Raw genomic sequence first — 57,227 nt, 5'->3', positions numbered from 1 at the left:
GTCACTGGCCAACGTACGCGCGAAAATCCGTGGCGGCGCGCCGGGATCAGGTGTGTCGGCGTGAATTGTGGGTAAACCGCCGTATCGTCTGGAGTGGAGACGCAACACGGCGCCACCAGGACTTTCGTCGTCCTGGTGGCGCCGTGTTCACGGTCGCGACGCCCTCGCGGTGGGCGGGTCAGCGTCCGGCGCGCGCGAGGATCCGGGTGCGCGCGGCCTGAGCCTCGTCACCGAGACCCGAGACGGTGTCGAGCCTGACCGCGTCGGCCAGGGTCGCTGCGATGGCCGCTTTCACCTCGCCGTTCTCGTAGTCGGCGATGAGTGCGCGCTCGGCGTCGAAGTCGGCGATGTCGTGGCCGATCGGCTCGTCGAGCGCCAGCGCGCTGTCGATCGCGAGGACGGTGGCGTCCTGGTCGGCGACGATCCCGGCGTTGAGGAACGCCCCGAAGGTGGTGGCCTGTCCCTGGTCGTCGGCCGCGATCCTCGTGAGGATCTCGACGAGCGCGTCGTCACCGGCGACCGCCGACAGCCGCTTGACGAAATGCACACACTGGTTCTCGTGCACGGCCATCAACGCGAGCACGTCGAGCGGACCGAGCGGGTCGATCTGCTCCGGGACCTGGCGGTAGCCCTGGGTCACATGGATGCGGCGACGCTCCTCGGCGTCCACCGGATCGATCGCGCGCCGGACGACGAGGTAGTCACGCAGCACGATGGCATGGCGGTTGTCCTCGGCGGTCCACACGCCCACGAGCTGCCGCCAGTCGGAGAAGGCCGGGAAGTGTTTGGCCAGCACCCGGTGATACGACGGCAGGTTGTCCTTGGTCAGCAGGAGGGCGAGCAGCCCCGCACGTGCCTCGTCGGACAGGAAGGCCTCGGACGGGTCGAAGTCCTTGCCGCCGAGGAACCCGAAGTTGCGTCCGTCGTCCCACGGCACCCAGTCGTGCGGATTCCACGGACTCGCGGCTGACTGGTGGTCTTCGGCGATCTCGGGAAGAGCCTTCTCGAGCGCGATGATCAGGTCGTCTTCAGTGAGGGCGTTCATCGGTGAAAGGATACGGACGCCGGACCCGGCCGGGCAATCCAGGTCAGATCCGGCTCATGAGGCCCCACTCCTCGAGACCCTCGTAGAGCGGGAAGTCGAGAGCGAGCTTGGACACACGCCCGCGCAGCGCCGAGACATCGGCGGCGTCGCCGGCGGCGAGCGCACCGGCGATGATGTCGGCGACCTCGGCGAACTGTTCGTCGCCGAAGCCGCGGGTGGCCAGCGCCGGGGTGCCGATGCGCAGACCCGACGTGACCATCGGCGGGCGGGGGTCGAACGGCACGGCGTTGCGGTTGACGGTGATGCCGACCTGGTGGAGCAGGTCCTCGGCCTGCTGACCGTCGAGGGCGCTGTTCCGCAGGTCGACGAGCACCAGGTGGACGTCGGTGCCGCCGGTCAGGACCGAGACGCCGGCCTCGGCGACGTCGGATCCGGTGAGACGCTCCGCGAGGATCCTCGCCCCGGACAGGGTGCGGCGCTGGCGCTCGGCGAACTCCTCGGTGCCGGCGATCTTGAGGGCCACGGCCTTGCCGGCGATCGCATGCATCAGCGGCCCGCCCTGCTGACCGGGGAACACCGCCGAGTTCAGCTTCTTCGCCCACTCCTGCTTGGCGAGGATGATCCCTGAGCGCGGTCCGCCGAGCGTCTTGTGCACGGTCGAGGACACGACGTCGGCATGCGGCACCGGCGACGGATGCAGTCCCGCGGCGACGAGACCAGCGAAGTGCGCCATGTCGACCCAGAGGTGGGCGCCGACCTCGTCGGCGATGGCGCGGAAGGCCTCGAAATCGAGGGTGCGGGGGTAGGCCGACCAGCCGGCCACGATGACCTTCGGCTTCACGTCGAGGGCGATCTTGCGCACCTCGTCCATGTCGATGCGGAAGTCTTCCTTGCTCACACCGTAGAAGGCGTTCTCGTAGAGCTTGCCGGAGAAGTTCAGGCGCATGCCGTGGGTGAGGTGACCGCCGTGGGCGAGGTCGAGACCGAGCATGGTCTCCCCCGGCTCCATCAGGGCCTGCAGGACGGCGGCGTTGGCCTGGGCACCCGAGTGCGGTTGCACGTTCGCGAAGTCCGCACCGAACAGTTCCTTCGCCCGGTTGCGGGCGATGTCCTCGACGACGTCGACGTACTCGCAGCCGCCGTAGTAGCGGCGTCCCGGATATCCCTCGGCGTACTTGTTGGTGAGCACGCTGCCCTGGGCCTGCAGGACCGCGCGCGGCACGAAGTTCTCCGAGGCGATCATCTCGAGGGTGTCTCGCTGGCGGCTGAGTTCACCGTTCATGGCGGCGGCGACGTCGGGGTCGACCTCGGCCAGGGACATCGAGTTCACGGATGACGGGTTCGCGGTCATGCCCCGATTCTAGGCACCGAGTTCGCGACGCAGGCTCGCCGGGATGAGTGGCTCGTCGAGCAGGCGTCCGAAGGCGGCCGCGCGGTCGGCGGCCGAGTCCAGCCACTGCTCGAGCAACCGGTAGCCCTCGACGTAGGTGCTGATGTACGCGCGCCACAGCGGTGAGGTGAGGAATCGCAGCATCTGCCGGGCCCGTTCCTCGGGGGCGAGGAGCCAGCGCCGGAGGTGTTCGGCGACGGCGTCGGCGTCGGCGTGGCGGTCGTGCAGCATGAGCGCGGCGTCCTGGCGGACGGGCAGGAGTCCGGCGGTGGCACGACCCACGCTCATCGCGCGCTCGGCGTCGAAGCGGAGCCCGAGGTCGGCGTAGATCTCCTGGGCCCACGACTGCCAGTCGGGACCGACGATCGCGGCGAGGGCGTGGTCGGCGAGGCCCTCGGCCATCAGGCACTGCGGGGTGTTGACCAGGAAGATCGACTGCTCGGACTGCCCGGCGCCGACGAGCAGCTGTTCCTTGCGGCAGTGTTCGGTGTGATGTCCGGGGTAGGCCTCGTGTGCGATGAGGGCCGGCAGGGAGGACATGTACTGCGTGAGGTCGGCGTTGATGGCCACGCGTGAGCGGTAGTTCCCGAGGTAGTAGTTGAATCCCGACCACGGCTTGTCGGTCACGACCTCGAATTCGACGATCTCGTTGTCCGGCAACGGATATGCCGATCGAACTCGTTCGCGGAGCGCACCGCTGAACGTGCGGACGCATTCGTCGACCCGCTCCGGCGGGACCTCGTCGATGCGCCGGTGCGCGGCGTAGGCGTTACGGAGTTCGTCACCCGTCGCGCCCGGGACACCGAGCGCCTGCGCCAGGTCGGCGTGCGCTTGCCGATATCGGTCCGGGTCGGCCATCTCGATGTCGACGTCGAAGTAGGCGCGGACCTCGTCGACGAATCCGACTTCGTCGCCGGCGAACTTGCGGGCCGAGCATTCCAGGGCGCGCAGATGGGCGCCGACGAACTCGGCGCGCGCCGCGTCGAGTGTGCCGGGCAGGTCGGCGAGCAGGCCGCGCGCACGTTCGGCGAGCCGGACGGGATCGGGTGCAGGGCCGTTCTCGACCTCTGCTTTCAGTGCCGGATCGCCGGTGTAGGCGTCGACGAAGCCCCGTTCGAGGCGGTCGAAGCCGAGCCCGAGTCGGAGGTACTCGGTCACCAGCGGGTCGGGGGTGGTGGCGGCGTCGGCGACGGGCGAGGACGGCATATCGGCAGGCTACCGATCGACGCCGTTCCACGCCGCCCTAAGCTGTACGCATGATCACTCCGGGAGCGGCGGATCCGACATCGGCGGAGCTGCCCTGATGGCCCGCAACGCCACCGATCGGGATCCGAGTCTCTACCTGGAACTCGACCGGAGGCAGTGGCGTGAACTCCGCGAGTCCATGCCCCTGGTCCTCAACGAGGACGAACTGGCCGAACTCGTCGGCCTCGGTGAGCAGATCGACCTGGACGAGGTCGCCGACGTCTATCTGCCGCTGTCGCGTCTGATCCACCTGCAAGTCGCTGCGCGGCAACGGTTGTTCGCCGCGACCTCCACCTTCCTCGGCGAGCGGCAGACCAACCGTCAGGTGCCCTTCGTCATCGGGATCGCCGGCAGCGTCGCGGTCGGGAAGTCGACGACGGCACGTGTGCTCGCCGCCCTCCTCGCCCGATGGGAGTCACACCCCAAGGTCGACCTTATCACCACCGACGGTTTCCTGCTCCGCACCGCCGAGATGCAGCGCCGGGGCATTCTGCACCGCAAGGGGTTTCCCGAGTCGTATGATCGCCGGGCGCTGCTCCGCTTCGTCACCGAGGTGAAGTCGGGTGCGCGCGAGGTCGCCGCGCCGGTGTACTCGCACCTCGCCTACGACATCGTGCCCGACGTCTATCACTATGTGCGCCAGCCCGACATCCTCATCCTCGAGGGCCTCAACGTGCTCCAGACCGGAGAGACGCTGATGGTGTCGGACCTGTTCGACTTCTCGATCTACGTCGACGCCAAGATCGACGACATCGAGTCCTGGTACATCTCCCGCTTCCTGCAGATGCGGACGACCTCGTTCGCCAACCCCGACTCGCATTTCCACGCGTACGCGTCGCTGACCGACAAGCAGGCGACGGCCGCGGCACGGGATCTGTGGACCTCGATCAACCGCCCGAACCTGATCGAGAACATCCTGCCCACCCGGCCCCGGGCGTCACTCGTGCTCCGCAAGGATCACGACCACTCGATCAACCGGGTGCGTCTGCGGAAGCTCTGATTGACGACGCGGCTCGGCGCTCGTCGAGTCCGGCCGGGTAGGCCCCGGCGAGTGCGATGCGATTCCAGGCGTTGATCATCACGATCGAGGCCACCAGCTGACCGGTCTCGGCGGCGTCGAAATGTGCACGCACCGAGTCGAACACGTCGTCGGGAACGCCGTGCTCGCCGATCCGCGTGACACTCTCGGTGAGTGCGAGTGCGGCCCGCTCGGCGGGGGTGAACGCCGGACCGGCCTCGCGCCACGCGGCGATGAGCATCAGTTTGTGCGTGTCGATGTCCTTGGCGAGGGCATCGGAGGTGTGCATGTGCAGACAGTATGCGCACCCGTTCAGTTGCGACGCCCGGATCACGATGAGTTCGGCGAGTTCCGGGTCGACGCCGGCCGACGCTGCCCGCTGCAGTGCGACGAGAGCCTTGTAGACGGACGGGTTGTCCTGCGGTATCCACATTCTCGTCGCCGGTCGGGTGCCGGAGCTCATCGCCGGCCTCCGTCCCGGGCGCGCTCACGACCGGCCAGCCACCCGTCGAGCGTCGTCGTGGTGACCACGTCCGGATGAGCGGGCACGAGCCCGCCGCCCCGGATCGCCGGCCCGCCGAACCGGACGCCCAGCACCCAGCGCGGCGAGCCGGTCTGCGCGGCAACCGCTTTCGCGACATCGACGAGGTCCATCTCCACCGGCCCGCCGATCTCGACCTTCCGCTTGCCCGATGGTCCCGCGGTCACCTCGTCGACAACGGCCACGGCCACGTCGGCAACGGCCGCCGGGGCGCAGCGCAGCCTGGGCACCGCGGCGACCGGACCGAATCTCATCCTCGACATCATCTGCTCGGCGAGTTCGAACCACTGCACCGAGGCGAGGACGGTGAGCGCGGCGGGGTCCACGACCTTCGCGTAGGCCGCTTCCTGGGCCGCCTTTCCCTGGTAATAACCGAATTTGGCATTCACCGCGGGGACGTCGGCATTGACGATCGACACCACGACCACGTGTTTGACGCCCGCGGTCGTCGCGGCGCGCCCGATATGGGTCGCCGTGGTCTCGAAGAAGTCGATCGCCTCCGCGGCCTTCAACGTCAGGAGACTGAGGCAGTCGACGACGGCGTCGGCACCGTCGAACGCCGCCGCAAGGCCGGTTCCGGTGTAGGCGTCGACGCCGCTCGCGCGATTTGCGCGCACCACCTCCTGCCCACGCTCGACGAGAAGGTCGGCGACCCGACTCCCCAGTACACCGCTGGCGCCCACGACCACGATCTTCATCTCGTTCCTCCTCAAGGACGGACATCTCGTTGTTCCGGGTTTAGGCTAGGCCGCAATTAGCTCAAGAAAGTGGTCCAATCCGATGGCAGAAAAACGGGTCAATTCGACGGTGGCCGATCCGTGGGCCGAAGTCGCCGAACGGCTCGGAGCGGACCTCTTCCTGGATCTGCAGCCCGATCCCGGCGCGGGTGCCCGAGGGCGGGGTGCCACACGGCGCCGGGCCCTCACCGAGGCGCTGCGCTCGGCGATCCTCGACAGTCGTCTGCCGGCGGGCACCGCACTGCCGCCCTACCGGTCCCTCGCCGCCGACCTCGGCCTGGCGCGCGGCACCGTGTCGGCGGTGTACTCCGAGCTCATCGCGGAGGGATGGCTGACCGCTCGACAGGGATCGGCCACCAGGGTCGCCGAGGGTGCCGCGCGCCCACCGGAGGCCCCCGATCCCGGCGCCTCCACCGCGCTGCCCGCACTGCGCCACGACTTCTCACTGGGGCGCCCGTGTGCCGGGATGTTCCCGCGCAACGACTGGATTCGCGCCACCCGCCGCGCCCTCACCGAAACCCCGGACGTGGTCTTCGGACCGGCCCATCCCCGCGGACGCATCGAGCTGCGGAGCACGCTCACGAGCTACCTCGCCCGCACGCGGGGGGTCCGCACCACCCCGGACCAGATCATCCTCGGCACCTCGGTCCTGTCGGCGCTGGAGTTGTTGGCGCGGACGGTGATCGGCGAAGTCATCGCCGTCGAGAGTCACGGCCTGCCCTTCCATCGGCACGCCCTCGAACGCGGTGGTGCACGGGTCGTGCCGGTGCGCATCGATTCCGACGGCATGGTGATCGACGAGCTCGAGCGCACCGGGGCCTCCGCGGTGCTGCTGACCCCCAGCCACCAGTTCCCCACCGGCGTCGCCCTCTCGCCGGCCCGGCGGATGCAGGTGGTCGACTGGGCGCGGCGGTCGGGCGCCGTCATCGTCGAGGACGACTACGACGGTGAGTTCCGCTACGACCGCGAACCCGTCGGCGCGCTGCAGGCGCTCGGACCCGACGTCGTCGTCCACACCGGTTCGCTGAGCAAGAGCCTGTCACCGGCCGTCCGCGCCGGCTGGCTCGCCACCCCGGCGCACCTGGTCGAATCCGTGTTGCGCGGCAAGGGATTCCGCGAATCCGACGCGAGTATCGTCGACCAGCTGACGCTGGCCGAGCTGATCGGCTCCGGCGCCTATGACCGGCACATCCGCCGCAGCCGACAGGCCTACCGCACCCGGCGCGACGCCCTGGTGGAAGCCCTGGCCGGGATCGGCCTGGAGGTGCCCGGCGTCGCCGCGGGCCTGCACGCGCTGATCCCCGTCGCGCATGCCGACGAGGGGGCTATCGTGCACCGGGCGTACGAACGCGGGATCGCGGTGACCGGGCAGTCCCTGTTCCGCCATCCCGACGCCGATCCGCTGCCCTCCGGCGGATTGGCGGTCGGCTTCGGGACCCCCGCGGCGTCGACCTTCGGCACCGATCTCACCGCACTGACCGGCCTGCTCGCCGACTCCGTCGCACGCTGACCGCCGGGCCGGGACCGACACCGCCAGGAGCTACTTGCCGAACCGCCGACTCCGCGCCGAGTAGTCGCGCAGGGCGCGCAGGAAGTCCACCCGGCGGAACTCCGGCCAGTAGGCGTCGGTGAACCAGATCTCCGAATAGGCGCTCTGCCACAACAGGAATCCAGACAGCCGCTGCTCCCCGGACGTCCGGATCACGAGGTCGGGGTCGGGCTGGCCCTTGGTGTAGAGGTTGGCGTCGATCGCCTCCACGGTCACCGCATCCACCATCTCGGCCGCGCTCGCCCCCGCCGTCACCTTCTCCTCGAGCAACGCTTGCACCGCGTCCACGATCTCCTGCCGCCCGCCGTACCCGACGGCGACGTTCACGTTCATCCCCCGCCGTTCGGCGGTGCGCTCGGCGGCCGCCCGCAGCCGTCCGGCGACCGCATCGGGCAGCGAGTCCAGGGTGCCGACGATGCGGATCCGCCACTCGCCCTCGGGCGCGGAGATCTCGTCGACGATGTCCGGCACGATCTCGAGGAGCGCGTCCAGCTCGTCCGAGGATCGGTTGAGGTTCTCGGTCGACAGCAGATAGATGGTCACGGCTTCGATGCCCAGGCCGGCACACCAGCCGAGCATGTCCGCGATTCGCTGCGCGCCCACCCGGTGTCCGTGGCTGACGTCCTCGAACCCGGCCTCGCGCGCCCATCTCCGGTTGCCGTCGCAGATGATCGCGACGTGCCGCGGCAGGCGCTCGGTGTCGAGGAGCTGGATGAGCCGGCGTTCGTAGACGGAGAGTACGGGTCGTCGAAGCCGGTCCGGCAGCAGCTTCATCGTCGCGTCGTTCCGGCGTCGTGTCGGCCTCGTGTCACGCAGGACACCTTACGCGCCGAGACGCACCCCGCTGATTCCCCCGCATCGGCCCGGGTGACTCCGTCCGTGCATGCCGGTCACGCCGCCGATGCGTGAAGTTACGGTACCGTAGGTTCGGTGAGCACGTTGCTGAATCCGCCGGCCGACGTCCGCCCACGCCTGCGCGGAGTGATCCACCACTACTCGGCCTACGTCGCAGCCGTCGCCGGGCTCGCCCTGGTCATCGGCGCCGCGACGGTCGGCGACCCGGTCGCCGTCGTGCCGTGCGCCGTCTACGCGGTCACCGTGCTCGGACTCTTCGCGATCAGCGCGGGCTATCACCGGATCCCGTGGAAGACCGCACGCGCCCGGACCCGTATGAAGCGTGCCGATCACGCGATGATCTTCCTGTTCATCGCTGGCACCTACACGCCGTTCTGCGCCCTGGGTCTTCCCTCGCCGACCAGCTGGTGGGTCCTCGGCATCGTCTGGGCGGGCGCGACGGCCGGCGCGGCGCTCAAGATCGTGTGGCCCGGCGCGCCCCGCTGGCTCGGGGTCACCCTCTACATCGTGCTCGGCTGGGTGATCGTGGCCGTCGCGCCGGCGCTCGTGGGCGAGACCGGCGTGCTCGTCATGGTCCTGCTCGCCATCGGTGGCGTCTTCTACAGTGTCGGCGGCGTCCTCTACGCCGTGCGCTGGCCCGATCCGTGGCCGGAGACCTTCGGCCACCACGAGGTGTTCCACGCCTGCACCGCGGTCGCGGCCCTGTTGCACTACGTCGCCGCCTGGCTCGTCGTACTGGGCTGACCTGCCCTTTCGATGACCGCGCGTGGTCTGGGCCGGTTGATCATCGCTATGCTCCTCGCGTGAACCCGGACATGCGCGCCATCCACCGCCTCCGCGGTGGGGTCGTCGGCGCGCTGTCGGCGAGCACGGCGGTGGGGGCGCACGGCCTCGCGGCCGGGTCCTTGCCCGCCACGACGTCACTTCTGATCATGACCGCCGCGTGCGCCGCACTCGGCTGGGCGATCGGCGCGACGTCCCGTCGTCGTCCCGGGTGGTTCACCACGATGGGACTCCTCGCGTCGGGGCAGCTGCTCGCGCACGCCTCCCTCACCGCACTCGACGCCTCGTCGAGCCATCACACCGCCGCGGCGGCACTCACGCATGCACCCAGCCACACCATGCTGCTCGTGCACGCGATCGCGACACTGCTCACCGCCGCCGCGATCGGAATCGCCGAACCGGCCCTCCTCACCATCCTGACCGCGATCGTCGCGCTCATCCGGGCCGTCCTCGACCCACCCGCCGACGACGTCACCGCACTCGTCCCTCTCTCGGCACACGACGACGCGCGGCCCCGGCTGCGCGCCATCGCCGCACTCGACACCCGCGGCCCCCCGGCCCTCACGCGCTGATCCATTCTCCGCCGACCCGTCATCCCGACGGGCCGGCCGGTGCGCGGTTGCCATCCCACCTGATCGTGGTCGATTCCGCGTGCCGTCTTCCGCATGAGAGGCCAACACGTGTCCTTACCCAACCTGTCCCGCCCCGCCGACAACCAGGACGGCGACGCCCCCGTCCGCCGGTCCACACCGGCCGTCTGGCAGCCGTTGCTCCGACGCCTGCACTTCTACGCCGGCATCTTCATCGCCCCGTTCCTGGTCGTCGCGGCCATCACGGGCGGGCTCTACGCCATCGCCCCGTCGGTCGAACAGGTCGTCTACCGCGACCAGCTCTACACCGAGAGCACCGGCGATGCCCGTCCGGTGTTCGAGCAGGTCGACGCGGCGGTCCGACTCCGCCCCGACCTCACATTGTCCGCGGTACGTCCGGCGACCGAGACCGGCGACACCACCCGGGTCCTCTTCGACGACCCGGACCTGGGGGCGTCGAAGCGCCTGGCCGTGTTCATCGACCCGGTGACCCTCGACTCGACCGGTGAGCTGGTGTCCTACGGCAGCAGTGCGTCGTTGCCGCTGCGGACCTGGCTCAGCGAATTGCACCGCAATCTCCATCTCGGCGAACCGGGCCGGATCTACAGCGAACTCGCCGCCTCCTGGCTGTGGGTGATCGCCCTGGGCGGTCTCGCCCTGTGGATCTCGGCGTTCCGCGCTCGGCGCGAGCGGCGCCTCGCTGAGCTGGTCACCGCGGACCGGTCGGCGACCGGACGCACCCGCACCCGTAACCGGCACGGGGTGATCGGCGTGTGGATCGCGGTGGGACTCGTCTTCCTGTCCGCGACCGGACTGACGTGGTCGAAGTACGCGGGCGACAACGTCTCCGACCTTCGCACCGCCCTGAGCTGGACGACCCCCGGCATCGACACCGCATTGTCCGAGCCGCCGTCGGAACCTGCCGGCCACGGGGACCACGGGGACCACGGGGGCCACAGTGCACCGGGCGACCACGAACCGGATGTGCCGACGACGTCCGGCGAAACGGTGTCGCAGCTCGACCGTGTCGTCGAGACCGCGCGACGTGCGGGTGTCGACGGCGAGGTCGAGGTGTCGATTCCCGCCACCGCGGACACGGCGTTCACCGTCGCGCAGACGAGGCAACCCTGGCAGTTCGGCCAGGACTCGATCGCGGTGAACGGCGCCAATGGTGTCGTGGTGGACGAATCCCGGTTCGCCGACTGGCCGCTCGCCGCGAAACTCACCACCTGGGGTATCGCCCTGCACATGGGGATCCTGTTCGGCTGGGTGAGCCAGCTCGCGCTCCTGCTCCTGGCGGTGGCGCTGGTGATCCTCATCGCCCGCGGCTATCAGATGTGGTGGCAGCGCCGGCCGCGACGCTCCGGGGGCACTCGCGGTGGGCCGGCCCCCGGCTCGCGGTGCGCTGCGCCGGGCGTCCTCACCCGCGGCCGTCGCGGTCGCCGTGGTCGCAGTGGTCGTGGGCTGGTTCGTGCCGCTGCTGGGACTCAGCCTCCTGGGTTTCCTCGCGGTCGACGCCGCACTCGGAATCCGCCAACGGCGCAGGGAGAGCGGTATGTCGGCGTAACCGGGGCCGGGGGGACGTCGTGGGTCGCAGACTTCACCTTCCCATCACGTCCCCGCCGCCTGGGCGTGGAACCCAGGTCAGGTGCTCCTGGTCGGGTGAGGTCATGGGCACATCGCGACGGCGATTTCTCGGCTGGTCGGCGCTGGTGGCAGGTCTGGCGTTCAGTCCGGACGTCCTCGGGGGCAGGCCACCGGCAGTACCCACCCCGGCACAGTCCGCAGGCGTGTTCGGCCTCGGCGTCGCGTCGGGCGATCCCCTCCCCGACGGCATCGTGCTGTGGACGCGGCTGTCGCGCAATCCGTTCGCGCCGGGCGGCGGCATGGAGCCGAGGCCGGTCCGGGTCGACTGGGAGGTCGCCGCCGACGAATCGATGACCCGGATCGTGCGTCGGGGAACCGTCCACGCGACACCGGAGTGGGGACACAGCGTGCATGTCGACGTCCGCGGACTCGCGCCGGCCGCCGATCATTTCTATCGGTTTCGAGCACTCGGTGAGATCTCCACCGTCGGACGAACCCGCACGGCACCAGCACCTTCCGCACACGTCGACACACTCACGCTGGCCGTGGCGACCTGCCAGAACTGGGCCGACGGCTACTACCAGGCCTACGCCGACCTGGCCGCACATGCGCCCGATGTGGTCCTCCACCTCGGCGACTACATTTACGAGAAGCCGATCCCCGCGCAGGGCGGCGCGAGAACCACTGCCGCGCTTCCTCTTTCGTCGACCCGGGAGGCTGTCGACCTCGACGACTACCGGGAACGGTACGCGCTGTACAAATCCGACCCGGACCTGCAACTCGCTCACGCGATGGCGCCGTTCGTGATCACCTTCGACGATCACGAGGTGGACAACAACTGGGCCGCAGCGGTTCCCGAGGACGACACACCGCCTGTCCCGTTCGCGCTGCGCCGGGCACGCGCCCTGCGCGCGTGGTGGGAGAACAGCCCGGTCCGGGTCACGGCCCGGCCGAACGGAACCGTGGTGCGCGCGCACCGGCGGCTGGGTTTCGGCGACCTCGTCGACCTCACTCTCCTCGACACCCGTAGTCACCGCAGCGATCAGGCCAACGGGGACAACGACACCGGGCAGAACCAGCACACCGCGGACCCGTCCCGCACGATCCTCGGCGCCGAGCAGGAAAGATGGTTGCTCGACGGCTTCGCGTCCTCACGGCACCGCTGGGACGTGCTCGCCCAGCAGGTGCCGATGGCCGACCTCGCCCGGACCGTCGGCTCGACCCGTGCGGTCAGCATGGACGGCTGGAGCGGCTACGAGGCGTCTCGCGCCCGGATACTCGACGGCGCCACCGACCGCGGCGTGCGCAACCTGGTGTCCCTCGCCGGTGACATCCACCGCAGCGTGGTCGCCGACCTCCGGACCTCGTACACCGATGACTCAGCGGTGCGCGGAGTCGAACTCGCCGCGACGTCGATCACCTCGGGCGGCGACGGGGAGGACAGCGACGACGGCGACCGCCGGCTGAAGGAGGCCTCACCCCACGTCCGGTTCGGCAACTCACAGCGCGGATACCTGCTCAACCGGATCCACTCCGACCGGTGGGAGGCCGAGTTCCGCGTGACGCCGTCCGTGCGGTCGCCCCGGGGAACGCTGCACCGTCGAGCGCTCATCACGATCCCCGACTCGACCGCCGAAGTCGACGTCGTGTGAACCCCGGTCCTTTCGGGGATCAGCCCCGCGCGAGCGCCGCCAGGACCTGAGCGCTGGCCTCCCAGCCCATGCACTTGTCGGTGACGGACTTGCCGTACACCAGCGGGGTGGCCTCGGTCGACTGCGCGCCGGGCTCGAGGAAGCTCTCCAGCATGACGCCGCTGACGGTCGAGGGCTCACCGGCCTCGCGGGCCGCCCGGAGGCGGGTGGCGATCTCGGTGGCGACCTCGGCCTGGCGAACGTGGTCCTTGCCCGAGTTGGCGTGCGAGCAGTCGATCATGACCCGGGCCGGCAGCCCTGCCGCGGCGAGCGCCTCGGCCGCCGCCGACACCGACTCCGCGTCGAAGTTGGGGCCGCGCGTTCCCCCGCGCAGGATGATGTGGCAGTCCTCGTTGCCCGCGGTCTCCACCACGGCGCCGTTGCCGAAGTCGTCGACTCCGAAGAAGACGTGTTCGGCCGCAGCAGCTTTCACGCCGTCGATGGCGACCTGGACGTTGCCGTCGGTGCCGTTCTTGAACCCGATCGGCATGGACAGACCGGACGCCAGCTGACGGTGGACCTGAGACTCGGTGGTGCGGGCACCGATGGCACCCCACGCGACCGCGTCGGCGATGTACTGCGGGCTCGTCGGCTCGAGGAACTCGCAGCCGACGGGCAGACCGAGGTCGATGATGTCGAGCAGCAGCGACCGAGCGGTGCGCAGACCGCGCTCGACGTCGAAGGTGTTGTCCATCCCGGGGTCGTTGATCAGACCCTTCCACCCGACCGTCGTGCGCGGCTTCTCGAAGTAGACGCGCATGACGATCTTGAGACGCTCGGCGTAGGCATCGGCCAGCGGCGCGAGGCGGCGGGCGTAGTCGATGGCCGCGATCGGGTCGTGGACCGAACAGGGGCCGACGATGACGAGCAGGCGGTCGTCACGTCCGGCGAGGATGTCGGCGATCTCGTCCCGGTCGCGTTGCACGGCGACGGCTCGTCGTGCCGACAGTGGCAGTTCGCTGCGGACGGTGTCGGGCGAGGGGATCGGACGGAATGCCCGGATCCGGCGGTCGGATGTCGATTCGGCGTTGTCGTCGGATCGGATCGGGAGGTCCGGCAAGGTGGTCACGTCGTGTGCCTTTCGAGGTCATGCCCGTTGTCGATGTTGCGGCGAGGCATGCCCAGGGTGTGGTCGGAGCCCCGCTCAAATGACAAGAGCAGCGACCGTCTGGTCGCTGCTCTGGGCTCCGGGTGTGTCGTGCGTGCGTCAGTTCAACGCGTCATCGTGGCCCCACCCGGAGCCTCGATAAAGCGCCAATACGCGCGCACGGTGCTGATCACGGCGACCACAGTAGCACAGGGTTTCGCCACCCCGATTTTCACGGGTGTCCCCGGTCGATCAGCTCGCTGAGCACGAGGATCGACTCCGATCGATCGACCGGGCCCGCGCGCCGGATGCGTTCGAGAGCCTGCTCGAGGTGCCGCACGTCACGGGCCATGACGCGCAGGATGGCGTCGGCCTGACCGGTGACGGTCGCGGCGCTCACGACTTCGGGGATGGGCTCCCATGCGGCCTCGAGTTGTTCGGGCGAGATGTTGCCGCGGCAGTAGACCAGGACGTAGGCCTCGGTGGTCCACTGCATCGCCCGGGGATCGACGACGGCGGTGAATCCCCGGATGACGCCGTCGGCGACCAGGCGGTCGACGCGTCGTTTGACCGCGGGAGCCGACAGCCCCACCTGTTCGCCCATCTGCTGGTAAGTGGCGCGGGCATCCCGGGTGAGACATGCGAGTACCTGCTCGTCGAGATCGTCCAGTGATCGCAACAGAAGCCTCCCCTTCCGGCCCTGTTCGACGATCTGTTGCGCGAATGCGCAAGATACGTCGATTGTTTGCACCAGTACCCGACGATACGCTCGATCCATGGCGATGACGAGCCCTGCAGCCGACACACCCGGCCGCGTCGGCCCGTCCGGTGCCGCGGACGACACATCTACCGCAGATTCGCTCGAATCCCATGTGGCACACAACTATTCGCCCCTGCCGGTGATCGCGGCCACGGCCGAGGGGGCGTGGATCACCGATGTCGACGGTCGCCGTCACCTCGACTGCCTCGGCGCGTATTCGGCGGTCAACTTCGGTCACCGCCATCCCCGCATCGTCGCCGCCGCCCTCGATCAGCTCGCGCGGGTCACGCTCACCAGCCGCGCCTTCCGGTCCGATCGTCTCGAACCCTTCTGCGCCGCACTGGCTTCCCTGTGCGGCAAGGAGATGGTCCTGCCGATGAACACCGGCGCCGAAGCGGTGGAGTCCGGGATCAAGGTCGCCCGCAAATGGGGTTACGACGTCAAGGGCGTACCCGACGGCCGCGCCACGATCGTGGTCGCAACCGGGAACTTCCACGGACGCACCACGACCATCGTCTCGTTCAGCGACGATCCCGCGGCGTACACCGGATTCGGGCCGTACACACCGGGATTCGTGCGCGTGCCGTTCGGCGACGTGGCCGCGCTCGACGCCGCGATCGACGAGAACACCGTGGGTGTCCTCCTCGAACCCATCCAGGGCGAGGCCGGCGTCGTCGTACCTCCCGACGACTATCTGCCCGCCGCGCGAGCCCTCTGCACCGAGCGCAATGCCCTGCTCATCGCCGATGAGATCCAATCCGGCCTCGGCCGCACGGGGCGGACCTTCGCGGTGGAGCACTGGGGTGTCGAACCCGACGTCTACCTGCTGGGTAAGGCGCTGGGCGGCGGCCTGCTGCCCGTGTCGGCGGTGGTGGCCGACCGTCACGTCCTCGCCGTCCTGCACCCCGGTGAACACGGATCGACCTTCGGCGGCAATCCTCTCGCCGCGGCCGTCGGCCACACCGTCGTCGACATGCTGTCCGACGGGACATGGCAGCGCCGGGCGGCCGACCTGGGTGAATACCTGCACGCACGCCTGCGTGACCATGTCGGGAACGGTGTGGTCGCTGTGCGTGGCCGCGGACTCTGGGCGGGCATCGACCTCGATCCCGCGCTGGGCACCGGCAAGGACTTCTGCCGACGGCTCTCCGAGCGCGGGGTGCTGGCAAAGGACACCCACGACTCGACACTGCGGCTCGCGCCGCCGCTCGTCGTCACCGAATCCGAGATCGACTGGGCGATGGAGCGATTCGCCGCGACCCTACGAGACCGTCGCTGACCGCCGGCCACGATTGAGCCACCAGGTGCTCGTCGAGAGCACGGTGGCGAATGCGCACCACGCCGGGTAAGGCGCCAGCGCGGCACCTGCTGCCGGGTTGTTCTGTGCGGTACGCCGCGCGAGATCGGCACTGCTCACGGTGAGCGCCGCCGCCGCGAACGACGCGGTTCCGAGTGCACCCCGGCCGAAGTAGATCCAGCTCCATCCGCCGTTGAGCACGAGGTTGGCACCGAGCGCCGCGAGATACCTCTGTCGTTGGTCGTGATCGCCCTTCTCGTCCAGGTCGTCCAAAGCGGCGGCGGACGTCACGGCCATGTCGGCGTACAGCGCGGTCCACGCGACCGGGAAGGCCCAGTCGGGCGGCACGAACGACGGTTTCGCAAGCTTCGGATACCAGCTCTCGACCGCCGGTTTGGTCACCAGACTGCCGATGGCGGCCGCGGCTGCGGTCGCGAGTGACGTCCCGATAAGAGTGGAGATGCGCATGACTCCACTCTTACGCCCTGACTCAGGTGTCGGCGGGCCGCCGTTCGTCGGTGCCGGCGGCGCTCGTGGCATCCGGCGTCCCGGGCGAGTCCGATGTCGCAGTCGTCGACTCGGCCGGACCGGGCGAGTCGGTGCCCTCGTCGAAGGCCTGATCGGCTTCCGGGTGCTCGGTGTCGAAGGATGCGGGCAGCTTCTTGAGCTGCCGGTTCATCGACCAGATGAGGAACGCGGTGCCGACGAGCAGCAGCAAGATGACCAGCAGACCCAGCGGTGAGGCCTTGCCGAACTCCGGGCCCTGCGGCTCCTCCGCCAGGACCATCACGGTGTTCACGACGGTGCTGTTCATCACGCCTCGATCCCGGCGAACAGATCGGTCTCGGGCAGCGCCGTCTTGACCCGGGTCTTGGCGAGCTCGAACTCCTCGGTCGGCCACAGACGCTGCTGCCACTCCAGCGGCACCGCGAAGAACACCCCGTTCGGGTCGATCTGCGTGGCGTGCGCGCGCAGCGCATCGTCACGCTGCGGGAAGTACTTCGAGCACTCGACCTGCGTCGTGACGCGTCCCATGAGGTCGCCGCGACTCGGGTCCCAATTGCTGAGCCACTCTGCGAACGGACTCTCCTGGCCGTGTCGCGCGAACTCGTCGGAGAACAGCACCATCCGGTCGCGGATGAATCCGTGGGTGTAGTAGAGCTTCGACACCGTCCACGGCTCGCCGGCCTCGGGGAATGCGTCCGGGTCGCCGGCCTGCTCGTAGGCCGCGACCGACACCTCGTGGCACCGGATGTGGTCGGGATGCGGGTAACCGCCGTGCTCGTCGTAGGTGATGATCACGTGCGGGCGGAACTCGCGCACCACGCGCACCAGCGCCTCGGTGGCCTCGTCGAGGGGCACCGTCGCGAACGAACCCTCCGGCAGCGGCGGCAGCGGGTCCCCCTCCGGAAGCCCGGAGTCGACGAAGCCGAGCCAGGTCTGCCGGACACCCAGCGCCTCGGCGGCCTTGGCCATCTCCTCGCGACGGACCTCGGTCATCCGCTCTTTGATGCCCGGCCGGTCCATCGCCGGATTCAGGATGTCGCCACGCTCACCGCCGGTGAGTGTGACCACAAGCACTTCATTGCCCTCGGCCGCATATTTCGCGGTCGTCGCCGCACCCTTGCTCGATTCGTCGTCGGGGTGTGCGTGCACCGCCATCAGACGGAACACACCCGACTTGGGGTCGCCGACGTGGGATTCGGTCACAGTTCCTCACCTTCGGATCGCTACTCCTCCCATGGTAGGTATTGACGCGTGAACAGTTCGGACGGGGGCGCCGCAGACGCCGGTGACGCACCGCGCACGACGCCTGACACGGCGCGACCGCAGAGCGGTCCCCGCGCCACTTACCCGGAACATTCGGAAACCGCCCGAGGTCGTCGGCGCTGGTTCGTCGCCTTGTCGATTCTGGTCGTCGTGGCGGGTGTGGCGCTCGCGGTCATCGGCTACAGCAAGTTCTCCACGGCCGACGTGACCGGCGAGGCCACCGGATACGAGATCCTCGACGACTCGACCGTCGCCGTGCAGTTCACGGTCGAACGTTCCGACCCGAGCCGGCCCGCGGCCTGTGTGGTGCGCGGTCGTTCCCGTGACGGCGGCGAGACGGGCCGACGCGAGATCCTGATCCCCGCCGACTCCGCGGAACGCATCGGTGTCCGCACCGAGATCACGACGTCGAAGCCGCCGGTCATCGGTGAGGTGTTCGGCTGCACACTCGACGTGCCCGCCTACCTGAAGCCGGCGGACCGGTGACCGCCCCGACCGGACACAGCGAAGCGCAGGCGCCGCGCGCCGCCTTCGCCTCGATCGGCAGCCGCTACTTCCCCCTCCTGGTCGCGTTGTTCGTCGGCGTCATGCTGATCAGCAACGTCACCGGGACCAAGGGTGTGGTGCTGTTCGACGACTGGCTCCACATCGATCTGGGTCCCATCCAGATGAACGGACTGGTGACCGACGGCGCCTTCTTCCTGTTCCCGCTCGCCTACGTCCTGGGCGACGTGATCAGCGAGGTCTACGGGTTCCGGGCGATGCGTCGCACGATTCTGGCCGGATTCGCCGTGCTGGTGCTCGCATCATTGTGTTTCTGGCTCACCATTCATCTACCGGCCGCCGATTTCTACGAGGGGCAGGAGTCTTTCGAGACGGTTGCCGGAGTCGTCCCACAATTCCTGCTCGCCGGATTGGCCGGATATGTGGTGGGCGAATTCCTCAATTCCTTCGTCCTGGTCAAAATGAAGGAACGCGCCGGGGAACGTCACCTCTGGGCACGACTGCTGGGCTCGACGATTGTCGGCGAATTCGCCGACACCCTCGTCTTCTGCTCGATCGCGGCCACCGCTCTGGGCATCTCCACCTGGGGAGACTTCCTCAACTACACGATCGTCGGGTTCATCTGGAAGACGCTCGTCGAAATCGTCATCATGCCGCTGACGTATTTCGTTGTGGGATGGCTGAAGCGGGCGGAACCGACGTATCAGGACGCACTCGAGACGGCGTCGCGCGGCACAACCGATGTGCCATAGGTCTCATCACCTGGTACCCTCGACAGATACACGGCTCCGCAAGGGGTCGTGTTGCTGCATTTATAGCAGTCCATATGCCCCTGGTGTAAACGGTCGCCCGGGGCGCGGACAACACAAAGGAGTGACCGATGACCGACACCCAGGTGACCTGGCTGACCCAAGAGTCGCACGACCGCCTCAAGGGCGAACTCGACTCGTTGATCGCCAACCGTCCGGTCATTGCCGCCGAGATCAACGAGCGTCGCGAAGAGGGCGACCTCAAGGAGAACGGCGGCTACCACGCCGCTCGCGAAGAGCAGGGTCAGCAGGAAGCGCGCATCCGCCAGCTGCAAGAACTGCTGAACAACGCCAAGGTCGGCGAGGCGCCGACCCAGTCGGGCGTCGCACTGCCCGGTTCCGTCGTGACCGTCTACTACGACGGTGACGAGAAGGACACCGAGACCTTCCTCATCGCCACCCGCGAGGAGAGCGGCCAGGGCGGACTGGAGACCTACTCCCCCAGCTCGCCCCTCGGAGCCGCCCTCATCGACGCGAAGGTCGGCGAGACCCGCGAGTACTCCGTGCCCAGCGGCGCCACCATCAAGGTGACGCTGGTCAGCGCGGAGCCCTACCACGGCTGATCGGATTCTCGAACAGAGCCCGGGACGACACGGTCGTCCCGGGCTCTGCGTTTTCTGAGGGCAGTGACCGGCAGACCTCAACTCGACCGACAGACGTCGATCGAAGTCTGGCGGTCGAGTTGAAGTCTGGCTGTCAGGCTGCGGCGAGCTTGTCCAACCACGGCCGGAGCAGATCCGCCAGCTCGCCGCGTACGAGCGTTCCCCACGTCCACCGGATCACCATGATCCCCTGCGCGCGCAGCGCGTCCTCCCGACGCTTCTCCCGGATGAGGGCATCGCGCGGGGTCTCACCCGGGCGCAACAGGCGACCGTACTTCTGCAATCCGTCGAACTCACCGACAAGTATTGCGTCCCAGTCGAAGTCGGTGCGCGCGGGTCCGACGTCCGTCTGAAACGTGTGCTGCAGTCGCGGCATCGGGAACCCGGCCTCGATCATCTGTGCCCGGCTCCACGACTCCCCGACACTCTCTGATGCACCGTCCGCAAACGACAACGCACGACGGGCTATCCCCGCACCTCGCCATCGTCGGCGCGACTCGATGAGGTGCGCCATCGTGGTGACGTCGGCGTCGGCAGCGAAAGCGCGGTCGAACACGACCAGCGCTTGTGCGAAATCGCCGGCCATCGCCACGTCCACCGCGGTCCGTTCGAGGCTCGTCAGCCGAATGCCGTCGACCTCCACGATCCATTCCGCGGTCACCGGCCCCGCGTGCACGGCGCGGAGCCCACGCACGAATCCGGCGCCCGGTTCGATCCTGGTCAGATGCACGCGCTCCCGCTTGGGGTGGAGGAGCGACAGACGAAAGACCGCCGCAGCCGAATCATGGCTGAGTATCGAGGACTCGTGATCCCGAGCGGAGGTGGCCACCCCCACGGACCTCAGGCGGTACAGATCATCCGCGTCATCGGTCGCGGTCACACAGACACCGGGAGCGAGCCGGACCAGTTCACCTCGCTTCACCGCCGAACTCACGACATCGTCGCCGATGCCCAAGCGCAGCGTTGTCTCTCGCCGGATGAGTCCGTGGCGGTCCGTGGGGAAAGTCGACATACCGTTTGGACGCACTACAGGCGGTTACGGTTTCACTCAGAATTTCTTGACGGTCTCGCCGCGCCGAAAGCTCGACCACCAGAACATGACTCGACCGCCAGACTTCGATCGAAGTCTGGCGGTCGAGCCGAGGTCTGGTGGTCGAGGCCGACTGAGCACCCAACACGGCTACGCCACCCGAGGAGTCAGGAGAGATTCACCGACACCCCACCAGAGAACATCGAGTCATGCAGTTCGATGGACGCCGGTGTGGCTCCCGCCGGCATGTCGTAGACCAGCTTGACGGTCACGGCATTGCCGGGATTGATGTTGTCCCACACAGGAATGTCCGATCCGCCCAGCGCGATCTGGGCCGTGGTGTCCGGTTCGAAGCTGCGGTTCTCGGCGTCGAAGAGTTTCTGGCCCGTCGGGGAGAAGCTCTGCGGCTGGTCCGAGGTGTTCTTCACCGTCATGGTGACGACCACGAACTGGCCCTGGGCTTCCTCGGTCAGATACGGGTTGTCGCCCACGGAGGTCAGACCGGGTTCGACACCGGTCACCACGAACTCGAACTTGCCGTCGCGTACCGGTGTGTTGAGGCCGGCTGCCGCATCCTCACCTTCCGCGTCACCGCTGTCCGCGTCACCCGGATCGGCCTGCCCGGCTGCGGATGAAGCACCCGAACCCGCCGTGGTGTCCGTGTCGTCCGACCCTCCACCAGAGGTGGCCGCGAGGATGATGATCAGCAGGATCACGAGGGCCCCCAGGACCCAAGGCCACTTTTTCTTCTTCTTGGCAGGTGGGGCCGGGTACGGCTGGGGTGGAGCACCGTACTGGGGAGTGCCGTACTGGGGAGTGCCGTACTGCGGTGCCCCGGGTTGTGGGGGTTGCCCGTATTGCTGTCCCTGGTAGGGCTGGCCGTAAGGAGGCTGCTGACCCGGGTTGGGGCCGGGATATGGATTCTGGGGGTCGGTCATCGTAGGTCCTTCTCTGTCGTGCGGCACCTGGGAAGCGGTCCCGCATCTGCACGCACTGTCGCATCTAGGTCTGACAAAACCGTTGTCGCACAATGTCATCCGAACAGATGAACCTTTCAGCCGCCTCGCCCCGCCCCTCCGGGTCCGCGACGCGCCCGAGGCGCCGGTCGGGGTCCCGTGCTTGAATGTGACCCATGGCACGTTCTCATGAGCTGCAGACCTTCGATCTCGACTTCTTCGACGATGCGCCGGTCCGGCATGTCATCGACGTCCGCCTGCCGGTCACGCCGGAACGCGCGTGGGCCGAGTTCACCCGTCAGCACACCCTCGACTGGTGCCGCGCGATCAAGAAGATCGAGTTCGTGTCACCGCCGCCGTACGGTGTGGGGACCCAGCGCCGGGCGGTGCTCGGCCCCGGTTATGTGACCCTCGAGGAAGACTTCTTCGACTGGACCGAAGATCCGGAGAACGGGCACTACCGCAACGGTTTCCGGGTTCTGAGGGCGAATGTCCCGGGTATCCGGCGGTTCGGCGAGGCGACCGAGATCTCGCGTGCCGACGTGGGCTGTCGGCTCAAGTGGACCTTCGCGCTGGAGCTGCCCACCTCCTCGCGTGTGGTCACCGCCTTCTCTGGTCCGGCGTCGTCGACCGTGTACAAGACCATCGAGGCCGACACCCTCAAACACTTCGCGGATCTCGAACCGGCCAGGTGAACAGCTCAAGGGCCTCAGGACACGACGGCGATCGCCACGGATGACCGGTCGGTCATTCCGTTCGACGAGACGGTCAGCATGCCCCGGCCGAGTTCCTCCGCAAGACGGGTCAGCACTCGGACCGATCGCCGGTTTCGTCCGCCGGCGGTGGACTCCCGATCGACCGGCACGCTGAACGAATCCACGTCGACGACCTCCGGGCGGCAACCGTCGATCGAAGCGGCACGCCGGAGCTTTCGGTCGTGAGTCAACACGTGCACCACGACCATGTCCACGACGGGAGGTGCATCCTCTTCACCGAGTGTTGCGCGCCGCCAGCACAAGCCGTCGATCCCGACGTCGGCGTGGTCGGAAGCCGACAGCCCGGCCGGTGATCGATGACGGCCCGCGGACTTCTCGAACAACGCGATGCCGGCATCGCCCAACGTCGACAGGACGTGGGGGTCCAGAACGGCACCCGCGACATCGGATTCGCCGTCCCGAACACCGGTGATCACCTCGACTGCGGGAGCCGTGATCCAATGCACGGGAGCATCGGCGAGCTCCAACACCGTGACCGCGAGCTGCCCGGACCACCACCCGGCGAGCGCGAAGAGTCCGTGCACCTCCTCCAGCGCGACCTCCCGTTCGGCGTACTCTTCCGGACCGAGCACCACCAAGCCGTCGTCCGCGTCATCGAGAACCTCCGCCACCTGGCCGGCTTCGGCCTCGAGTGCATCCAGCCGCTTGTTGACCACCCGTCGTCGCTCGTGGACATGATCCATCAGCTCGTGACGGACCTGATACGCGATCTGTGGCGTCCAGGCCGCCTCGGCGGAATGTGTGCGTCGTCCCATGGCGGGCAACGTAAACCGTCCAGCCCTCGCAGCCGCACCATGAATCCACAGCGTGAGCACTGTCCACAGGCCACAACGGTGTCCGAGCGTTCCGCGGGACACTTCGTCCGGTGCGCGACAGAACCACGTAAGCGCACGCAAGCCCGACGACAGGAGCCCGATCCACAGTTGTCGTCATGACAACGACAACCACTCCCCGGCCCGGCGCCGGGCCCGCTCCGTCCCCCCGCACCGACCTCGCGATCGAGGCGCGCGGACTCGTCAAGCACTTCGGCTCGACGCGCGCGGTCAACGGCGTCGACCTCACCGTTCCGACCGGATCGGTGTACGGCGTCCTGGGACCCAACGGTGCCGGAAAGACGACCACCGTCAGCATGCTGGCCACCCTCCTGCGTCCGGATGCCGGAGCGGCGCGGGTCTTCGGCTACGACGTCGTCGACGACGCGGTCGCGGTACGTTCGCTCGCCGGCGTCACCGGGCAGTACGCCTCCGTCGACGAGGATCTCACCGCCACCCAGAACCTCGTGCTGTTCGCCCGCCTGCTGGGCTTCTCACGGACTGCGGCACGTTCGCGCGCCGACGAGTTGCTCGAGGAGTTCGCCCTCACCGACGCCGCGGCCCGGCCGCTGAAGAACTTCTCCGGCGGCATGCGTCGACGCCTCGACCTCGCGGCCAGCCTGATCGACACCCCGCCGCTGCTGTTCCTCGACGAACCGACGACCGGACTCGATCCGCGAACTCGTGCCCAGATGTGGGACACCATCCGTCGCCTCGTCGCGGGCGGGTCGACGGTCCTGCTCACCACCCAGTACCTCGACGAGGCCGATCAGCTGGCCGACCGCATCGCCGTCATCGATCACGGTCGGGTCATCGCCGACGGCACGGCCGACGAGCTCAAGCACTCCATCGGTGCCAGCACGCTCCAACTCGTCGCGACCGATCGTGCTGATGCACCCCGCGTGTGCGAGATCGCGGAGTCGATCCTCGGGCAGAAGGCCGCGCTGAGCCCGGAGGCGGCGCGGACGACGGTTCCGCTCAGTTCCGCCGATCTCGTACCCGATGTGCTGATCGCGCTGCGCGAGAACGGGATCGGCATCGAGGAGATCACCGTGCAGAAGCCGAGTCTCGACGAGGTGTTCCTCACCATCACCGGTAGGCCGGCGCAGACGGATTCCGACGCCGACGCACCCGGGCACCAGTCATCCGACACACATCCGTCCGACACCACACAGGAGGCCCACGCATGACCGCCACCATCGACAGTCCCCCGTCGACCCCGATCACGACCCGCGCCACACGCGCCAGGGTGAAGACCTCGATCAGCCTGGCCGAGTCGTTCCGGCAATCTTTCAGCATGGCCTACCGCGGTGTGCTGAAGATCCGGCACAACCCCGAACAGCTCTTCGACGTCACATTCCAACCGATCATCTTCACACTGATGTTCACCTACATCTTCGGCGGCGCGATCAGCGGCAACGTGGAAGCCTATCTGCCGGTGATCATTCCGGGCATCCTCGTGCAGACCGTGATCATGACCTCGATCGTCACCGGCACCCAGTTGCGTGAGGACATGGACAAGGGTGTCTTCGACCGGTTCCGTTCCCTACCGATCGCCCGGATCAGCCCACTCGCCGGCGCCCTGCTCGCCGATGTCATCCGCTACTCCATCGCAACCGTGCTGACCGTGGTGATGGGCGTGTTGATGGGCTGGCGGCCCGACGTATTCGGCGTGATCGCCTCGGCCGCACTCATCATCGTGTGCAGTTTCGCGGTCTCGTGGATCTTCGCACTGATGGGCTGCCTCATGAGCAAAGCATCTGCCGTGCAGGGGATCTCGATGATGATCATGTTCCCGCTCACCTTCATGTCCAACGCCTTCGTCCCGGTCGACACAATGCCCGGCTGGTTGCAGGGCTTCGTCAACGTCAACCCGGTCAGCCACCTCGTCACGGCGGTGCGCGAACTGACGAACTCCGGTCACGCCGGCATCCATGTCGTGTGGGCCCTGATCGGCGCAGCGGTGATCACCGCCGTGTTCGCCCCCCTCGCGGTGCGGGCCTATATGCGCAACGCATGATCGCGGATCACGCCCGCGAGTTCGTCCACGGCGGTGTGGCGCGGCACGATCGGGTGTCGGGCCACACCGCCGTGGTCCCGGTGTCGCTCCAGCGCCCAGTGCCGAGCCCACTGCAACGACGGATAGTCCTGTCGTCCGGGCAGACTCAGCGTCAACTCGACGAGGCGTCGACAGAGGGGGTCCGGCCCCCGGTCCGCCCCGTACAGCACGGTGAACGCCGCGGCCACGGTGCCGGCCTGCGGAAGGTCCTGCCAGCCGGGTCCGAACGTCATGTCGTCGAGTCCCTTCACCATCTGCGGGACCAGTTCCCACGCCGCCCCGAGATCCCCGCACCGCACCAGCCCGGCCACACATCCGCTGACCACCATCAGCACCGCCGGGTCGGCGACGCCGAAGGGATGATCCCGCAGCATGACCCGTGCCGCCCGCGCGAAGGCCGTTGCGACCTCGGCATCGGGCACACCGTCGACGAGCGCGAGTTCGGCGACGCAGAGCAGTGCCGGCCCGGTCACCTCTGGATTGCCCTGCGGATCCTCGATGTCGAGCTCCCAGTCGTCGGTGATGACCGCGAGTTCGCGACGGGCTTCGGCGACCCGGCCGTCGGCGAGCAGGGTGAGCGCCAGGAAGGTCTGGAGCTGGCGGACGTCCTCGACCGCGTGCAGGCGACCCAGCAGGTCGATACCGACCCGGTACGTCGACGCCGCCGCGGCGTACCGGCCCTGCTGGGCGTACAGACTCCCGGTGCTCGACTGCCACATCCCCTGGAACCAGGGCGCATAGCGACTGCGGGCGAGCCATTCGCCGGATGCGATCGAGTCCCGGAGCGCGGGGCCCAGCAGCCCGCGGTTCTCCCGCAGGTGTGACCGCATCGTCAGCGCCAGTGCCCGCACCTCGTCGTCGGACGCGGTACCGGCCGCCAGGCAGATCAGTCGGTAGCCTCGAATCGCGTTCGGCGCCAATGCGACAGCGGACAAGAACTCGCTGGCACGATCGAAGGTCAGACGGGCGCGATGCAAACCACGCAGGATGAACCTGGCGGTGGCGACCACCCGGAGTTCGCCGGTCATCATCCCGTGCACCGCACCGACGATGGCGGTCGCCTGCCAGTTCTCACGGACGGCGTCGTCGGGCGCCTCGGGCGGGCGCGGCAACGCCATCAACACCCGGGCACCCCACGCCCGCGTCTCCCCGTGCAGACCGCGAACCGTCCAGTGGTATGCCAGTGCCGGATACAGCGTCGTGAGCACCGCGACGACCTCGTCGGTCGGTGTCACGGAGGCGGTTTCGCACGCCGAACGGAGGATCCAGGTCAGATTGTCGGCCTCACGCGCCATCCCGCCGGCACCGGCGAGATGATCCCCCTCCTCCGCCAGCTCGCGCATCCCGGTGACGAAGTGCACTGCCCAGCCACTCATCCGCGACTCCACCAGGACGGCCAGTTCGGCATCCATCCTGGTCTCGCCGAACTCCCGAACCATCTCCAGCATCCGGAAGCGCGCCGCACCATCGGTTTCGACCACCGAGAGCAGCGACTGGTTGGTCAGACTCTCGAGGGTGTCGTCGAGGACCGCCCCGGCGGCCCCGGTCACCGCTTGGGCGGCCGACCGGCCGAACCCACCGGGAAAGCGGCACAGCTGCACCAGCGCCGCCCGGCCCGCGTCGTCGAGCAGTTCCCAACTCCACTCGATCACCGCGTAGAGGGTGCGGTGCCGGTCGGGCGAGGTGCGATCGGCAGAACGCAGAAGCGCGAACTTCTCCCCCAGCCGGTCGGTGATCTCCTCGACCGTCATCGTCCGGACACGGGCGGCCGCCAGCTCGATGGCCAGAGGCAGTCCGTCGAGGTGGCGGCAGAGTTCGACGACGCGGTCGGTGGGCAGATCGGCGTCGGGTCGCACGGCGCTCGCACGAGTCCGGAACAGCTGCACCGCAGGTGAATCCGCATCCGCAGCCGCCAGGACGGGCAATTGGTGCACCTGCTCACCGACGATGGCCAACGGCGTGCGGCTCGTGGACAGGACACGGAGGCCCGGTACCGCGGCGGTGAGCTCGCCGACGATCCGGGCGCACGCGTCGACGATCTGCTCGCAGTTGTCGAGGATCACCACCGACGCCCGCTCGCGCAGCACATCCTCGAGACGCGCGGTCAGGTCCCCGGGGGTCATGCGGGGGCGACCGGTTGCGGAGAGGTCGGACTCGCCGACCCCGAGTGTCGCGGCGATCGCCGGGGTCACGTCCTCGTCGGACCGCACCGAGGCGAGCGACACGAAGTAGACCGGGACCCCCGCCTCATGCAGCCGGTGCCCGATCTCGGTCGCGACCCTCGTCTTGCCCACGCCACCCGGACCGAGCACGGTCACCACGCGACCGGTGTCGAGCATGCCCGCCACGGTGTCGAGGTCAGCGACGCGTCCGATGAGTTCGGTGGTGGGTGAGCGCAATCCGACGGCACGCGCGGGGCGTGGTGTGCCGGTCTCCGGCGGTGCCGCAGCGAGGATCTCGGCGTGGACCCGGGCCACCTCGGGGCCCGGGTCCATGCCCAGCTCGGTCGACAGTCGGCGTCTGAGCCGGTCGAACACGACGAGCGCCTCGGCGTCGCGGCCATCTCCGGCGAGTGCCCGCATCAGGGCAGAATGCGCCGACTCGTCGAACGGATCTCGGGCGCAGAGCTTTTCGGCGACGAATCGAGCGGTCGCGTAGTCGCCCGCGGTGAACGCGGCCGTCAGCTGCGCGGTGTCGAGCGCGTCCTCGAGACGTCGAATCCGTGCGGACAGCATCGCCACCACCGGGGACCCGTCTCCGAGATCGTCGCCGGGCACACCGCGCCACCACTGTCGCGCCTGGTCGAGCTCGGCCCGGTCGCCATCGGCGAGCAACCTCTCGACCACGTCGAGGTCAGTACGGCTGTCGCGCAACCGATAACCGTGGTCACCGCCCTCGAGAACACCCTCGGGCAGGAGCTTGCGCAGCCGGGACACCTGGGTGTGCAGCGCACTGTGCGGAGAACGCGGCGGATCGTCGCCCCAGACGTCGTCGATCAGGCGATCCGCCGAGCGCACGCGCCCCTCGGCGAGGGCAAGCGACACGAGCAGGCGTCGGGCCCGCAGACCCGGCACGCCGACGAGCCGGTCCGGGCTCTCCGCCCCCACCGGGCACGACACGACCGCGATCGGGCCCAGCACACCGATCAGGGCGGGTCCGTCGGCAGACACCCAGACAGGTTAGCGCCGACCGTCGCGTTCAGTCCCGAAGGAACCCCGCGTCGGCGAGGGCCCGCCGGACGTCGTGCTGGTGGTCGTGTCCGCGGGTCTCGACGCTGACCGTCACCTGCACCTCGCCGAGATACAGGTCGTCGGCGACGCGCGAGTGGACGACGTCGAGCACACTCGCGCCCAGGTCGCGGAGCAGCTCGAGGAGAGTGACGAGACCACCCGGACGGTCGGAGACGGTGGCCGTCACGGTGAGGAAACGGCCGGCGGCGGTCAGGCCGTGCGTGGTGACATGGCGCAGCAGCAGCGGATCGATGTTGCCGCCGGACAGCACCACGCACACGGTTCCCGACAGCGCGAGCCGTCCGCTGACGGCGGCCGCGACCGCCGCCGCACCCGCGGGCTCGACCACGAGTTTGGCCCGTTCGAGCATCAGCAGCAGTGCCGTGCTCAGTTCTTCCTCGGTGACCGTGACGACCCGATCCACGAACTCGGCGACGTGCGCGAACGGGACGGCGCCGGGGGTTGCGACCGCGATGCCGTCGGCCATGGTGTTCATCGACGTCGCGGGCACGGGCCGCTCTTCGGCGATCGATGCCGGCCAGGCCGCCGCCTGCGCCGCCTGCACGCCGATCACCGACACCTCCGGACGACGCAGACGCACCGCGGCGGCGACACCGGCCAGCAGTCCACCGCCGCCGAGAGGCACGACGATCGTGGTGACATCCGGTATCTGCTCCAGGATCTCCACCCCGACCGTCGACTGTCCGGCCACGACGTCGAGGTGATCGAACGGATGGATCAGCGCCGCACCCGTCGCGTCGGCGTGACGCTGCGCCTCGACGAGAGCCTCGTCGACGGTCGACCCCGCGAGCACCACCTCGGCGCCATAGGCCTTCGTGGCGGCGATCTTCGGCAGCGCCGCCCCGGTCGGCATGTAGACCCGTGCGGGGATACCCAGATCCGAAGCCGCCCAGGCGACTCCCTGTGCGTGATTGCCCGCGCTGGCCGCGACGACGCCTCGCGCACGTTCCTCCGCCGACAACCGGGAGATGCGCAGGTACGCCCCGCGCGGCTTGAACGACCCGGTGCGCTGCAGGTTCTCACACTTGAGCCACACCTGCGCCCCGCTGCGCTCGGACACCACCCGCGAGGCGATCGTCGGCGTCCGCCGGATCACCCCGGAGAGTTCCTGTGTGGCCCTGTCGATGTCCGCGGCGGTCAGCAGCATGGGACCAGTATCCGCCCGCTCGTGCGCCGGGCGGTCACCGGCGCACCTCAGGCATCCGCGTCCGGTGGTGTCATCTCGGCCGCGATCGCACGCAGTTCACCGATCGCCTGCTCGAGCACCTCGTCGGCGTCGAGAACGAGCCCGGCCACCGGAGCGGGGACCTCTGATGGGGAGGTTCCGAACGGCGTCGCGTCGGCCGACGACGGATCGAGCGCCGACGCAGGGTCGAGTTCGGCTGCCCTGACGAGCAGTTCGGCGACCTCACGACGCCCTCGCGCGCGCAGAAGGGTCACCGCATTGCGGGCCGTGGTCCACAGCTGGGTGCGCTGACCGCTGTCGCGCCAGGCCTCGAGGAGGACGACGTACGCCTCGGCCGCCCTGGGGGTGTCACCGACCCGCGTCAGACACGACGCCGCTCCGACGCGAGCGATGCCGACGATGAACGTCGCACCGACGTCGTCGGCCAGCTCGTGCGCTCGCCGGTACAGCGCGAGCGCCGACGCCGGATCGGCCGGCGCGATGAGCTCGGCCTGCACATAATCCAGGAACGCATGCTGCGACGGCCCGGCCGCGGCGGCGATCTCGGTCCGCGCGGTGGCCAGGAGCCGCGCCGCATGCTCCGCGTCGCCCGCGTAGGAGGCCGCCAGCGCGGCCGAGGCCAGATAGGCCGGGCCGAGCGACTCGTGACCTCCGCACCAGGTCCAGTGTCGGATGGCGACCGGGAAGTCGCCTCGGAAGTGCGCGACCGCGGCGGTGGCGGCATGTGCCCCGAGCAGGCGGTCGTCGATCCGGTCACCGTCACGCGGCGGTCGCGCCTCCTCGAGACGCAGTGCACGTTCTGCGAGGTCGAGCGCGAGGTCGAACTCGCCGACCAGCCGTGCCGCCTCCGCGCCGGCCGACAGCACCGCGGCGCGACCGGCCTGATCGTCCAGACGCTCGGACTGCGCGATCTCGATTGCCCAGGTCCACAATTCGCGGATGTTCCGCCAGATGCCGACGAGGAAGAGCGACGTCGTGATGGCGACGAGCACGTCGATGCGATCACGTGCGGCGGCAAGATCACGTGCGGAACGCACGTTGTCCATCTCGGCGTGGAGTCGCCGGTTCGCGGCGCGCTCCCCACTTCCCAGCCAGGCGACCTCGATCTCGCGAACCGTTGCCACGCACTCCTCCAGGAAGCGGTCCTCGGCGGCGGCGAGCATGCCCGACGCCTCGAGGTGATCGAGCAGGTAGTGCCGGATGAGGTGGAGCAGGCGGTACCGGCCCTCCGACGCATCGGCGACGAGAAGCGAGCTGTCGACGAGCCGGTGCAGCGTCTCCAGCGGATCGTCGACGCCCCCGACATGTCCGGCGAGGGATTCGAACGTGCGGACCGTGACGCCACCGGGAAAGGTGGCCACGGCGGCGAGAACGGCCTGGTCCGGACCCGACAGCAGCCGGAAGGACACATCCACGCTGACCCGGAGGGTGCGCGCGGTGCCGCCGCCGGCCGTCCCGGTCGCGAGATCCAGTGCACGACCGAGCAAGCCGACCACCTCGGCCACCGGCATCACCGCTGCCTGCCGGGCAGCGAGTTCGATCCCGAGCGGGAGTCCGTCGACCCGGCCGAGGAGGTCGACGAGGTCGGGCAGGTCCCGTTCGGTGACGGCGAAGTCCGGGTTGCGGCGTCCCGCGTGCTCCACGAACGCGCGGATCGCAGGTTGCCGCAACGCGGTGTCGACGGTGCCGGGGGCGTGCGACGGGACCTGCAGCGGTTGCAATCGGACGACGTACTCGGCCGGCAGGTGCAGGACGACCCGGGACGTCGCCAGGACCCGTACCCGTGGCGCGAATCGGATGATCTCGCCGACCAGTTCCCGGCACGCGGCCAGCAGATGCTCACAGTTGTCGAGGACCAGCAGCGACGCGCCGGTGCCGAGGTGACGCGCGACCGTCGACGGCGAGGCGGCCGCGTCCAGGTCGAGACCGAGGGTCGAGGTGACCGCAGCGGCCACCCGGTCCTCACGCGCCACCGCGGCGAGGTTGACGACGTACACGGCGTGGTCCGGGAAGACCACGGGGTCGGCCGCGACATCGAGGGCGAGTGTGGTCTTGCCGACCCCACCGGTCCCGGTCAACGTCACCAGACGATGAGCGGCCAGGAGCCGGGACACCTCGGCACGCTCGCGTTCGCGTCCCACCATCGGTCCGCCCGTCGGAGCCGGGCGAGGGGACCCGGCGGCCGGACCGGCCAGACGAGTCGAGATCGGGATGGCGGCGTCTCCGGCGGCGACGGACTGTTCGAGTGCGCCCAGCGCCGGACTCGGATCCAGACCGGTCGCCTCGGCCAGGCGCATCCGGAATCCGGACGCCACCGACATCGCCTCCGCGGTGCGGCCGTCTGCTGCGAGAGCCCGGATCAGCAGTCGGGTCGCGCTCTCGCGCAGCGGATTCGCAGCGACAAGTGCGGTCGCGGAAGCTGTGGCGGTCGGGTCGGCCGCGTCCACCAGTGCTTCGACGTGCGCGTCGTCGAGGCGCTGGCGGAGCTCCTCGAGCGCGACTCGCTCGGCACCGAGATCTGCGAGACCGGTGAACTCGCCGAGCGGATCTCCGCGCCACAGCTCGAGCGCTCGGGCGGTCACGCGTACCCGGGACGTCGGGTCGTCGGTGGCGGAGGCGGTCGCGAGCAGCTCGCGGACGACGTCGCTGTCGACGACGCATTCGCTCAGCCGATAGCCGGCGGGCCGCCGCTCCAGCAGGTGTGCGTGCCGGCCCAGGTGATTCCGCAGCCGCGACACCAGGTTGTGCAGTGCGGCAACGGGATCCTTGGGCACCGCCGTGCCCCAGAGTTCGTCGACGAGCCGGCCGGTACCCACCCCGTGTCGTCCGGCCGTCGCGAGCAGCGCCAGTAGCGCGCGCCGCCGGTCCCCGGCGACCGGCACCTCGACGCCGTCGACGTGCAGCGTGAGCGGACCCAGCAGCCCGACGCCGATCGGAGGCGGCCCGATGCGGTGGTCCGGCTCCTGAACCGACATCCCCGCCCTCCCGGTCTCCGACAACCCATCCGTGGTGTGCCCGCGTCCTATGCAGGATGAGCGTAGGCCTCCACCGACACCCACGTCCGGTATCGATCGAGACCGATCGCCGCGGCCAGATCCTCGGTCTGGGATCGCTGCGCCAGTAGCGCATCGACCTTGCGATCGAGTTCGGCACCGGCGAGTCGGAGCCGCAGCGCCACCTTCTCGGTCGGGCACTGCCTCGGACCGCCGAGCGCCCACATGTCGAATTCGCGGGCGAGGTCGTACTCGACGGCCCGTCCGGTGGCGACCGGGTGCAGGACCCTGGGTTCGACACCCGCGGAGGCAATCGCGCGGAGCACCCAGCGGTTGACCGTGCGGTGATCGGGGTGACCGGTCACCCCGTCCGGGCCAAAGGTGAGGACGGTGTCGGGCCGGACCTCGTCGAGCACTGCGGCGATACGCGCCACCGGGGTCGCCGGATCGAGTGCCTCGAGGCCTCCGTCGGGCAGGTCGAGCCAGTGATGTTCGTCGATCCCCAGCACGTCGAAGGCCTCGGACAGTTCGCGGGTGCGAGTGGCCGCGAGCGCCGAACGTGCTGCGGAGGTGGCGTTCTCGTCGTCGGGATGCGCCCAGACGGACAGCACCGTACCCAGATCGGTCACTCGCAGCTCATGGTCCGCGGCTGCGGTCGCGGTTCGTGTCGTTGTCATGAGCTGATCGTCGGCGGCCCCGCTGTCACGCGACTGTCATCGATCCGGCGTGGGGCGCCGCGACCGCGGCCGAATCATGACAGCGCCATGACAGGACCACGCCGCACGCTGAGGCCACACCCGATCCAGGGTGCGGCAACCACCGATCCGGGATGCACCGACATCCCGACCATCACCGAACAGAGGGACATGATCATGACCACCACGACAGATCCCACCGCCATCGACCTCGGCCGGGTCGAGGCCTTCGCCGGCCAGGTCAGTGCCGACCTCACACACGCTTACCACTCGATCAGCACGTACCTCGGCGACCGCCTCGGACTGTGGCGGGCACTGGCGCAGCTCGGGTCGGCGACCAGCGCCGAACTCGCCGAACGATGCGGACTCGCCGAACGGTATGTGCACGAATGGTTGTGCGTGCAGGCCGCCGCCGGGTACGTGCTGCTCGAGGACGGCGGCGACGCGGGCGCCGACGTCTTCGTGCTCCCCGCCGAGCACGCCATGGTGCTCGCCGACGACGACAGCCCGGCTGCGATCGTGGCCGGCTTCGAGGTCGCCGCGGCGATCTGGGCCTCGGTCGACCAGCTCGCGCACGCGTACGCGACCGGTGACGGTGTGCCCTGGCACGCACACGACTCCCGGCTGTTCTCCGGCGTCGAACGCTTCTACGGGACGATCTACCGCGCATCGCTGCTCAGCGAGTGGATACCGGCGATCGACGGCCTCGAGCAACGACTCTCCGAGGGCATCCGCGTCCTCGACGTCGGTTGCGGACACGGAGTGCCCACGATCCTTCTCGCCGAGGCCTTCCCGAACTCCACGTTCGTCGGGGTGGACAGCCATGAGGAGTCCGTGCGGCGGGCAACCGCGGCGGCGGCCGCAGCAGGCGTCGGCGACCGGGTGCGTTTCGAGGTCGCCGGGGCGCACAGCTACGACGGCGACTACGACGCGATCGTATTCTTCGACGCACTGCACGACTTCGGCGATCCGGTGGGCGCGCTCGAGCACGCACGGTCGTCGCTGCGTGCAGGCGGACAGGTGATCGCCGTCGAGCCGCTGGCGCACGACACGCTCGCCGAGAACCTGACCAATCCCGTTGCGCTGCTGTTCTACTCGGGCAGTTCGTACCTGTGTGTGCCCCACAGCATCGCCGATGGCGCGACGTCGCTGGGCGCCCAGGCCGGGCCCGCCCGGTTGCTCGACACCTTCCGGGCAGCCGGACTGCCGAGCGCGCACGTCGCGGCGACGACCGCGTCGAACCTACTCCTCGAGGCGAGGATCTGAGGGCGCGCCCGGCTCAGCGCAGCGCGTTCTCCAGATCGCCGAGGATGTCGTCGATGTCCTCGATACCCACCGAGAGGCGGACCAGGTTGGCGGGCACCTCGAGCAGCGATCCGGCGGTCGAGGCGTGCGTCATCGCACCGGGGTGTTCGATCAACGACTCGATGCCGCCGAGAGATTCGGCGAGCGTGAACACCTCGGTGCGGGCGCAGAACTCCTTGGCCTCGTCGAGGCCGCCCTTGACCAACACCGAGACCATGCCGCCGTAGCGCTTCATCTGCTTACCCGCGACCTCGTGTCCCGGGTGGTTCTCCAGACCCGGGTACAGGACGGCGTCGATCTTGTCGTGGCCGCTCAGGAACTCGACGACCTTCTCCGCGTTGTCGCAGTGCCGATCCATCCGGACACCGAGGGTCTTGATCCCGCGCAGGGTCAGGAACCCGTCGAACGGGCCCGGTACCGCTCCCGCGCCGTTCTGCAGGAATGCGAACGCCTCGTCGAGCTCCTCGCTGTCGGTGACCAGCGCGCCACCGACGACATCCGAGTGCCCGCCCAGGTACTTGGTCGTCGAATGCAGTACGACGTCGGCGCCCAGGACGAGCGGCTGCTGCAGGTACGGCGAGGCAAAGGTGTTGTCGACCACGAGCTTCGCGCCGGCCTCGTGTGCGACGGCGGCGAGGGTCTCGATGTCGCCGACGTTGAGCAGCGGGTTGGTCGGCGTCTCGGTCCAGACCAGCTTGGTCTCCGGCCGGATGGCGTCGCGCACCGCGGCGACGTCGGACACCGGGGCCACCGAGTAGGTGATACCCCACTGGCTGAAGACCTTGTCGATGAGCCGGAAAGTCCCGCCGTAGGCGTCGTTGGGGATCACCAGATGGTCGCCCGGCCGCAGCGTCGACCGCAGCAGGCAGTCGGTGGCCGCCATACCGGAGGCGAAAGCCCTTCCGTAGGTGCCGCTCTCGAGCGCGGCGAGGTTGGCCTCGAGGGCGCGCCGGGTCGGGTTGCCGGTGCGCGCGTACTCGAAGCCGTCGCGCAGGCCGCCGACGCCGTCCTGGGCGAAGGTCGAACTCGCGTAGATGGGGACGTTCACCGCACCCGTCTGGGGATCGGGGTCGTACCCGGCATGGATGGCGCGGGTCGAGAAGCCTTGCCAGCGAACCGAATCCGCCGCACTGCGTCGTTCACTCACGGTGATGCTCCTATCCGACGATCGGGTGGCTCGACACGAAGGCGAGCAGGTCGTGGCGCGTGATCACGCCGATGGGCTTGCCGTCTTCGACGACCATGAGCGCGTCGCAGTCGCCCAGCGCCTTGGTCGCCGCCGACACCGGTTCGCCGGAACCGATGAGCGGGAACGGCTCCCCCATGTGCGCCGAGACGGGGTCGGCGAGACTGGCGCGACCTTCGAAGACCGCGCTGAGCAGGTCGCGCTCGGTGACCGCGCCCGCGACCTCACCGGCCATCACGGGCGGCTCGGCGCCGACGACCGGCATCTGGGAGACGCCGTACTCGCGGAGGATCTCGATCGCGTCGCGCAGGGTCTCCTGCGGGTGGGTGTGGACGAGGTCGGGCAGGGCGCCGGTCTTGCCGCGCAACACATCCCCCACGAGCGATTCCTTGGTGTTGGCGTCGAGCGGGCTCCGCAGGAAGCCGTAGCTGCTCATCCACTGGTCGTTGAAGATCTTCGCCATGTAGCCGCGGCCGCCGTCGGGCAGCAGGACGACGACCACCGCGTCGGGACCCTCGCGCTCGGCGACCTGCAGGGCGGCCACGACCGCCATCCCGCACGAACCGCCGACCAGCAGTCCCTCCTCGCGGGCCAGTCGCCGGGTCATGTCGAAGGAGTCGGCGTCGGAGACCGCGATGATCTCGTCGGGGATCGCCGGGTCGTAGGCATCGGGCCAGAAATCCTCGCCGACGCCCTCGACGAGGTACGGCCGCCCGGTTCCGCCGGAGTACACCGAACCCTCGGGATCGACGCCGACGATCTTCACGGCTCCGTCGGAGATCTCCTTGAGGTAGCGGCCGGTGCCGGTGATGGTGCCGCCGGTGCCGACGCCCGCCACGAAGTGGGTGACCTTGCCGTCGGTGTCGGCCCAGATCTCGGGTCCGGTGGTCTCGTAGTGACTCTGCGGCCCGGCCGGATTGGCGTACTGGTTGGGCTTCCACGCACCGTCGATCTCGGTGACCAGCCGATCGGAGACGCTGTAGTAACTGTCCGGGTGGGACGGCTCGACCGCGGTCGGGCAGACCACGACCTCGGCGCCGTAGGCTCGCAGGACGTTGCGCTTGTCCTCGCCGACCTTGTCGGGGCAGACGAAGACGCACTTGTAGCCGCGCTGCTGCGCGACGAGCGCCAGTCCGACGCCGGTGTTGCCCGACGTCGGCTCCACGATGGTTCCGCCCGGCTTCAGCTCGCCCGAGGCCTCCGCGGCGTCGATCATCCGCACGGCGATCCGGTCCTTGCTGCTACCACCGGGATTGAGGTACTCGACCTTGGCGGCGACCAGGCCCGATCCGGGTGAGGTCACCGAGTTCAGCTTGACCAGCGGGGTGTTGCCCACCAGGTCGACGACGTGATTGGCGATGCGCATGCGTCCATCGTCCCAGAGCGGCCGCGAACAGCGACACCCGGCCGCTGCCCGAAGCCGCAACCCCTAAACTGGCACCCGTGTCCGGTTCGAGTCGCAAGGGAATCGCCTCCGGGAGGATCGTGCGCGATGTCGGCGCCACGGCGGCGGCGACCGCGGGCGCGGCCGGTGCCGGGTGGGCCGCCTACAACCTGCTGAACAGTCAGGCAGCCGAGGCCCGGGTGGTGATACCGCACCGCACCGACAATGCCCCGGACGGCGACGGCGTGTATCGCCCCGACGGCACCAGCGAACGCTTCACCCGCGACACCGTCTACGACCTCTACCTCGTCGTGTTCGGTGACTCGACCGCGGCCGGGCTGGGCGCCGAGACCGCCGAGGAGACCCCGGGTGTGCAGATCGCCCGCCGGGTGGCCGCGGAGACCGATCAGGTGGTCCGCTACGCCAACAAGGCGATCGTCGGCGCGACGTCGAAAGGGCTCGCGGCGCAGATCGAGGCCATGTTCGTCCACCACGAGCGACCCGACGTCGCCGTCATCCTCGTCGGCGCCAACGACGTCACCGCCCGTAACAGTCCGCTCCCGTCGGCGCGCCGGCTCGGTGAGGCGGTCCACGCGCTCGTGGACGGGGGCGCGAAGGTGGTCGTGGGCACCTGCCCGGACTTCGGGGTGGTGACCGCGATCCCCCAGCCCCTCCGGGCGGTGCTCCGGCGCTGGGGACTCGCGCTGGCCGCCGCGCAACGCTCGGCGGTCCGGGCCGCCGGTGGACGCCCGGTACCGCTGGCCGACCTGCTGACCGAAGAGTTCCTCGCGCGACCCGAGCACATGCTGTCGCCCGACCGCTTCCATCCGTCGGCAGCGGGGTACGAGCTGGCCGCCGACATCCTCGTGCCCGAGGTCCTCGCCTCGATCGGCGAATGGGGGCCCACGCCGTTGCCCGAGCCGCCCAAGGTGTCCGAGGCCGTCGAAGAAACACGACTCATCACACGTGTCAGGAAACAGTTCACGCGACTCTGACCAGCGCCGTTCCGGACACCCCCGCCGCAAAACCAAGCAGATGCTTGGTGCGGTAGTTTTGAGGCATGCCTGAAGCTGTCATCGTCGCCCATGCCCGTTCCCCGATCGGCCGCGCGGCCAAGGGATCCCTCAAAGACGTCCGCCCCGACGAACTGTCGCGTCAGATGGTCGAAGCCGCGCTCGCCAAGGTGCCCGAACTCGACCCTGCCCTGATCGAGGACATCCACTGGGGCATCGGCCAGCCCGGCGGCCAGGGCGGTTACAACATCGCCCGGGTGATCGCGGTCGAGCTCGGTCACGACCACATCCCCGGCGTGACGGTGAACCGCTACTGCTCGTCGTCGTTGCAGACCACCCGGATGGCGCTGCACGCGATCAAGGCCGGCGAGGCCGACGTCCTGATCTCCGGTGGCGTCGAGAGCGTGTCGAGCTTCGGGATCTCCGGCGGCGCCGACGGCGCACCGAACTCGAAGAACCCGATGTTCGACGACGCGATGGCCCGGACCGAGAAGGCAGCCGCCGGCGACGCCGGCATCTGGCACGACCCGCGCAAGGACGGCGTCGTCCCCGACGTGTACATCGCAATGGGTCAGACCGCCGAGAACGTGGCGTCGTCCACCGGCATCTCCCGCGAGGACCAGGACCGGTGGGGCGTGCTGAGCCAGAACCGTGCCGAGGCAGCGATCAAGTCCGGGTTCTTCGAGCGCGAGATCGACCCGGTCACCCTGCCCGACGGCTCACTCGTCACCACCGACGACGGTCCGCGCGCCGGCACGACCTACGAGAAGATCTCGCAGCTCAAGCCGGTCTTCCGCCCCGACGGCACCATCACCGCGGGTAACGCCTGCCCGTTGAACGACGGCGCCGCGGCACTGGTCATCATGAGCGACACCAAGGCGAAGGAACTGGGCCTGACCCCGCTCGCACGGGTCGTCGCCACCGCGGCCACCGGCCTGTCGCCGGAGATCATGGGGCTCGGTCCGATCGAGGCGATCCGGAAGGTGCTGCGCGTCTCGGGGATGTCGCTGTCGGACATCGATCTCGTCGAGATCAACGAGGCGTTCGCCGTCCAGGTCCTCGGTTCGGCCGCCGAACTCGGCATCGACCACGACAAGCTGAACGTGTCCGGTGGGGCGATCGCCCTCGGTCACCCGTTCGGCATGACCGGCGCCCGCATCACGACCACCCTGCTCAACAACCTTCGTACCCACGACAAGACCTTCGGCATCGAATCGATGTGTGTGGGCGGCGGCCAGGGTATGGCCATGGTGCTCGAGCGCCTCAGCTGAACGGGCTGGAGCGCCTCAGCTGATCGAGACCGTTTCCGTCTCGTCGACGCCCCTCGCCGCGTTGGGTCCTTGGATCGCGACGCTGCGGGGGGTTGTTCGTCGGTAGACGAACCAGGCGATGACGACCACGCCGACGATGTAGATCTCGGCGGGGATCGCCCAGACGTTGTTGGTCGCCGTGTTGTCGTGGATGTAGTACTGCGAGATGTGCCCGGCGAGGTCCCCGCCGTAGCTGATGGCCAGCGCCCAGACGGCGGCATCGAGCCATCCACCGCGGTTGCTCACCCGGAAGCAGAGCACACCGAGCACGCCCACGGCGATGTCGTTCCACCCGAGTTCCCACTGGAACATCGACGGGATGAAGTCCGGTCCGATGCCTTCGGCGATCTCGGGGGCGTTCGGGCCGACGTGCCCGATGCCCGCGAGGATGCCGAACGCACCTCCGGGGACCAGGATCCAGAGCATCACGAGCTCGGCTGCGCGGCCGAAGGTGCGCCGCCGCACCGATCGGTCCACCAGTATGTGCACCACGGCGCCGACGATCATCAGCGCCAGCTGAATCAGAAAGAACACCATGCCCGAACGGTAGAACCGCGGCGGTGGGTCGCCCCCGCAAACGCGTCTGGGCGGCACATTTTGTCGCACACAGGACCCTCGAGACGACAGTGGCCCCGCACCGAGAGGTGCGGGGCCACTGTCGTGTGACGGACTAGTCGGAGTTGAAGTAGGTCAGCAGTCGCAGGATCTCGACGTAGAGCCAGACCAGGGTGACGGTCAGGCCGAGTGCGACGCCCCAGGCGGCGCGGTCGGGTGCGCCGGCGCGGATCAGGCGATCCGCGGCGTCGAAGTCCAGCAGGAAGCTGAACGCGGCGAGGGCGATGCAGACCAGCGAGAAGATGATCGCGATCGGGCCGCCGTCGCGGAGCACCCCGGCCTCACCGGTGAACAGACCGATGACCAGGTTGCCGAGCATCAGCACCAGGACGCCGATCATGCCGGCGAACAGCATGCGCGTGAAACGCGGCGTCACGCGGATGGCGCCGACCTTGTACACGACCAGCATGCCGAAGAACACGCCGAAGGTGCCGAGGACCGCCTGCCCGATCAGGGCACCGGCGGAGGTGTCACCGGCGACTGCCCAGTTCGCGAACACGAACGAGATGGCACCGACGAACAGACCCTCGAACGCGGCATAGGCCAGCACGATGGCCGGGTTGTCCTGCTTGCGCCCGAAGCTCGCCACCAGGACGAGGACGAGACCGGCGATGGCACCGACCAGCATGAGCGGCGTGGCGAGAGCTGCCTGAGCGGACTCGGTCGCGCGGCTGCTGATGGCGAAGTACGTGGCGACCGCGGCCAGGGTCAGCACCCCGAGGGTGATCGCGGTCTTCGTGACGACGTCGTCGATGGTGAGCTGACGAGTGGTCGGCGGTGCCGGCTGGGTGTAGGGGTCAGTGGCCTGACCGTATTGATTGGCCGCGGCGCCGGCGCCGGCCATGCCGGCCCCGAAACCCGCGTACCCGGACTGATTGTCGCGGACCACGCCGCGCATCACCGGATTGCTGCTTTCTCGCACGAAGCGCTCCTTAATCGGTACGGATGTATACCGTCTCAACGTCGGGTCGTTCCTGTGAGTTCCCTGACGAGAACGCACGACGACCGAGTCGACATCGACTTTACCGACTCTTGACCCTTCTGTCGTCGAACACCCGCCCCGGGGTCAGTTCGCGCGCTCGCGCAGCGACCTCAACCGGTCGCCGACGGCGGTCCGACCGACACCCTCGCCCGTCCCGAGCGCGGCCCGGCCGAGGCACATCGCGGTGAGCATCGACTCGGCCCGCGCGAAGTCCCCACCCCAGGGCAGGCCCGGCTTGGCGAGCATCAACGAGGCGATCCCGTGGGCAGTCGCCCAGAACTCGAGAACGATGTCGGCGACCTCCGCGCGGTCGAACATGCCGTCGTCGGCCAGCGCGGTGACGGTGCCGACGAACCGGGTGTACGCACTGGCGGCGAGCACCTCGTCGACCTTCGACGGATGCCCCTCGGAGGTGGGCTTGCCGAACGCCACGCGGTAGAGCACGGGGTTGGCGACGGCGAAACGCACATAGGCCATCCCCTGGTTCAGCGCTTGCTCGAACGGGTCGTCGACACCCGCCGACGCGGCGGCCATCTCGTCGTCGAGGCGCTCGAAGTAACGGGCGCACACGGCGTCGAGCAGCGCCTCCTTGTCGGCGAAGTGCAGGTAGATCGACGGCGGCGTGACCCCGACACGGTTGGCGACCGCGCGGATGGACATCGCGGTGTCATCGCCGTTCTCCACCAGCAATTCGCCCGCTGCCTCGATGATCTCCTCCGCGAGGATCTCCCCGGACCCGCGTGGTGATCTCGCTCGTCGTCGTGTCGTCACTGCGCTCCTGAATCCGTGCCGCCCCGATTCGGCTGCCGATATGACGTATTCGGTGTCAGACCCTTGTCGGCGAGGTCTCGGCCGTCGACTTCTCGGCGGGTTGCCCGATCTCGGGTGCCTCCTCGGACAACCCGATCCGATCGTGCAGGCGCCTCAGGGGCCCCGGAGCCCACCAGTTGGCCCGCCCCACCAGCCGCATGAACGCGGGGACGAGGAACATCCGGATGAGCGTCGCGTCCATCAGGACCGCCAGCGTGAGTCCGACCCCGAACATCCGCATGAACGAGACCTCCGACGCCGCGATGGCGGCGAAGACGATGCTCATCAGCAATGCCGCCGCGGTGATGACCCGACCGGTTCGGGCCAGGCCCATCGCCACGGCATGGTCGCTGGCCGCTCGCGTCCGGTCCGATCGCAACCACTCCTCACGAATCCGTCCCAGCAGGAACACCTCGTAGTCCATCGACAGGCCGAATGCGACGCAGAACAGCAGCACCGGCATCGTCGCGTTGAGGGTGCCCGTGGCGGTGGTCCCCAAACCACCGAGATGCCCCTCCTGGAAGAACCAGACCATCGCCCCGAAGGTCGCCGACAGCGACAGGACGTTGAGGACCAGCGCCTTCAGGGGCAGCACGACGCTGCCGGTGAACAGGAACAGCAGGACGAACGTCGCGATCGCGATCAGGCCGAGTACCCACGGCAGGTGCGCATAGATCGACCCGACGGTGTCGTCGGTGGTGGCGGCGAGTCCGGTGAACAGCGTCTCCGTTCCCTCCGGGGGCGCCACCGCGCGCAGTTGACCGAGCTGGCCGATACCGCCGTCGCTCATCGGGTCGCGGTCGGTGGAGACGTTCAGCACGTGCACGTCACCCCGGCTGTCGTCCGGACTGCCGGGGGCGACCGGCGCCCCTCGGACGAACGTTCCGGCCGACGAGCCCGCCGAGTTGACGTCCTCGACCTCCGAGAGGGCGCGGGTGTAGGCCGCCAGGGTCTGATCGTCCACGGGTCCCCGCACGACGACGGTGACCGCGGCGGACAGATCGTCCTCGTAGTCCTCACGGATCTCCTGCTGGATGGCGTGCGAGCTCGCCGATTCGGGTAGCACCCGGTCGTCGGGGAATCCCATCTTGATCGACAGGAACGGAGCGCCGAGCACCAACAGGAAGACCGTGACCACCGCGGCGACCGGCAGGGCGTGGCGGAGCACCCACTGCACGAGCCGGTACCACCAGGTCTCCTCGGGCTCGACGGGTCGCGACGGCGGCAGCCGCAGCACACGCCGCAGCGGCTTGCGTGCATCGAACGCGTCGATGCGGTCGCCGAGGAGCATGAGCACGGCCGGGGTCAGGACGAGCGCCGACACCGCCGCCACGACCACGACGCCGAGACCCGCGAATGCGAAGGATCGCAGGAAGTACTGCGGGAACAGCACGAGCGCGCTCAACGAGAGGGCGACGGTCACAGCGGAGAATGCGACGGTCCGCCCGGCAGTGGCCAGGGTCCGGACGATCGCGTCGGGCCGGCTCAGCCCGTGCTCGACCTCTTCCCTGTAGCGCGTCAACAGCAGCAGCGTGTAGTCGATCGCGAGCGCGAGACCCAGTGCGGTGGTGAGGTTCAGCGCGAACACGGAGACGTCGGTGAGCGATCCGATCACGCGGAGAAGCGCGAAGGTGAGGATGATCGAGACGATGCCGATGCCGACGGGGACGGCCGCCGCGAGCAATCCGCCGAAGATGAAGATCAGCACGACGAACGTGATCGGGATCGCGATCGCCTCGGCGATGAGCAGGTCCGACGAGGTCTGGTCGTTGACCTGCGCGAAGACGAGTCCCTGGCCGCCGACCTGCACGGTGATCCCGTCACGGACACCGGCGAAAGCCGCTTCGATCTCCTCGGCGTGAGCCGGTGCCGAGTCCTCGCCCCCGTCGAGCGAGGCGATGACCAAAGTCGACGTCCGGTCGCGACTGACCAGCGCCGAGTCGAGCGCCGGATTGGCCCAGACCGACAGGATCTGGTCCTGCACATACTCATTGCGGTTCAGATCGGCGATGATCTCGTCGCCGACGGCCTTGGCCGTCGGGTCGCGTGAGATGTCGACGCCGGCGGGCCCGTCGAGCTTGAGGACGACCTGGATCCCGCCTCGGTTGAAGGTCTCGTCGAGTACCTCCTGGGCTCGTGCCGAACCCGAGTTCGGGTCGCTGTAGCCGCCGGCCAGCAGGTGTTGGGCCGCGGTGGCGCCGTACGCGCCACACACGACAAGCAGGATGAGCGCACCCACGAGCACTCTTTTGGGCATGGATATGACCAGCCGTGTCAATCTGACCAGCATGCGGACCCCTCGTCGCGTCGGTCGACTTTACGGCGTTAAGTTATCAGCAGTAATTTAGGCGGTCAAGGACGTGTTCGCCGGTTGGGGCATTCCGAGTCCGCGCCGAACGGTGCGCAGTTCGCGTTCGATCACCGTCGATTCCGAACCGAGCAGTCCGGTCGTCCGCGCGATCTCACGCAGCCGGACGGCGGGACGCGCGACGTCGACGAGATGGTGCAATGGCGTACGGCGCAGACCCATCCGCCGGGCGACCGGTCGCTCGACCCACCTGGTGCTGATGGCCGAGAACGAGGACATGAGCAGAGGCCTCGTGAGCGCATCCACCGCGGAGACCAGCAGCCCGGGCACCGGTATCGGGGCGGCACCGTGGACGACGCGCGGAAGGTCGTAGCCCTCGCGCAGGAGCGCCTTGATCAGGATCTTCGACGAGTCGTCGGGCCGTAGCTCGAATTCGCCTGCCACCCGGAACAATTCGCTCGCCGAGTCGTAACTCGCCGGCAGCAGGTCGTCGTCGACGCCGATGACCCAGCCGATCCAGCGCCACAGGTGGGTGATCGCCTCGTGTTCGGCACTGCTGTAGTGGATACCGAAATCCCGTGCGACGACGAGCGGCAGGGCGAGGAACCCGCACGAGATGGTCATCACCGAATACGTCTGGTTGATCGGCGCACCCCACTCCGTTTCGTCCCAGCCCGCATCGTCGCACGCCGACGACTCGCCGCCGGGCGGGTGACGCAGGATGTCGCGGATGTACGCGTGCAGAAGCCGAATACGCAGTGTGGCAACCCAACCGGGACGACCGGGCAGCATCGACCCGGGGGTCGTGGCCTCGGCGACCCAGCGCGCCGTCGACTCGACCCGATCACGTGTCCCCGACCCCAGCCGGCCGGTGGCGACGAGTGGACGGACGAAACCCTGGGCCTTGAATCCATAGATCAGCGACTGATACAGCGTCGACGACTGCAGGGTCCCGAAGCGCCACCACGCACGGGCGCCGGCCTCCGCCCAGGCGGCGTCGAACCACGGCGGTGGGGTGCTCGCCGCCTGCAACAGGCGCTGCATCGAGGCGGGCATCTCGAGATGGTCGGGATCGGACGCCGCATCGGCGGCGTGCTCTTCCAGCAGCGCGACGAGGGTGGAGAACGAGATCCCCCGCTCCCGGGCCTCGATGATCACCGCGTCGGCGAGCGGATCACCCTGCATCAGGCCGGCCTCGAGACGCTCGACGATCTCGGGATGCCGTTCTCGGACGGCCTTCCAATTACGTGCCCCGGTCACTGCTGCCGCGTCCATGCCCCATGATCACCCCGGCGTCAGGGCCGGTCAAGGATGTCTGACTCCCAGACCTCGACTCGACTGCCAGACCTCGATCGAAGTCTGGCAGTCGAGTTGGGGTCTGTCGGTGGCGACGCCGGACCACAGGACGGCCGCCGCGGTGCCGGCTGACTATGCTCACCAGGGGCACCGTCGTCGCGCGGACCCTGCGCCCCCATAGCCCAATTGGCAGAGGCAGCCGACTTAAAATCGGCACAGTGTCGGTTCGAGTCCGACTGGGGGCACGCGAATGAGGTGACGACCATGCCGAAGCACACCATTGATGATCTGATCGCGCTGATCCCACCACCGGCAGCGCGGCCGGCGACGGTCGACTGGGCGCAGACCGAGCAGCGTCTGGGGTTCCGCCCCCCGACCGACTACAAGGCACTCGCCGACACCTACGGCCCCGGGGTCTTCTGCGACGACTTCTTGGTGTGGACCGGACTCCCCTGGCCCGATGCTCCGATCGAGGAGGCGGGCAGCCGCGCCGTGGCGGAACTCGATCCACTCCTCGAGGACCCGAGCATCGTGACCTGGGCCCGCGACGACGGCACCGACACGGCCGTCGATCTGGCCGGCGGCGCGTTCTTCGGATGGGGTCGCTCCACCGACGGCGACTCGGGCTATTGGCACCTGACGGGTGACGATCCCGACGAGTGGCCGGTCCTGGTCACCGACGGCGTGATGGTCTGCGACCACCACTCCGGTGGGCTGGTGTCGTACCTCTACGACTTCTGGACCGGCGGGTTCCCGAACCGTCAGGTCTTCGCCGGACGCGAAGCACCGGAACGGCTGACATTCGAGCAGGTGGTCGTCGGCTCGTAGTCGGCGCCGGACCCGACGCTCCATGGCGGCTGCACCAGGCCCGTCCACGCGACTGCGTGGACGGGCCGCCGCGCCCCCGGGCGGGCGTGCTGTACTCGACGGCATGTCCACTCGGGTTGTCCTGCTCGCCGACTCCTCGGTCGCTCTTCTCACCCTCGGTATCTCCGTGTACTCGATCGCGATCCTCGTGTGCCTGGGCATCGCGATCAACGCCGCCCGATTCGGACGTCGACGCGTCGCCGTCGCGATGGCGTGGGTCGTCGGCGTGCTGACCGTGGCGGGTGTCATCGTGGCCATCCTGAGCAGTACCGCCGGGAGCTAACCCTCCGGACGCAACTCCGCGCGCTGTCGGGCGATGAACTGCGCGGCAAGCCGATTCGTGAGGCCCGGCGCCAATCTGTGGATGCGCCAGGTGATCCGGGATCGGCGGGGCACGACGAGCAGCGGCTGGTTGCGCCCGAGGGCGGCGATCGTGTCCTGCGCCAGCCGATCGGCGTCGTAGGCCTGTGACGAGCCCTGGCTCGCGAGATAGTAAGAGCGACCGACGAATCCGCCGACCGATCCTTTGTCGAGGATCGGCGTCTCCACCGCCGAGGGACATACCGCCATCACGCCGACCCCATGACCCGCGGCCTCGGTGCGCAAGGCGAGCGACAACCCGACGACCGCGTGCTTGGTCATCACGTAGCTGGTGATCAGTCCGGCGGCGACGAGGCCGCCCATCGAGGCCGTGTTGACGATGTGCCCGGACCGCTGCTCGATCATCACCGGATACGCCGCCGCGACCCCGTGCACGACACCCCGGATGTTGACGTCGATGATCGCGTTCCACTGGTCCGGCGACAGCATCTCGGTCGGGCCGCCCCACGTGATCCCCGCATTGTTGAACATCAGATCCAGCCGCCCCGACTCCGCGACGACGTCGTCGATCATCCGCTGGACCGCTGCGCCGTCCGTCACGTCGAGACGCACCGCCCGGACCCTGCCCGGCCCGCCAGACAGCGACGACGCCACCCGTTCCGCCGCGGGGAGGTCGATGTCCGCGCAGGTCACGAGCGCTCCCTCGGCGGCCAGCGCACGGGTGAGCGCGGCCCCGATCCCGGACCCACCACCGGTCACGATCGCGACCTTGCCCGCGAGGTCCGGTCGACCTCGCGTCTTCCGGCGTCCGAGCACGTCAACCCCCGTCGTTGCAGTCCGGTCCCGTGGCGCGCCGGCGACGACGGTCGGCGAGAGCGGGCTCAGACGATCATGACCGATCCCCACTCGACCTCGGACGGCTTTGCCCGGACCGGGTCTTGACATCCTCACAGGCCCCTCTTAATGTTGCTGCCATCACAAATTGAAACGTTTTAATTCCCCGGGTTGATCCTCACTCGACGGTCTGCGTTTCCCCACACGTCGTCTCGTCAGGAGCAGCCATGTCCGACCCCCAGCGCGTCTGCTTCGTGCTCCATCTCCGTCCCGAGCGCGTCGAGGACTACCTCGAAGCCCACACGGAGGTCTGGCCGGAGATGCTCGACGCCCTGCGAGAGACCGGCTGGCGCAACTACTCCCTGTTCCTCCGCAGGGACGACGGCATGGTCGTCGGCTACCTCGAAACCGACGACTTCGCGACGACCAGCGCCGCCATGGAGGCGACCGACGTCAACACCCGCTGGCAGGCACACATGTCCGAGTACTTCCTCCCACCGGCCGGACCCGATGCCGACGGCGCGAACCCGGACACGATCCGCACCGAACTCGTCGAGTACTTCCACCTCGACTGACCTCTCCCGCACGACACCGATCCGACACAGGCACGACACGTACTGACGGGCGCACCGACATCAGCGAACCCCGGTTTGACCTCTCCGATCCCGACCCTCTGTACTGATCTCCGACGCAAGGAATCACCATGAAAGTAGGAGCGCGCTCCACCACCGGCTGGCGGGCGACCATCTCGGTCGCCATGTCGAATTACATCGAGGCCGGCTCGATCATCGCGATCGCGACCAGTCTCACGTTCTGGCAGGACGAGTTCGGCATCAGCAACTTCGCCGTCGGCCTGCTGGCCGCTCTGAGCGCCAACGCCTTCGGTGCCGCCGTCGGTGCCGCGATCGGCGGCCCGCTGTGTGACCGCTACGGCCGCAAGGCGATCTACACCTACGACCTACTGGTCTACATGGTCGGCGTGTTGCTCGCGGCCTTCGCGTTCAACTTCACCATGCTGCTGGCCGCCTTCATCATCACCGGTCTCGCGGTCGGCGCCGGCGTACCCGCCTCCTGGACCTACATCGCCGAAGAGGCCCCGTCGGTCGAACGCGCCAAGCACGTCGGTACCGCGCAGCTGGCCTGGTCGGTCGGACCCCTGATCGGTTTCGCGCTCGCGGCCGCGCTCGCCCCGCTTGGCCTCCTCGGTTCGCGCATCATCTTCCTGCACCTGTTCGTCGTCGCGGCGGTCGTCTGGTGGATTCGCCAGGGGCTCGCGGAGTCGAAGATCTGGTCCGACGAGGCGGTCAACGAGACGCGTGAACTCACCGCATCCGTCGGCGCGCGTGGCATCAAGGGCCTGTTCTCCAAGAAGGTGAACATCACCGCCCTGCTCCTGCTCGGTGGGATCTACCTCTTCTGGAACACCGTCGCCGGGCAGGCCGGCATCTTCATGCCGCGCGTCTACGAGACCGCCGGCGTCGAGAGCGCCGTTCAGCAGAACCTGCTGCAGGTGCTCGTCTGGGGCTGCACCGTCCTCGCGACCTACTTCGGCTTCATGCGGTATGCAGATCGGGTCTCGCAGCGCGCGCTGTACGTCTTCGGCGCCGCGCTGGGCATCGTCGCCTGGACCGTGCTGGTCGCCTTCACCGACAGCGGTGTCGCGACGATGCTCGTCTTCGCGGTCCTGTGGGGCATCTCCTCGGGCATCGGCGCGCAGGCGTTCTACAGCCTGTGGGCGAGCGAGATGTTCGCCACCCCGTACCGGGCCAGCGCCCAGGGCGTCATGTTCTTCGCCGTCCGCACCGCAACCGGTCTGCTGAGCTACTTCTTCCCCACCATGCTGGCGGCCACCGGACTCACCACGGTCGGCATCCTGCTGGTGGCGCTGCTCACCGTCGCACTGATCATCGGGGCCATCGCGGCACCGGACACGCAGGGCAAGACGTTGCAGGAGATCGAGGTCGAGCGCTACGGAGCTCCGCTGTCACCCGAGCTCATCGAGACGCCGTCACCCTCCAGCCGTCCGGCCCGTGGCACCAACCCGGCCGCGGAGTCCGAGCACAAGGCCCCGGCCTGACACGTCCTCCCGATCGCGCGCCGCGTGATTGAAACGTTCCACCAGCACGACGTTCCACCCAGACCTCCCCGCCGCCGGTAGTTCCCCGACGCCGGCGGCGGGGAATCCCAACGGAAAGAACCCTCATGACCACCTTTGACGAGACGATCCTCGACAACCTCGAGATCGAGCTCCCCTCCTGGGCGTTCGGCAACTCCGGCACCCGGTTCAAGGTGTTCGGCACCCCGGGCACCCCCCGTTCCATCCATGAGAAGATCACCGACGCCGCCAAGGTCAACGAACTGACCGGCCTGGCACCGACAGTCGCCCTGCACATCCCGTGGGACACCGTCGACGACTACCGCGCGCTCGCCGCGTACGCGAAGGATCTCGGCGTCGGCCTCGGGACGATCAACTCCAACACCTTCCAGGACGACGACTACAAGTTCGGCAGCCTCACCCACACCGACAAGACGGTGCGGCAGAAGGCCATCGACCACCATCTCGCCTGTATCGAGGTGATGGACGCGACCGGCTCACGCGATCTCAAGATCTGGCTCGCCGACGGCACCAACTACCCCGGGCAGGGCGACATCCGCGGCCGCCAGGACCGCCTCGCCGAGTCGCTCGCGGCCATCTACCAGCACATCGGTGACGACCAGCGACTCGTGTTGGAGTACAAGTTCTTCGAGCCCGCGACCTATGTCACCGACGTCCCCGACTGGGGCACCTCGTACGCGCACGTGAGCGCCCTGGGCGAGCGCGCGATGGTCTGCCTCGACACCGGCCACCACGCGCCGGGCACCAACATCGAGTTCATCGTCGCGCAGTTGCTGCGTCTCGGGAAGCTGGGATCGTTCGACTTCAATTCCCGCTTCTACGCCGACGACGACCTCATCGTCGGCGCGGCGGATCCGTTCCAGCTGTTCCGCATCCTGTTCGAGGTGATCCGCGGCGGCGGTCTCGACACCGGCTCACCGGTCGCGCTGATGCTCGACCAGTGCCACAACGTCGAGGAGAAGATCCCCGGTCAGATCCGCTCGGTGCTCAACGTCGAGGAGATGACCGCTCGTGCACTCCTCGTCGACACCAACGCCCTGACCGAGGCGCAGGCCGCCGGAGATGTGTTGGGCGCGAACGCCATCGTGATGGACGCCTTCTACACCGACGTCCGTCCGATGCTCGCCGACCGCCGCGTCCGCCGTGGTCTGCCCGCGGACCCGATGGCCGCCTATGCCGCTTCCGGCCACCACGACCGCATCGTCGCCGAGCGTGTCGGCGGTACCCAGTCGTCCTGGGGCGCCTGAGCCCTCCACCGCCCCAGTCACCCCTGAACTCCCGAGGAGATCACCCGCAATGACCAATCCCGCAGTCGCCGCACTCATCGCGCGGTCCAACCGACTCGGCTCTGATCCGAAGAACACCAACTACGCCGGCGGCAACACCTCCGCCAAGGGCACCGACACCGATCCCGTCACCGGCGAGGACGTCGAGCTGTTGTGGGTCAAGGGCTCCGGCGGCGACCTCGGCACGCTGACCGAGCAGGGGCTCGCGGTCCTGCGCCTCGATCGCATGCGCGCCCTCGTCGACGTCTATCCCGGCCTCGATCGCGAGGACGAGATGGTCGCCGCCTTCGACTACTGCCTGCACGGCAAGGGCGGGGCCGCCCCGTCCATCGACACCGCGATGCACGGACTGGTCGACGCCGCACACGTCGATCACCTGCACCCCGACTCCGGCATCGCCATCGCCACCGCTGCCGACGGAGAGGCGCTGACGAACAAGATCTTCGGCGACCGCGTCGTGTGGGTGCCGTGGCGGCGTCCGGGTTTCCAGCTCGGCCTGGACATCTCGGCGATCAAGCGGGACAACCCGCAGGCGATCGGCTGCATCCTCGGCGGACACGGCATCACCGCGTGGGGAGACACCTCCGATGAGGCACAGGCCCACTCGCTGGAGATCATCCACACCGCCGAGGAGTACATCGCCGCCAACGGCCGACCGCAGCCCTTCGGCGCCCCGCTCGACGGGTACGACGCTCTTCCCGCCGACGAACGCCGCGCCAAGGCGGCGGCCCTCGCGCCGTTCATCCGTGGGCTCGCCTCGGTGGACAGGCCTCAGGTCGGCCACTTCACCGACGCCGAACCGGTCCTCGAATTCCTGGCGGCGGAGCAGCATCCGCGCCTGGCCGCACTCGGCACGAGTTGCCCGGACCACTTCCTGCGCACCAAGGTCAAGCCCCTCGTCCTCGACCTCCCGGCGTCGGCGACGGTCGACGAGTGCAAGCAACGACTCACCGCTCTGCACGAGGCCTACCGCGAGGACTACCGGGCGTACTACGAGCGCCACGCCACCGCGGACAGCCCCGCGATGCGCGGCGCCGACCCGGCCATCGTGCTCGTCCCCGGCGTCGGCATGTTCAGCTTCGGCAAGGACAAGCAGACCGCACGCGTCGCCGGCGAGTTCTACCTGAACGCCATCAACGTGATGCGCGGCGCCGAGGCCATCTCGACCTACGCACCGATCGACGAGTCGGAGAAGTTCCGGATCGAGTACTGGCTGCTCGAAGAGGCCAAGCTCGCGCGGATGCCCAAGCCGAAGCCGCTGGCGACCCGCATCGCCCTGGTGACCGGTGCGGCCTCGGGAATCGGCAAGGCCATTGCGGCGCGTCTGGCCGCCGAAGGTGCGTGCGTGGTGATCGCCGACCTCGACGCCGAGAAGGCAACCGCCGCCGCCGAGGAGATCGGTTCGAGCGATGTCGCGATCGGTGTGGCGGCCGACGTCACCGACGAGGCAGCCGTGCAGGCGGCGATCGACGCGACCGTGCTCGCCTTCGGCGGCATCGACCTCGTGGTGAACAACGCCGGTCTGTCGCTGTCGAAGTCGTTGCTGGATACCACCGCCGCCGACTGGGACCTGCAGCACAATGTGATGGCCCGCGGCTCGTTCCTGGTGAGCAAGGCGGCCGCCCGCGCCCTCATCGACCAGAAACTGGGCGGCGACATCCTCTACATCTCGTCGAAGAACTCGGTCTTCGCCGGACCCAACAACATCGCCTACTCGGCGACGAAAGCCGACCAGGCACATCAGGTCCGCCTGCTGGCCGCCGAACTCGGCGAGCACGGCGTCAAGGTCAACGGCATCAATCCCGATGGCGTGGTGCGCGGTTCGGGGATCTTCGCCGGCGGATGGGGTGCGCAGCGCGCCGCCGTCTACGGCGTCGAGGAGAAGGATCTGGGCAAGTTCTACGCGCAGCGCACCCTGCTCAAGCGCGAGGTGCTGCCGGAGAACATCGCCAACGCCGCCTTCGCACTCTGCACGTCCGACTTCTCCCACACCACGGGTCTGCACGTGCCGGTGGACGCGGGCGTCGCCGCCGCCTTCCTCCGATGAGTCGCTCCACCCGGTCGGCCCAGGTCGCCGCGATCGACCTGGGTGCGACCAGCGGCCGGGTCATGCTCGCCGACGTCTCCCGCGGACGTCTCGAGCTCGAGCAGGTCGCGCGGTTCGCCAACGATCCCGTCCACATCTGGAACGGTCGCCGGTCGGCACTCCACTGGGACCTCCCAGGACTGTTCCGGGCCGCGTCCGCCGGCCTGGCCGAGGCGGGCAGGCAGTCCGACGACCTGGTCGGGATCGGGGTGGATTCCTGGGCGGTGGACTACGCCCTGCTCCGCGAGGGCCGGATGCTCGGGTTGCCCCACCACTACCGGGACGTGCGCAGTGCAGCCGGGGTCGACGCCGTGCACGCCGAGCTCGGTCCGGCGGACCTGTACGTGCGCAACGGCTTACAGCATCTACCGTTCACCACCCTGTACCAGCTGGCCGCCGAGAAGACAGACGGACTGCTCGACCAGGCCGACACCGCGCTGCTCATCCCGGACCTCGTCACCTACTGGCTGACGGGTCGGCGCGGCACCGAGCGGACCAACGCGTCCACGACCGGACTGCTCGGCATCAACGGGCGCTGGGACACCCCCATGATGGAGCGGCTCGGGCTGCCGGTCGGGTTGTTCCCCGACATCGTCGAGACCGGCACCGACCAGGGCCCGCTGCTCGTCGACGTCGCGGAACGACTCGGATTGTCGGCGTCGACCCGCGTCACCGCCGTCGCCTCCCACGACACCGCGTCGGCCGTCGCCGCCATCCCGATGGACCCGACCAGCTCGGCATACATCTCCTGCGGCACCTGGGGTCTGGTCGGTGTCGAACTCGACGAGCCCGTGGTCTCCCGCGACGGGTGGAAGGCCAACTTCACCAACGAGGTGGGTGCCGACGGCCGGATTCGCTACCTGCACAACGTGATGGGCCTCTGGCTGCTCAGCGAGACCGTGCGTCAGTACCAGCGCGAGGGTTACCGCGCCGACCTCGGCGAACTGCTGGCCCAGGCGGCCGAGGCCCCGCCCACCGTCGAGATCTTCGACACCGACGATGCGCGGTTCCTGCCGCCCGGGGACATGCCCGGACGCATCCGCGCCTGGTACGACGAGCGCGGCATGCGGCCCCCGATGACGCGCCCGGAGATGGTTCGCGCCATCGTCGACAGCCTGGCGTCGGCGTTCGCCGACGGCGTCACCCGGGCGGCCCGACTGTCCGGGACGAGGGTGGAGACCGTGCACCTCGTCGGCGGCGGCTCGCAGAACCGGCTGTTGTGCCAGCTCACCGCCGACCGTCTCGGCCTGCCGGTGCTGGCCGGGCCGGTGGAGGCGACTGCGCTCGGCAACGTGCTGATCACGGCACGCGCACACGGACTGATCGATGGCGACCTGGAGGCGATGAGGTCTATCGTCGCCGACAGGTTCCCGCCGCAACACTATGCACCCCGACACTCCCGCGGCACACGATCCCGCACCGCGGTCGGGACAGGAAAGGCATGACGATGCAACGCACATCCCCCATGAAGCGTCGAGTTCCCAAACCGCGCGACCTCGCACCGCTGATGCAGTTCAAGAAGCCGCAGTTCGACGCCAAGAAGCGACGTCTCGATGCCGCGCTCACGATCGAGGACCTGCGGGCGATCGCCAAGCGTCGCACCCCCAAGGCCGCGTTCGACTACACCGACGGCTCGGCCGAGGCCGAGCTGTCGATCGAACGTGCGCGACAGGCGTTCTCCGACATCGAGTTCCACCCGGCGATCCTTCGCGACGTCGCGAAGGTCGACACCTCGTGCACAATCCTCGGCGGCCGTTCAGAACTGCCGTTCGGCATCGCCCCGACCGGGTTCACCCGGATGATGCAGACCGAGGGCGAATACGCCGGTGCACGCGCCGCCGCACGCGCCGGGATCCCCTTCTCGCTGTCGACGATGGGAACGGCGTCGATCGAAGACGTCCGGGACGCGAACCCGCACGGGCGCAACTGGTTCCAGCTGTACATGTGGAAGGACCGGGAGCGCTCGATGGCGCTGGTCGACCGGGCCGCAAAGGCCGGATACGACACACTCCTGGTGACCGTCGACGTCCCGGTCGCCGGTGCCCGCCTCCGCGACAAGCGCAACGGCATGTCCATCCCACCGGCGCTGACCGCCAAGACCGTCCTCAACGCCATCCCCCGGCCGCAGTGGTGGATCGACTTCCTGACCACCGAACCCTTGGCGTTCGCCTCACTCGACCGCTGGTCGGGCACGGTGGCCGAACTCCTGGACACCATGTTCGACCCCACGGTCACGTTCGACGATCTGGCGTGGATCAAGTCGCAGTGGCCGGGCAAGCTCGTGGTCAAGGGCATCCAGACCGTCGACGATGCCAAGGCGGTCACCGGACTCGGCGCCGACGGCATCGTGTTGTCGAATCACGGTGGGCGCCAGCTCGATCGCGCGCCGATACCGTTCCATCTCCTCCCCGAGGTGGCCCGCGAGGTCGGCGCGGACACCGAGGTCATGCTGGACACCGGCATCATGAGCGGTGCCGACATCGTCGCGTCGGTCGCGCTCGGCGCCCGGTTCACCCTCGTCGGGCGCGCCTACCTGTACGGCCTGATGGCCGGCGGCGAGGCCGGGGTCGACCGGATGATCGAGATCCTCGGCGAGCAGATCGCCCGCACGATGCGCCTGCTCGGCGTCGCCTCGCTGGACGAACTGACGCCTGCGCATGTGACCCAACTGGAGCGGCTGGTGCCCCGGGCACGTTCCTGACGCCCGGGTCGTCGCGTGGGGCCCGGTCCGGCGGATCGGGCCCCACACCAGCCGGTCAGACGGATCGGGCGCCGACGTCCGCGGATGCGTCCCGGCGGTGTGCGAAGTGGTCCGCCAGACCGACCGCCAGCGCGATGAGCACGAGGACTGCTGCGGTCGCCAGGCCGATCTGGAACGCCCGCGCCCAGTCACCACCGCTGTTCGCGACCTGGGCGAAGAACACCGCACCGACGAGCGCGATGCCCGCGGCGGCGCCGATGCGCTGCCCGGTCTGCAGGACGCCCCCGGCGATACCGGCCTTGGTGACCGGGACCTGGTCGAGGCTCAGCGTGAGGTTGGGCGAGATCACGAGCCCGGACCCGACGCCGGCGACCAGCAGTGGCAGTGCGGCCGCGTAACCGACGTCGTGACCGGGCACGAGCTGGACGGCGATGATCGTCGCGATCATTCCCAGGACGACCAGTCCCAGTCCCAGCAGGACCAGCTTCCTGCCGACCCGCGTGACGATGTTCCCGCCGACGCTCGCCGACACCGCCGACCCGAGCGCGAAGGGCGTCACCGCCAGCCCGCCCTGCAGGGCCGAGTAACCCAGCCCCTGCTGGACGAACAACGTGTAGATGAAGAAGACCGTGGTGAAGCCCGCGAAGTAGACCATGGCGATGATGCACCCGAGCGAGTACGACCGCATCGAGAAGAGCGAGAGGTCGACGAGTTGCTGATGTCCGACGCGCCCCTGGCGCCGTTCCCACAACACGAAGGCAGCCAGCAGCACCGCGGCGACGACCAGCAGCAGCCACTTCTGCCCGCCGGGCCACTCCTGTTCCTGGACCATCGGCAGCATCAGCGCGAACACTCCGGTACCCAGCAGCAGCACGCCAACCGGATCGAAACTCCCCCGCAACGGCTGTTTGAGTTCGTCGGGCCGGGCCGGGATGAGACGGACGGCGCCGACGAAGGCGGCGATGCCGATCGGCACGTTGACGAAGAAGATCCAGCGCCAGCCGTCGACGGACCCGCCCAGCTGGATGAGGACGCCGCCCAGCAGCGGTCCCACGGCGGTCGAGATGCCGATGGTCGCGGCGAACATGCCGAACGCCCGGCCCCGCTCCGCGCCGCGGAACAGCAGCTGGATCAGTCCGGAGACCTGCGGTGCCAGAATGCCGCCCGCGACACCCTGGATCAGGCGGGA

General features: G+C 68.8%; 50 protein-coding genes, 1 tRNA gene and 1 pseudogene (1 of these 52 cut by a window edge). 25 read left to right on the top strand and 27 right to left on the bottom strand.

What is annotated here, in order from left to right:
* Window positions 1-178: 178 nt before the first annotated feature.
* The 3 genes from KTR9_RS09165 to KTR9_RS09155 are packed head-to-tail and all read right to left on the bottom strand — an operon-like array spanning window position 179 to window position 3,641.
* Window positions 179-1,045: an acyl-ACP desaturase gene (locus KTR9_RS09165; protein ID WP_014926164.1), complete on the bottom strand. Its 867-nt coding sequence runs from the start codon at window positions 1,043-1,045 to the stop codon at window positions 179-181.
* A gap of 43 nt (window positions 1,046-1,088) precedes the next feature.
* On the bottom strand, window positions 1,089-2,396 hold the full coding sequence (glyA, locus tag KTR9_RS09160) for a serine hydroxymethyltransferase (protein ID WP_014926163.1): 1,308 nt from the start codon (window positions 2,394-2,396) through the stop codon (window positions 1,089-1,091).
* 9 nt (window positions 2,397-2,405) lie between these two features.
* A complete protein-coding gene (locus KTR9_RS09155; protein ID WP_014926162.1) occupies window positions 2,406-3,641 on the bottom strand; it encodes a hypothetical protein in 1,236 nt (411 codons plus the stop codon).
* A 97-nt stretch (window positions 3,642-3,738) separates the two neighbouring features.
* Between KTR9_RS09155 and coaA the strand changes: the two genes are divergently transcribed.
* Window positions 3,739-4,680 (top strand): type I pantothenate kinase, encoded by a 942-nt coding sequence (coaA, locus tag KTR9_RS09150; RefSeq protein ID WP_014926161.1) that lies wholly within the window; start codon window positions 3,739-3,741, stop codon window positions 4,678-4,680.
* On the opposite strand, the gene KTR9_RS09145 is transcribed toward coaA, so the two are convergent.
* Window positions 4,652-5,161 carry a carboxymuconolactone decarboxylase family protein gene (locus KTR9_RS09145; protein WP_044506342.1) on the bottom strand — a complete coding sequence of 170 codons (510 nt, stop codon included), beginning with the start codon at window positions 5,159-5,161 and terminating at the stop codon, window positions 4,652-4,654. The genes coaA and KTR9_RS09145 overlap by 29 nt on opposite strands.
* Window positions 5,158-5,937, bottom strand: a complete 780-nt coding sequence (locus KTR9_RS09140; RefSeq protein WP_014926159.1) for an SDR family oxidoreductase — start codon at window positions 5,935-5,937, stop codon at window positions 5,158-5,160. The genes KTR9_RS09145 and KTR9_RS09140 overlap by 4 nt, the downstream gene beginning before the upstream one ends.
* 82 nt (window positions 5,938-6,019) lie before the next feature.
* Here KTR9_RS09140 and pdxR point away from each other — a divergent pair, with 82 nt between their 5' ends.
* Window positions 6,020-7,486 carry a MocR-like pyridoxine biosynthesis transcription factor PdxR gene (gene pdxR / locus KTR9_RS09135; RefSeq protein ID WP_014926158.1) on the top strand — a complete coding sequence of 489 codons (1,467 nt, stop codon included), beginning with the start codon at window positions 6,020-6,022 and terminating at the stop codon, window positions 7,484-7,486.
* 30 nt (window positions 7,487-7,516) lie between these two features.
* Here the strand turns inward: pdxR and KTR9_RS09130 are convergent, their stop codons facing one another.
* Window positions 7,517-8,299 carry an isoprenyl transferase gene (locus tag KTR9_RS09130; protein WP_014926157.1) on the bottom strand — a complete coding sequence of 261 codons (783 nt, stop codon included), beginning with the start codon at window positions 8,297-8,299 and terminating at the stop codon, window positions 7,517-7,519.
* Window positions 8,300-8,455: 156 nt separating this feature from the next.
* On the opposite strand from KTR9_RS09130, the gene trhA reads away from it, so the two are divergent.
* From trhA to KTR9_RS09110, 4 genes and pseudogenes are all read left to right on the top strand, one after another.
* Window positions 8,456-9,124, top strand: a complete 669-nt coding sequence (gene trhA, locus KTR9_RS09125; RefSeq protein ID WP_010841818.1) for a PAQR family membrane homeostasis protein TrhA — start codon at window positions 8,456-8,458, stop codon at window positions 9,122-9,124.
* Between the two features lie 59 nt (window positions 9,125-9,183).
* Window positions 9,184-9,735 (top strand): hypothetical protein, encoded by a 552-nt coding sequence (locus tag KTR9_RS09120; protein ID WP_238554079.1) that lies wholly within the window; start codon window positions 9,184-9,186, stop codon window positions 9,733-9,735.
* Window positions 9,736-9,828: 93 nt separating this feature from the next.
* Window positions 9,829-11,320: pseudogene (locus tag KTR9_RS09115) on the top strand (PepSY-associated TM helix domain-containing protein).
* A 103-nt stretch (window positions 11,321-11,423) separates the two neighbouring features.
* On the top strand, window positions 11,424-12,992 hold the full coding sequence (locus KTR9_RS09110) for an alkaline phosphatase D family protein (protein ID WP_044506339.1): 1,569 nt from the start codon (window positions 11,424-11,426) through the stop codon (window positions 12,990-12,992).
* 19 nt (window positions 12,993-13,011) lie between these two features.
* Here KTR9_RS09110 and KTR9_RS09105 read toward each other — a convergent pair whose 3' ends face one another.
* Together KTR9_RS09105 and KTR9_RS09100 are read right to left on the bottom strand one after the other, a co-directional pair.
* Window positions 13,012-14,100 (bottom strand): 3-deoxy-7-phosphoheptulonate synthase, encoded by a 1,089-nt coding sequence (locus tag KTR9_RS09105; protein WP_010841814.1) that lies wholly within the window; start codon window positions 14,098-14,100, stop codon window positions 13,012-13,014.
* Window positions 14,101-14,350: 250 nt separating this feature from the next.
* Window positions 14,351-14,797 (bottom strand): Lrp/AsnC family transcriptional regulator, encoded by a 447-nt coding sequence (locus tag KTR9_RS09100; RefSeq protein WP_014926152.1) that lies wholly within the window; start codon window positions 14,795-14,797, stop codon window positions 14,351-14,353.
* Window positions 14,798-14,894: 97 nt separating this feature from the next.
* Here KTR9_RS09100 and rocD point away from each other — a divergent pair, with 97 nt between their 5' ends.
* Window positions 14,895-16,157, top strand: coding sequence for an ornithine--oxo-acid transaminase (gene rocD, locus KTR9_RS09095; RefSeq protein WP_044506336.1), 1,263 nt, complete (start codon window positions 14,895-14,897; stop codon window positions 16,155-16,157).
* Here rocD and KTR9_RS09090 read toward each other — a convergent pair.
* From KTR9_RS09090 to mca, 3 genes are read right to left on the bottom strand one after another with little or no spacing between them, the layout of a single operon-like run.
* Window positions 16,140-16,643 (bottom strand): TspO/MBR family protein, encoded by a 504-nt coding sequence (locus KTR9_RS09090; protein WP_014926150.1) that lies wholly within the window; start codon window positions 16,641-16,643, stop codon window positions 16,140-16,142. The two genes, rocD and KTR9_RS09090, sit on opposite strands and share 18 nt — an antisense overlap.
* A gap of 22 nt (window positions 16,644-16,665) precedes the next feature.
* Window positions 16,666-16,989 (bottom strand): hypothetical protein, encoded by a 324-nt coding sequence (locus tag KTR9_RS09085; protein WP_010841810.1) that lies wholly within the window; start codon window positions 16,987-16,989, stop codon window positions 16,666-16,668.
* A complete protein-coding gene (mca, locus tag KTR9_RS09080; protein WP_010841809.1) occupies window positions 16,989-17,885 on the bottom strand; it encodes a mycothiol conjugate amidase Mca in 897 nt (298 codons plus the stop codon). The genes KTR9_RS09085 and mca overlap by 1 nt, the downstream gene beginning before the upstream one ends.
* A 48-nt stretch (window positions 17,886-17,933) precedes the next feature.
* Here mca and KTR9_RS09075 point away from each other — a divergent pair, with 48 nt between their 5' ends.
* From KTR9_RS09075 to greA, 3 genes are all read left to right on the top strand, one after another.
* The gene (locus tag KTR9_RS09075; RefSeq protein WP_014926148.1) at window positions 17,934-18,431 is read left to right on the top strand and encodes a DUF4307 domain-containing protein; all 498 of its coding nucleotides are present in this window, start codon (window positions 17,934-17,936) and stop codon (window positions 18,429-18,431) included.
* A complete protein-coding gene (locus KTR9_RS09070; RefSeq protein WP_010841807.1) occupies window positions 18,428-19,201 on the top strand; it encodes a queuosine precursor transporter in 774 nt (257 codons plus the stop codon). The genes KTR9_RS09075 and KTR9_RS09070 overlap by 4 nt, the downstream gene beginning before the upstream one ends.
* A 128-nt stretch (window positions 19,202-19,329) precedes the next feature.
* Window positions 19,330-19,821, top strand: coding sequence for a transcription elongation factor GreA (gene greA, locus KTR9_RS09065; RefSeq protein ID WP_010841806.1), 492 nt, complete (start codon window positions 19,330-19,332; stop codon window positions 19,819-19,821).
* Between the two features lie 133 nt (window positions 19,822-19,954).
* Here greA and KTR9_RS09060 read toward each other — a convergent pair whose 3' ends face one another.
* Window positions 19,955-20,872 (bottom strand): type IV toxin-antitoxin system AbiEi family antitoxin domain-containing protein, encoded by a 918-nt coding sequence (locus KTR9_RS09060; protein WP_044506333.1) that lies wholly within the window; start codon window positions 20,870-20,872, stop codon window positions 19,955-19,957.
* A gap of 185 nt (window positions 20,873-21,057) precedes the next feature.
* Window positions 21,058-21,828, bottom strand: a complete 771-nt coding sequence (locus KTR9_RS09055; RefSeq protein WP_044506331.1) for a DUF4352 domain-containing protein — start codon at window positions 21,826-21,828, stop codon at window positions 21,058-21,060.
* Window positions 21,829-22,022: 194 nt separating this feature from the next.
* Between KTR9_RS09055 and KTR9_RS09050 the strand changes: the two genes are divergently transcribed.
* Window positions 22,023-22,541 carry a hypothetical protein gene (locus KTR9_RS09050; RefSeq protein WP_014926144.1) on the top strand — a complete coding sequence of 173 codons (519 nt, stop codon included), beginning with the start codon at window positions 22,023-22,025 and terminating at the stop codon, window positions 22,539-22,541.
* Window positions 22,542-22,555: 14 nt separating this feature from the next.
* On the opposite strand, the gene KTR9_RS09045 is transcribed toward KTR9_RS09050, so the two are convergent.
* Window positions 22,556-23,377, bottom strand: a complete 822-nt coding sequence (locus tag KTR9_RS09045; RefSeq protein WP_044506329.1) for a hypothetical protein — start codon at window positions 23,375-23,377, stop codon at window positions 22,556-22,558.
* A gap of 176 nt (window positions 23,378-23,553) precedes the next feature.
* On the opposite strand from KTR9_RS09045, the gene KTR9_RS09040 reads away from it, so the two are divergent.
* Both KTR9_RS09040 and KTR9_RS09035 read left to right on the top strand, forming a co-directional pair.
* On the top strand, window positions 23,554-24,624 hold the full coding sequence (locus tag KTR9_RS09040; protein WP_014926143.1) for a daunorubicin resistance protein DrrA family ABC transporter ATP-binding protein: 1,071 nt from the start codon (window positions 23,554-23,556) through the stop codon (window positions 24,622-24,624).
* Window positions 24,621-25,454 carry an ABC transporter permease gene (locus tag KTR9_RS09035; protein WP_014926142.1) on the top strand — a complete coding sequence of 278 codons (834 nt, stop codon included), beginning with the start codon at window positions 24,621-24,623 and terminating at the stop codon, window positions 25,452-25,454. Before KTR9_RS09040 ends, KTR9_RS09035 begins: the two co-directional genes overlap by 4 nt.
* Here KTR9_RS09035 and KTR9_RS09030 read toward each other — a convergent pair.
* The 4 genes from KTR9_RS09030 to KTR9_RS09015 are packed head-to-tail and all read right to left on the bottom strand — an operon-like array spanning window position 25,436 to window position 33,600.
* On the bottom strand, window positions 25,436-28,663 hold the full coding sequence (locus tag KTR9_RS09030; RefSeq protein WP_044506327.1) for a BTAD domain-containing putative transcriptional regulator: 3,228 nt from the start codon (window positions 28,661-28,663) through the stop codon (window positions 25,436-25,438). The genes KTR9_RS09035 and KTR9_RS09030 overlap by 19 nt on opposite strands.
* A gap of 28 nt (window positions 28,664-28,691) precedes the next feature.
* On the bottom strand, window positions 28,692-29,891 hold the full coding sequence (gene ilvA, locus KTR9_RS09025; protein ID WP_014926140.1) for a threonine ammonia-lyase: 1,200 nt from the start codon (window positions 29,889-29,891) through the stop codon (window positions 28,692-28,694).
* Window positions 29,892-29,938: 47 nt separating this feature from the next.
* Window positions 29,939-32,905, bottom strand: coding sequence for an ATP-binding protein (locus KTR9_RS09020; RefSeq protein ID WP_014926139.1), 2,967 nt, complete (start codon window positions 32,903-32,905; stop codon window positions 29,939-29,941).
* Window positions 32,906-32,952: 47 nt separating this feature from the next.
* A complete protein-coding gene (locus tag KTR9_RS09015) occupies window positions 32,953-33,600 on the bottom strand; it encodes a PIG-L deacetylase family protein (protein ID WP_014926138.1) in 648 nt (215 codons plus the stop codon).
* 87 nt (window positions 33,601-33,687) lie between these two features.
* Between KTR9_RS09015 and KTR9_RS09010 the strand changes: the two genes are divergently transcribed.
* A complete protein-coding gene (locus KTR9_RS09010; RefSeq protein ID WP_148281173.1) occupies window positions 33,688-34,884 on the top strand; it encodes a class I SAM-dependent methyltransferase in 1,197 nt (398 codons plus the stop codon).
* Window positions 34,885-34,897: 13 nt separating this feature from the next.
* Here the strand turns inward: KTR9_RS09010 and KTR9_RS09005 are convergent, their stop codons facing one another.
* Both KTR9_RS09005 and KTR9_RS09000 read right to left on the bottom strand, forming a co-directional pair.
* Window positions 34,898-36,070, bottom strand: a complete 1,173-nt coding sequence (locus tag KTR9_RS09005; protein WP_010841795.1) for a cystathionine gamma-synthase — start codon at window positions 36,068-36,070, stop codon at window positions 34,898-34,900.
* Window positions 36,071-36,080: 10 nt separating this feature from the next.
* Complete coding sequence (locus KTR9_RS09000; protein ID WP_010841794.1) at window positions 36,081-37,475, bottom strand: cystathionine beta-synthase; 1,395 nt, start codon at window positions 37,473-37,475, stop codon at window positions 36,081-36,083.
* Between the two features lie 77 nt (window positions 37,476-37,552).
* Between KTR9_RS09000 and KTR9_RS08995 the strand changes: the two genes are divergently transcribed.
* Together KTR9_RS08995 and KTR9_RS08990 are read left to right on the top strand one after the other, a co-directional pair.
* Entirely contained in the window at window positions 37,553-38,488 is a 936-nt protein-coding gene (locus KTR9_RS08995; RefSeq protein ID WP_425307018.1) for an SGNH/GDSL hydrolase family protein, read from the top strand.
* Between the two features lie 65 nt (window positions 38,489-38,553).
* Entirely contained in the window at window positions 38,554-39,777 is a 1,224-nt protein-coding gene (locus KTR9_RS08990) for an acetyl-CoA C-acetyltransferase (protein ID WP_010841792.1), read from the top strand.
* Window positions 39,778-39,792: 15 nt separating this feature from the next.
* Here the strand turns inward: KTR9_RS08990 and KTR9_RS08985 are convergent, their stop codons facing one another.
* The 5 genes from KTR9_RS08985 to KTR9_RS08965 all read right to left on the bottom strand — a co-directional run bounded on the left by KTR9_RS08985 (window position 39,793) and on the right by KTR9_RS08965 (window position 45,806).
* The gene (locus KTR9_RS08985) at window positions 39,793-40,353 is read right to left on the bottom strand and encodes a DUF6790 family protein (RefSeq protein WP_014926136.1); all 561 of its coding nucleotides are present in this window, start codon (window positions 40,351-40,353) and stop codon (window positions 39,793-39,795) included.
* Window positions 40,354-40,486: 133 nt separating this feature from the next.
* A complete protein-coding gene (locus KTR9_RS08980; RefSeq protein ID WP_035717090.1) occupies window positions 40,487-41,353 on the bottom strand; it encodes a Bax inhibitor-1/YccA family protein in 867 nt (288 codons plus the stop codon).
* 144 nt (window positions 41,354-41,497) lie between these two features.
* Window positions 41,498-42,184 (bottom strand): TetR/AcrR family transcriptional regulator, encoded by a 687-nt coding sequence (locus tag KTR9_RS08975; protein WP_014926134.1) that lies wholly within the window; start codon window positions 42,182-42,184, stop codon window positions 41,498-41,500.
* A gap of 55 nt (window positions 42,185-42,239) precedes the next feature.
* Window positions 42,240-44,513 carry an MMPL family transporter gene (locus tag KTR9_RS08970; protein WP_014926133.1) on the bottom strand — a complete coding sequence of 758 codons (2,274 nt, stop codon included), beginning with the start codon at window positions 44,511-44,513 and terminating at the stop codon, window positions 42,240-42,242.
* A 54-nt stretch (window positions 44,514-44,567) separates the two neighbouring features.
* On the bottom strand, window positions 44,568-45,806 hold the full coding sequence (locus tag KTR9_RS08965; RefSeq protein WP_014926132.1) for an oxygenase MpaB family protein: 1,239 nt from the start codon (window positions 45,804-45,806) through the stop codon (window positions 44,568-44,570).
* Window positions 45,807-45,998: 192 nt separating this feature from the next.
* Here KTR9_RS08965 and KTR9_RS08960 point away from each other — a divergent pair.
* The 3 genes from KTR9_RS08960 to KTR9_RS08950 all read left to right on the top strand — a co-directional run bounded on the left by KTR9_RS08960 (window position 45,999) and on the right by KTR9_RS08950 (window position 46,977).
* Window positions 45,999-46,072 (top strand) — tRNA-Leu (locus KTR9_RS08960).
* Between the two features lie 19 nt (window positions 46,073-46,091).
* Window positions 46,092-46,655: a hypothetical protein gene (locus KTR9_RS08955; protein WP_014926131.1), complete on the top strand. Its 564-nt coding sequence runs from the start codon at window positions 46,092-46,094 to the stop codon at window positions 46,653-46,655.
* A 103-nt stretch (window positions 46,656-46,758) separates the two neighbouring features.
* Entirely contained in the window at window positions 46,759-46,977 is a 219-nt protein-coding gene (locus tag KTR9_RS08950) for a hypothetical protein (RefSeq protein WP_010841782.1), read from the top strand.
* On the opposite strand, the gene KTR9_RS08945 is transcribed toward KTR9_RS08950, so the two are convergent.
* Window positions 46,974-47,831, bottom strand: a complete 858-nt coding sequence (locus tag KTR9_RS08945) for an SDR family NAD(P)-dependent oxidoreductase (RefSeq protein WP_014926130.1) — start codon at window positions 47,829-47,831, stop codon at window positions 46,974-46,976. The genes KTR9_RS08950 and KTR9_RS08945 overlap by 4 nt on opposite strands.
* Window positions 47,832-48,076: 245 nt before the next feature.
* Here KTR9_RS08945 and KTR9_RS08940 point away from each other — a divergent pair, with 245 nt between their 5' ends.
* The 6 genes from KTR9_RS08940 (at window position 48,077) to KTR9_RS08915 (ending at window position 56,038) form a co-directional block, all read left to right on the top strand.
* Window positions 48,077-48,424: an L-rhamnose mutarotase gene (locus KTR9_RS08940; RefSeq protein ID WP_014926129.1), complete on the top strand. Its 348-nt coding sequence runs from the start codon at window positions 48,077-48,079 to the stop codon at window positions 48,422-48,424.
* A gap of 128 nt (window positions 48,425-48,552) precedes the next feature.
* Entirely contained in the window at window positions 48,553-49,926 is a 1,374-nt protein-coding gene (locus KTR9_RS08935) for an MFS transporter (RefSeq protein ID WP_014926128.1), read from the top strand.
* A gap of 125 nt (window positions 49,927-50,051) precedes the next feature.
* Entirely contained in the window at window positions 50,052-51,212 is a 1,161-nt protein-coding gene (gene rhaI, locus KTR9_RS08930) for an L-rhamnose isomerase (protein ID WP_014926127.1), read from the top strand.
* Window positions 51,213-51,261: 49 nt separating this feature from the next.
* Entirely contained in the window at window positions 51,262-53,298 is a 2,037-nt protein-coding gene (locus KTR9_RS08925; protein WP_014926126.1) for a bifunctional rhamnulose-1-phosphate aldolase/short-chain dehydrogenase, read from the top strand.
* Complete coding sequence (locus KTR9_RS08920) at window positions 53,295-54,782, top strand: rhamnulokinase (RefSeq protein ID WP_014926125.1); 1,488 nt, start codon at window positions 53,295-53,297, stop codon at window positions 54,780-54,782. Before KTR9_RS08925 ends, KTR9_RS08920 begins: the two co-directional genes overlap by 4 nt.
* Window positions 54,783-54,802: 20 nt before the next feature.
* A complete protein-coding gene (locus tag KTR9_RS08915) occupies window positions 54,803-56,038 on the top strand; it encodes an alpha-hydroxy acid oxidase (protein WP_010841775.1) in 1,236 nt (411 codons plus the stop codon).
* A gap of 55 nt (window positions 56,039-56,093) precedes the next feature.
* Here the strand turns inward: KTR9_RS08915 and KTR9_RS08910 are convergent, their stop codons facing one another.
* Window positions 56,094-57,227: the 3' portion of an MFS transporter gene (locus tag KTR9_RS08910; RefSeq protein WP_014926123.1), read on the bottom strand. 339 nt of this gene lie beyond the right edge of the window; 1,134 of the gene's 1,473 nt are visible here — the last part of the coding sequence; its start codon lies off the right edge, out of view; the stop codon is at window positions 56,094-56,096.

Source organism: Gordonia sp. KTR9 (genome assembly GCF_000143885.2).
GTDB lineage: Bacteria > Actinomycetota > Actinomycetes > Mycobacteriales > Mycobacteriaceae > Gordonia.
The sequence above is the reverse complement of the archived record's forward strand: the minus strand, read 5'-3'. Positions and strand labels throughout refer to the sequence as shown.

What these genes read in the sequence shown, in the direction of transcription:
- KTR9_RS09165 (WP_014926164.1), bottom strand. Translation starts at nt 1,045, where the DNA reads ATGAACGCCCTCACTGAAGACGACCTGATCATCGCGCTCGAGAAGGCT.
- glyA (WP_014926163.1), bottom strand. Translation starts at nt 2,396, where the DNA reads ATGACCGCGAACCCGTCATCCGTGAACTCGATGTCCCTGGCCGAGGTC.
- KTR9_RS09155 (WP_014926162.1), bottom strand. Translation starts at nt 3,641, where the DNA reads ATGCCGTCCTCGCCCGTCGCCGACGCCGCCACCACCCCCGACCCGCTG.
- coaA (WP_014926161.1), top strand. Translation starts at nt 3,739, where the DNA reads ATGGCCCGCAACGCCACCGATCGGGATCCGAGTCTCTACCTGGAACTC.
- KTR9_RS09145 (WP_044506342.1), bottom strand. Translation starts at nt 5,161, where the DNA reads ATGAGCTCCGGCACCCGACCGGCGACGAGAATGTGGATACCGCAGGAC.
- KTR9_RS09140 (WP_014926159.1), bottom strand. Translation starts at nt 5,937, where the DNA reads ATGAAGATCGTGGTCGTGGGCGCCAGCGGTGTACTGGGGAGTCGGGTC.
- pdxR (WP_014926158.1), top strand. Translation starts at nt 6,020, where the DNA reads ATGGCAGAAAAACGGGTCAATTCGACGGTGGCCGATCCGTGGGCCGAA.
- KTR9_RS09130 (WP_014926157.1), bottom strand. Translation starts at nt 8,299, where the DNA reads ATGAAGCTGCTGCCGGACCGGCTTCGACGACCCGTACTCTCCGTCTAC.
- KTR9_RS09110 (WP_044506339.1), top strand. Translation starts at nt 11,424, where the DNA reads ATGGGCACATCGCGACGGCGATTTCTCGGCTGGTCGGCGCTGGTGGCA.
- rocD (WP_044506336.1), top strand. Translation starts at nt 14,895, where the DNA reads ATGGCGATGACGAGCCCTGCAGCCGACACACCCGGCCGCGTCGGCCCG.
- KTR9_RS09090 (WP_014926150.1), bottom strand. Translation starts at nt 16,643, where the DNA reads ATGCGCATCTCCACTCTTATCGGGACGTCACTCGCGACCGCAGCCGCG.
- KTR9_RS09085 (WP_010841810.1), bottom strand. Translation starts at nt 16,989, where the DNA reads ATGAACAGCACCGTCGTGAACACCGTGATGGTCCTGGCGGAGGAGCCG.
- greA (WP_010841806.1), top strand. Translation starts at nt 19,330, where the DNA reads ATGACCGACACCCAGGTGACCTGGCTGACCCAAGAGTCGCACGACCGC.
- KTR9_RS09060 (WP_044506333.1), bottom strand. Translation starts at nt 20,872, where the DNA reads ATGTCGACTTTCCCCACGGACCGCCACGGACTCATCCGGCGAGAGACA.
- KTR9_RS09055 (WP_044506331.1), bottom strand. Translation starts at nt 21,828, where the DNA reads ATGACCGACCCCCAGAATCCATATCCCGGCCCCAACCCGGGTCAGCAG.
- KTR9_RS09050 (WP_014926144.1), top strand. Translation starts at nt 22,023, where the DNA reads ATGGCACGTTCTCATGAGCTGCAGACCTTCGATCTCGACTTCTTCGAC.
- KTR9_RS09045 (WP_044506329.1), bottom strand. Translation starts at nt 23,377, where the DNA reads ATGGGACGACGCACACATTCCGCCGAGGCGGCCTGGACGCCACAGATC.
- KTR9_RS09040 (WP_014926143.1), top strand. Translation starts at nt 23,554, where the DNA reads ATGACAACGACAACCACTCCCCGGCCCGGCGCCGGGCCCGCTCCGTCC.
- KTR9_RS09035 (WP_014926142.1), top strand. Translation starts at nt 24,621, where the DNA reads ATGACCGCCACCATCGACAGTCCCCCGTCGACCCCGATCACGACCCGC.
- ilvA (WP_014926140.1), bottom strand. Translation starts at nt 29,891, where the DNA reads ATGCTGCTGACCGCCGCGGACATCGACAGGGCCACACAGGAACTCTCC.
- KTR9_RS09020 (WP_014926139.1), bottom strand. Translation starts at nt 32,905, where the DNA reads ATGTCGGTTCAGGAGCCGGACCACCGCATCGGGCCGCCTCCGATCGGC.
- KTR9_RS09015 (WP_014926138.1), bottom strand. Translation starts at nt 33,600, where the DNA reads ATGACAACGACACGAACCGCGACCGCAGCCGCGGACCATGAGCTGCGA.
- KTR9_RS09010 (WP_148281173.1), top strand. Translation starts at nt 33,688, where the DNA reads ATGACAGGACCACGCCGCACGCTGAGGCCACACCCGATCCAGGGTGCG.
- KTR9_RS09000 (WP_010841794.1), bottom strand. Translation starts at nt 37,475, where the DNA reads ATGCGCATCGCCAATCACGTCGTCGACCTGGTGGGCAACACCCCGCTG.
- KTR9_RS08990 (WP_010841792.1), top strand. Translation starts at nt 38,554, where the DNA reads ATGCCTGAAGCTGTCATCGTCGCCCATGCCCGTTCCCCGATCGGCCGC.
- KTR9_RS08985 (WP_014926136.1), bottom strand. Translation starts at nt 40,353, where the DNA reads ATGGTGTTCTTTCTGATTCAGCTGGCGCTGATGATCGTCGGCGCCGTG.
- KTR9_RS08970 (WP_014926133.1), bottom strand. Translation starts at nt 44,513, where the DNA reads ATGCTGGTCAGATTGACACGGCTGGTCATATCCATGCCCAAAAGAGTG.
- KTR9_RS08965 (WP_014926132.1), bottom strand. Translation starts at nt 45,806, where the DNA reads ATGGACGCGGCAGCAGTGACCGGGGCACGTAATTGGAAGGCCGTCCGA.
- KTR9_RS08955 (WP_014926131.1), top strand. Translation starts at nt 46,092, where the DNA reads ATGCCGAAGCACACCATTGATGATCTGATCGCGCTGATCCCACCACCG.
- KTR9_RS08950 (WP_010841782.1), top strand. Translation starts at nt 46,759, where the DNA reads ATGTCCACTCGGGTTGTCCTGCTCGCCGACTCCTCGGTCGCTCTTCTC.
- KTR9_RS08940 (WP_014926129.1), top strand. Translation starts at nt 48,077, where the DNA reads ATGTCCGACCCCCAGCGCGTCTGCTTCGTGCTCCATCTCCGTCCCGAG.
- KTR9_RS08935 (WP_014926128.1), top strand. Translation starts at nt 48,553, where the DNA reads ATGAAAGTAGGAGCGCGCTCCACCACCGGCTGGCGGGCGACCATCTCG.
- rhaI (WP_014926127.1), top strand. Translation starts at nt 50,052, where the DNA reads ATGACCACCTTTGACGAGACGATCCTCGACAACCTCGAGATCGAGCTC.
- KTR9_RS08925 (WP_014926126.1), top strand. Translation starts at nt 51,262, where the DNA reads ATGACCAATCCCGCAGTCGCCGCACTCATCGCGCGGTCCAACCGACTC.
- KTR9_RS08920 (WP_014926125.1), top strand. Translation starts at nt 53,295, where the DNA reads ATGAGTCGCTCCACCCGGTCGGCCCAGGTCGCCGCGATCGACCTGGGT.
- KTR9_RS08915 (WP_010841775.1), top strand. Translation starts at nt 54,803, where the DNA reads ATGAAGCGTCGAGTTCCCAAACCGCGCGACCTCGCACCGCTGATGCAG.